Genomic DNA, 40,816 nt, shown 5'->3' on the forward strand with positions numbered 1-40,816 from the left:
GGGCGCCTGGAAGCCCACCTGATGCTCGACGGTCCCGAGTTCCTCGAGCAGATGCGGGCCCGGGCCGCGGAGGCGTGGCGCCGGCAGGAGACGGTGCTGCTCTCGGCGGACGTCCACGCCGACGCCGACCCCGTCGAGCGCGCGGCGGCCGAACGGCTGCGCGCCCTCGGCCTGCACGCCGCGGTCTTCGCCCCCATCGGGGCGGGCCAGGAGCACCTCGGCGACCTGCTGATCGCCCGTGCCGACACCTCGATGGTCTACACCCCCGACGAGCGCCGGATGGCCGCCGAGATCGCCCGCGACCTCGGCCAGGCCGTCGTCAACGCCCGCACGCTGGCCCGCGAGCAGGCCCACGTGCAGACGCTGCAGGCGCTCAGCACGGCGAAGTCACGCCTGCTCACCACGGTGAGCCACGAGCTGCGCAACCCGCTCGCCGCGATCCTGGGCCACGCCGAGGTGCTGGAGGACGCGCTGGCGCTCGGCCAGCCCGCCCCCGCCGAGATGGTGCAGGCCATCACCCGGGCGGCCCACCGGATGACGGCCCTGGTGGACGACCTGCTGGCCCTGGCCGCGGCGGAGGATCCCGGGGCCCCGCCCCCGACGGAGGTGCTCGACCTCGTCGACGTCGTCCGGCACCTGGGCGAGGACGCCGCGCGCACCGCCGAGCGCGCCGGACTCGACCTCGTCGTCGACCTGCCCCCGACGCCGGTCCCCGTGCGCGCCGATGCGCACGAGCTCGCCCGCGCGCTGATCAACCTGCTCGACAACGCCCTGAAGTACACGCCCGCCGACGGCCGGGTGGCGATGTGCGTGCAGCACGCACCGGGCGCCCCCGAGGTCGTCGTCGTGGTGGCCGACACCGGGATCGGCATCGCGCCCGAGGACCTCGACCAGCTGTTCACCGACTTCTTCCGCAGCTCCAACGCGCTCGCGCTGGAGCAGCCCGGCACGGGCCTGGGCCTGGCGATCACCCAGCGCATCGTCACCCGCCACGGCGGCCGGGTCACGGTGTCCTCGACCCTCGGCGAGGGCACCGAGTTCCGCGTCCACCTGCCGCTGGCCTGAGGCCGGCCGCCACCGCGGTCGACGACACCCGGCCACGACACCGGGGCCGGACCCGCGTGGTGCGGATCCGGCCCCGGTGGTGGTGCAGGTCGGGCGAGTGCCTCACTTCATGTTGCGGGCACCCTGCTCGATCGCCTCGCGGATGCGGTGGTAGGTGCCGCACCGGCAGATGTTGCGGATCTTGTCGAGGTCGCTCTCACGGATCTCACGACCCTCGCGGCGCACCTTCTTGACCAGCGCGACCGCGGCCATGATCTGGCCGGGCTGGCAGTAGCCGCACTGCGGGACGTCGCGGTCGATCCAGGCCTGCTGCATGGGGTGCAGCCCCGGGCCGGGGTCGGTGGCCGCGAGGCCCTCGATGGTCGTGACGCGGTCCTGGTCCTTCAGGTCGCCCACGCGCACCGCGCAGGGGTTGAAGGCCTTGCCGTTGATGTGCGAGGTGCACGCCTTGCACACGTTGATGCCGCACCCGTACTTGGGGCCGGTGACACCGAGGATGTCACGCAGCACCCAGAGCACGCGGACGTCGGGGTGGACGTCGACGGTGACGGACTTGCCGTTGAGGATGAAGGTCTGCTTGGGCATGTCGGTTTCTCCTGCCTCAGTACGTGGTCTTGAGGCCGTTGGTCGGCGAGGCGGGGATGGGCGGCTCGAAGGACTTCACGCGGAAGCCGATCTCTCCGTGGTTGGTCGGGAAGAAGGCCGGAACCTTGCCCTTCGCCCGGGTGAACGCGCAGGCCACGGCGGCGGCGGACACCGCGACGGCGGCCTCACCGGCACCACCGGGCTGGTCGATGCCGGAGTCGACGATGATGACGTCCATCTTCGGCGGCACGTTCCACTGGCGGGTGTAGAAGTAGTTGTCCCAGCTCGCCTCGAGGAACTTGCCGTCCTTGAGGTGGCAGCTGGCCGTGAGGGTCATGGCCATGCCGTCCATGAAGCCGCCCTCCATCTGCGCCCGCAGACCGGTGGGGTTGATGACCAGACCGGGGTCGACGGCGATGATCGCCTTGGTCACGCGCGGACCGGTGTAGGTCTCCTTGACCCCGAGGTCGCGGTTGACCGTCTGCGGCCGGCAGTCGATCTCGACCAGGCACGCGGTCGCACCCTTGTACTCCTTGTGCACCGCGATGCCCTGGGCCATGCCCTTGGGCATCTTGCGGCCCCAGTTGCCGGCCTTCGCCACGGCCTTGAGGACGGCCTTGGCGCGGTCGTCCTTGAGGTGGTTGAGACGGAACTGGTACGGGTCGACACCGAGCTTCTTGGCGATCAGGTCGATCGTGAGCTCGTTGGCGGTCGCGACGTCGGGCGAGTAGATGTTGCGCATCGACCCGGTGGCGTAGTTGGCGTTGACCTCGTTGAGGAGCTGGGTCACCGCGCCGAAGTTGTACGGCAGCTCCTGGGTGAGGGTGAAGATCGACTCCGAGAAGCCCAGGCCGCCCAGGCCGGTGGGCAGCTCGTCGGTCATCGAGGTCAGGATCTCGCCCAGGCCGTGGCTGAAGTCGGTGACGACGCTGGTGTGGCGCTGCTCGAAGCTCACGACCTGGTCGTTGACGATCACCGCGCGGCAGCGGGAGGTCGCCATCGGGTGGAGGCGGCCGTGGCGGGGCTCGTCGGCGCGGTGCCACATCAGCTTGACCGGGACGCCCATCTTCATCGAGATCTGCGCGGCCTCGAGGGCGTGGTCGCTGAACAGCTTGTGACCGAAGGAGCCACCGCCGTCGATGACGTTGACCTTGACGTTGTTCACCGGGATGCCGGTCATCAGCGAGATGTTCTCGGCGCACAGGATCGGGACCTTCAGGCCGGCCCAGATCTCGGCGCGGTCCGAACGCACGTCCGCGATGGCGGAGTAGGTCTCCAGCGCCGCGGTGCTGCGGAAGGCGAAGGCGAAGTCGGTGTCGATCACCGTGGCGCCGGGGATCTCCGGCACGACGAGCGGGAGCTCGGCGCGGCGCAGCTCGGCCAGGACGGTGGCGTCGGACTCGCCGTCGGCGGGGCCGGGGTTCCAGTCGACCTTCATGGCCCGCACGGCGTCGATGCACTGGCCGAAGGTCTTGGCCCGCACGGCCACGCCGGTGTCGACCATCTCGACGTGGGTCACACCGGGCATCTTGAGGATCTGGGCCTTGTTGCGCAGCCGCTTGGGCGTGCCCTTGTGCTGCGGCGCGCGGCAGACCATGGTCGGGAGCGCGCCCGGCACGTCGAGGTCGGTGGTGAACTTCTTCTGGCCCGTCACCGCGGCGCGGGCGTCGAGGCGGTTGGTCGGCTTGCCGATCACCTTGAAGGTGTTGCGCCCGCGCAGCACGACCTCGAGCTGCTCGACGACGTTGCTCGCGGCGAGCTCGGCCAGCTGGCCGTAGGTGGCGGTCTGGCCGCCGACCGGGTCGGTGATCACGCCGCCCTTGCTGATGAGGCGGTCGGCGTTGGCGTCGAACAGCGAGGCCGCGGCGGCGAGCAGGCGCTGGCGGGCCAGGGCTGCGGCGACGCGCACCGGGGTGTAGGTCGACACCGTGGTGTTGGAGCCGCCGGTGAGCTGGTTCAGGACGAGCTCGGGCCGCGCGGGGGCCATCGTCACCTTGATCTTGCTCATCGGGAGGTCGAGCTCCTCGGCGAGGATCATCGTGGTGGAGGTCAGGATGCCCTGGCCGACCTCGGTGCGCGGGAACTCGAAGGAGGCGGTGCCGTCCTTGTTGATCACCACGGTGATCAGCTGGGCCGTGGGGAGCGCCGCATCGGTCTGGAGGTCGCCGAGGTCGTAGAACTCGGGGATCTGCGGGGCGGAGGGCACCGCGGCCATGGCCTTGGGCGCACCCAGGCTCAGGTCGGCGGCCACGGTGAGCGTGCTGCCCGCGAGCACGAAGCCGAGGAAGGTACGGCGACGCACCTCAAAGGGTGAGTCGTCAACCACATCGTTGTGCATGGTGCTGCGTTCAGGGGTGCGAGACATCGACACTTCCTACCTACGAACTGGCACATCTGCCGGCGGGGCGACCCCATACCGCCCCGGGGAACCACACAGATCGCCTCTCAATTGTGACAGCGGTCACCGGCGGACGCCATTGTTCGGAGGTCCAACCTCTTGCGCTAGATGTTGTGCAGGCTGCCCAACCCGAGGCGGTAGGCGCGCAGGGCGAGATCGAGGTCGGTGAGCGACTCCGCGTCGGCCCCCGCACCCCCCTCCTGCGCGTCCCCGGAGGCCGGCGTGCGGCCCGTGAGCTGTTCCCACCGGCGCAGACGGTTGAGCACGGTGTTGCGATGGCAGTGCAGCCCCTGGGCCGCGCGCGAGGGCGATCCGGCGCACCGCACCCAGATCTCCAGGGTCTGCACGAGCACCGCCATCTCCGCGGGGTCGAGCACCACCAGCGGCCGTACCCAGCGGTCCACCAGCCGCGCCGCGACCTCGGGGGCCGAGAGCAGCAGCGCCTCGGGCAGCTGGGACGCGAAGTCACCCACCCCGACCCGCTCACCCTGCATGCGCAGCGCGACGGTGGCCTGCCGGAAGCCCTCGGCGACGCCGGCCAGCCCGTGCTGGACCCCCGAGACGCCCAGGGCGCAGGTGCTGCGCGCGGCCAGCTGCGCGAGCTGGCGCCGCACCCCGGACGGATCCGACTCGCGCAGCGCCACCAGCCCGACCACCCCGGTCGAGCGCCGGGTCCAGGCCGAGGCGTGGGGCGCCATCGCCTCCTCGGCCAGGGCCGGGTCCAGCGCGGTCGCGGCGACCACGACGAGGTCCACGCCGTCGGGGACGTCGAGCAGGGCGGCCACCTCCAGGGCGTAGCCCGGCTCGTGGGCACGGCCCGCGAGCAGGCCCTCCCACAGCTCGGCGCGCTGCTGCTCGTTCGCGCGGACGACGGCGCGCAGGTGCTGGTGGTAGGCCACCGCCACCTGGGCCGACGTCGCGTCGACGACCTCCCACAGGTGGCCGCCGATGTCGCGCAGCGTCTGGGCGTCCAGCACCTGCTCGCCCTCGCGCACGACGTCCTCCCAGATCAACCGCCCGCCCATGCGGAAGGAGCGCAGCACCTGGTCCAGCGGCAGGCCCTGCCGAGCGCGACGTTCCCCGGTGGCCCGGGCGGCGTCGAAGGCGGGATCGTCCTCGGCCCGCTCGGGCGCGCCGCCGGCGAGCTCGACCGTGAGCAGCTCGAGCAACCGGTCGAGGTTGTCGTGGCAGGAGATCCGCAGGTCGGCCTCGGGGATCACGGCCGAGGAGCGGTAGGCGGGGTTCTCGGAGAGGATCGTGTCGACCAGCCGCTCCGTGAGCGCGCCCAGCCGGTGGTCCCGGTACCGCTCCAGCCAGCCGAGCGCGGTCTCGCTCACCGCGTGCTCAGGCGCCGTCGGGCAGCCGCCCGAGCAGCCCGAGGAGGAGCGCCTCGGCCACCACGACCCGCTCGAACTCCGCCAGGTGCAGGCCCTCATTGGCACCGTGGGCGCGGGTGTCGGGGTCCTCGACCCCGGTGACCAGCACGCTGGCGGCGGGGAAGGCCTCGAGGAACTCGGCGATGAACGGGATCGATCCCCCCACGCCCATGTCGACCGGCGCGACGCCGTCCCAGGCCGCGGTGAACGCCGCCCGCGCGGCGTCGTAGGCGGGTCCGGTGGCGTCGATGACGGTGGGCTCGCCGGCGTCGACCAGGGTCACGGTCAGCTGCGCCCCCCACGGCACGTGCGCCTCGAGGTGCTCGCGCAGCCGTGCGAGGGCGTTCTCGGAGGTGTCGCCGGGCGCGACCCGCAGGCTCAGCTTCGCGCGCGCGACCGGGGTGAGGGTGTTGCTGGCGCCGTCCACGCGGGGGGCGTCGATACCGGTGATCGTGAGGGCGGGCTGAGTCCAGAGCCGCTCGACGGCGGGACCGCGCCCCACCCAGGAGACCCCCGGGGCGATGCCGGACTCCGCGCGCAACCGGTGCTCGGGGTACTCCACGTCCGCCGCCGGCCCGTGGTGCAGGCCGGTGATCGCGAGGGCGCCGTCGTCGTCGTGGAGGCTGGCGAGCAGCCGCGTGAGGGCCATGAGGGCGTCGGGGGCCAGGCCGCCCCACATGCCCGAGTGCACCGCGTGGGTCAGCGTGCGGACCTCGACGTCGACGCGCACCAGGCCGCGCAGGCTGGTGGTGAGGGCGGGCTCGCCGATGTCCCAGTTGCCGGAGTCGGCGATCACGATGACGTCGGAGCGCAGCGACTCGCGGTGGGCGGCCAGCAGGGCCGGGAGGGTCTCGGACCCGACCTCCTCCTCGCCCTCGATGAACACCGTGACGTGGACGGGCAGGTCCTCGCCCCAGGCGCGCAGGGCGCCGAGGTGCGCCACGATCCCGGCCTTGTCGTCGGCGGCGCCGCGCGCGAACAGGCGCGGTCCCTGCGGGGTGTCGCGCTCGGTGGGCTCGAAGGGCGGGCTGTCCCAGTCCGCGGGGTCGTTCTCGGGCTGCACGTCGTGGTGGGCGTAGAGCAGCACCGTCGGAGCGCCCGCAGGACCGGCCCGGTGACCGATCACCGCTGGGGCGCCGCCGTCGGCGGACACGATCTCGACGTCGTCGAACCCCTCGGCCCGGAACAGGGCGGCGACGGCCTCGGCGCTGCGCTGCACCTCCGCCGCGCGGGCGGGGTCGGCGCTGACCGACTCGATCCGGACCAGGTCCTCGAGGTCGCGGCGCAGGCCGGGCAGCAGCTCCGGGATGCGGCCGGCGACGCGGTCCCGCACCTCGGCGACGAGGGCGGCGTGCTCGGTGGGGGTGGCGCTCATGCGACCACCCTAATCACCCCGCCGCGGCCCCTTCACCCGGCGAGTGACCCGGGGCGGGACGGTCCAGCGGCAGCCAGGGCGCGAGGTCGGCCCGCTCGCCGCTCGCGCGCACCTCGCCCGCGTCGAGCGCGTCCTGCCAGGTGCGGCACCCGGTGGCCAGCGCCACCCACACCTCGGCCCCCATCTCGACGACCGCGGGCGGGGTGCCGCGGGTGTGGCGCACCCCCGGCACGCACTGCACCGCGGCGTACGGCGGCACCCGCACCTCCACCGAGGCCCCCGGCGTCCGCTCGGCCAGCACCGCGAGGTAGTGCTTCACCAACGCCCGCCGGTCGTCGGTGGTGCGGGCCCGGGCCAGGTCGGCAGGAGACAGCGGTCGGAGTCGGGCGGGCACGGCCCGAGGGTAGCCGCCGACCGCGGGGCACCCGGTCGGGCGAGCCCGGTACGGCACGATGGCGGGGTGCCGGAGGGTGACAGCGTCTACAAGCTCGCGCGCACCCTCGATCGCGAGCTGCGCGGGCGCACCGTGGAGCGCAGCGACTTCCGCGTGCCACGCCTGGCCACCCGCGACCTCGCCGGTCGCGAGGTGCTGGCACACGTCACCCACGGCAAGCACCTGCTGCAACGCTTCTCCGGGGGCCTCACGCTGCACAGCCACCTGCGGATGGACGGCGCGTGGCGCTTCACCGGCCCGGGCCGCCGGCTGCCACGGGGGTTCGACGACGACGTCCGCCTGGTCCTCCAGACCCCGGGGCGCACCGCGTGGGGGCTGCGGCTGCACGACCTCGACCTCGTGGCCACCGACGCCGAGCACACCCTGGTGAGCCACCTGGGTCCGGACCCGCTGCGCGACGACTGGGACCCGGCCGAGGCCGAGCACCGGTTGCGCGGGGCAGGCACCACCCCGTTCGTCTCCGCGCTGCTCGACCAACGCCTGATGGCCGGGCTCGGCAACGTCTGGGTGAACGAGCTGGCCTTCCTCACCGGGGTGTCCCCGTGGACGCCGATCGGCGAGGTCGACGTCACCCGGGTGGTCGCCCGCGCGGCCACGATGCTGCGCTTCTCCGCGCTGTCCCGCGACGCCCACCAGGTCACCACGGGGTCGACCCGGCCGGGCGAGGAGCACTGGGTGAACGGCCGGGCGGGCCGCCCGTGTCGTCGATGCGGCACGACGATCCGCCGTGCCGACGAGGTGCGCGGCGACGGCGCCAACCGCTTCACCTGGTGGTGCCCCCACTGCCAACCCGGCCCCGGACCCGAGGCGCGCACCGTGTGGGACCCGAACCGGTCCTGAGCACGGCGGCGTTCTCCACAGCGGATTCGATCCACCCTTGACGCGAATCCGGCGCGGTGGTTCGGTGCTCCCACCGTCTCACCTAGAGATGGTGGCTCGTCTCATCTCGGATCTCGGAGGACCCATGTCCATCGCACCTCGCCTGCTCGCCGCCACGGCCGCCTCGGCGGTCCTGTTCACCGCCTCCCCCGCCCTCGCGGCCTCGTGGGGCACCATCACCGCCTACGACGGCGGCGTGGCCCAGGGCCACGCCTACGGCAACTTCTACAACAACAACCGGACGGTCGCGCAGAGCACCTCCCACTTCATGGACGCCCGGCCCGGTGGCGACAAGGTCCGGGTCGAGACCGACTTCTGGTGGTTCGGCCCCGACGCCACGTGCGGCGACCACACCACTGCGTGCTGGTGGCACGACACCAGCAAGCAGAGCCAGGAGAGCAACACCGGGCAGTGGGAGTACCACACCGTGGCACGCGCGCTGCGTGCCGGCGACTCCAAGGCGCGGGGGGCCATCGACATCTGCGAGATCCAGTCGTGGTCCAACGACCCGTGCTCCAAGCACGCCGTGGTCTCGTTCGCCTACTGACCCACGCCTGCACCCATGACTCGCGACGACGTCCTGGTCGCCGACCACCTCGCGCACCGCTACGGCGGTCACGTGGTCTTCGACGACCTCTCGCTGTCGCTCGGGGCGGAGCGGGTGGGCCTGCTCGGCGTCAACGGCGCCGGCAAGTCCACCCTGCTCCGCATCCTGAGCACGAGCCTGGTGCCGGACCGTGGCACCGTCCGTCTCACCGACGGCGACGGCTCCCTGTCCGACCTGCGCCGCCGGATCGGCTTCATGCCCCAGGCCCTGCCCGTGCCCGGCACCGTCCGCGTGGGCGACTTCCTGGGCTACCTGGCCTGGCTGCGCGAGATCCCGCGCCGTCGCCGCGGGGCCGCGGTCGCCACGGCCCTGGCCCGTACCGACCTGACGGCCCAGCACGACGCCCGGGTCTCGGCGCTCTCGGGCGGGATGTTCCGTCGACTGCTGCTGGCCCAGGCGATCCTCGCCGAACCCCCGGTGCTGCTGCTCGACGAGCCCACGGCGGGCCTCGACCCCCAGCAGCGGCTGCAGCTGCGCCGGATCCTGGTCGAGCAGGCGTGGCTGCGCGCCGTCGTGGTCAGCAGCCACTCCTTCGAGGACCTGGCCCCGGTGGTCACCCGCACCGTCGTGCTGCACGACGGGCGGGTGGTCTTCGACGGTCCCATGAGCGAGCTCGCCGGCCGTGCCGAGGAGCACCGCCGCGAGGACGCGCCCGGGTCCGCAGCCGGGTCCGCCGCCGACGATCAGGCCCGTCCGGGTGGTCTCAGCGACCTCGAGGCGGGGTTCCTGAGCCTGCTACGCCCCCCGGGACCGCCGACATGAGCCGGCTCCTGCGCACCGACGTCGCCTGGGCCCTGCTCCCCCTGCTCGTCGCCTCCGCCCTGGTGCTCCAGAACGGCGGCTGGCCGTGGCGCGGCGACTGGAACTGGACGATCGACACCATCGCCGGCAGCACCGTGCTCACGGGGCCCCTGGTGGGCGGGCTCGCCGCGTGGATGGTCGTCCGGGCCGCAGCCCTGCGCCCGCTCACCGACACCACCCCGCGACGGGCCTGGGTGGTGGTGCGACAGGCGGGCCTCGCGGCCGGCCTCGGCCTGGTCGCCTACGCCCTCACCGCACTCGTCGCGGTCGCGATCACCCTGGCGGTGCCGCACGGCGGTGACGCGGGCTGGGCGGCGCTCGTGATCGGACCCCTCGTGCTCGCCGCCTGCGCGATGACCGGCGCCGCGCTCGCCCTTCACCTGCCGCACCCGCTCACCGCTCTGGCGGTCCCGGTGGGCCTGTTCCTACTCGGCGACCTCGCCCCGCGCCCGGGCCCCGAGCTGCTGCGGCACGGCCCGGTGACCGGGTCGCTCGCCGGCTTGCGGTTCGACCTCGCGGTGATCGCCTGGCACTCCCTCGCCCTCGCCGGTCTCACGGCGCTGCTGACCCTCGCCGCACTCCCCTCGCGCGACACGAGTCCCCTGCCGCGCGCCCGTGCGGCGCTCCTGGTCGCCGGGCTCCTCACAGGAGGCACGGGCACGATCCTCACGATGAGCAGTCCACCGGAGCGCTTCGTGATCACCGCCGAACGGCCCGACGTGTGCGCGGGCACGCCGGTGCAGGTCTGCCTGCCGGCGGCTCAGCAGCGCCAGCTGGACCGGATCCTGCCGGGGGTCCAGCAGGTCGCCGCGCGCCTGACCGCGGCGGGCGCGGCCCTGCCGGACCGGTTCGAGGCGGCCCTGCCGGGCTACCGGCCGCCGCCGGAGGTCGGCCTCCTGGCCCGAGGGATCAGCGACGACCTGCCCACCGACCCGAGCGCCCTGGCGGCACTGCTCATGCGCCCCAGTCCCTGCCCCGACTACTTCGACCCCACCGCCAGGCCCGGCGACGAGTACGCCTTCGCCACCGAGCTCCTCATCGCGGTCGCCGTGGCGACGGAGCCGGACGCCGTGATCACCGGCCCCGAGCGGGCGTGGCTGCAGCAGACCGACCCCGCGGAACGTCGGTCCTGGGTGGCCCGCACCTACTCCGCGCTGCGGGCGTGCGACCTCGAGGCGGTCCGGCTCCCCGACTCGTTGCGCGCAGGTCTGCCCGAGTGACCCGCGTGACCCGCCTCAGGACCAGCGGGATCCGGGGCTGGGTGGCCGCGCACGACGGCGTCCCGGTGCTGATCGCGATCGCCGCGGTCAGCATCGGGACCGTCCTCTACGCGGGCCGGACGGTGCGGGGGCTGGACGAGCAGCGGATCCCGCTGTGGTTCCTCGCTCCCGCCCTCCTGGCGATGGTCACCGCCCTCGCGACCGGCGATCGACTCCCCACCCTGGCCCCGCGGCGGACCCGACCGATGCTGGCGCGCGCCTGGTGGGCGGCCGCGATGAGCACGGCCGCGTGCGGCGGCGCGCTGGCGATCGGCGTGAGCGCCGACCAGCCCGGCCTGGTCGTGGTCACCGCGCCCCTCGTCGGGCTCACCTGGATGCTCGCGGTCGTCGTCGGGCGGGCCAGCGTCCTGCTCGGGGCGGGAGCGTGCGTCCTCGTGCTGGTCCGCACCCGCGACCTCGCCGACCTCACCCCCCGCGAGGTGCTGGCCGACCTGGGGGCGTGGGGGGTCGTGATCGGGCTCGGCCTGGGGGTCGCCGGGGTGGTGGTCCACGGCCTGGCGCCCCGGCCGGGCGATCGCGACCGACTGCTGTGAGCAGCGCGACCAGCGGGTGGATCAGCGGGTGGCCCGGCAGAAGGCTCAGAGGGCGGCGGTGATCTCCAGGGTCCGGGCCCAGGCCGCGGAGTCGGGGTCGATCACGGCGAAGTGGTCGCCCGGCACTCGCACCACCTCGGCCACCGCGCCGGCGGCGGTCGCGGCCACCACGTAGGACTCGGACTGGCTGATCGGCACGATCGTGTCGTCCTCGCCGTGCACGCACCACACCGGAGCGGCCAGGGGCACCTGCCGCACCGGATCGACGGCGGCGTCGGCGGGGTCGCTCGGGTCCGGGACGTGTCCGAGGAACCCCTCCACGGCCCCGCCACCCAGGCGCTCGCGGGACGCGGCGACGAGGTCGAGCACGCCGGCCTGGCTGATGACGTGGGTGAGCACACCGCCCGCTGCGGCCCAGGTGACCAGGTGCCCACCGGCGGAGTGACCGATCCCGACCACGGGCGCCTCGGCCGGCGCACCGGTGTCGAGATCGGGCACGAGCGCGAGCGCGGCGGTGACGTCGTCGAGCGTGGTCGGCACTCCGCCACCGTCGCCGACCCGGCGGTACTCGATCGCCCAGACCGCCCAGCCCTGCTCCACCAGGCTCGGCACGAGCGGGCGGGCGTACTCGATGCCGTACTGCGCCAGCCAGAACCCGCCGTGCACGACCACCGCGACCCCGCGGGGCGTGCCGGCGGGCAGGGTGAGCTCACCGAACTGCGAGGCGTCCTCGCCGTAGGTGATCGTGCGGGGGCCGTCGGCGTCAGCGGGCAGGGCCGGCACCTCCTCGGGCCCCTGACCGCAGGCCGCCAGCAGGGCGCCGAGGCCCGGGACGCCGAGCAGTCCCGCGAGGCCCAGCAGACGACGGCGGGACAGGGCGGGCATGCAGGTCGTTCGGGGCCGCGGGGCGCACCGGATGGCCTCGGCCGGGACCGTGCTCAGGCCATCGCGGCGGGCAGCGTGGCCATCCACGTCGAGCGCAGCTCGAGCAGGTTGAGCGAGAACAGGTCGCCCACCACGACGTCGTCGCCGCCGGTGACGCCCAGGCTCGCGGCCGCGATGCCGTGCCGGGCCGCGAGCGCGGTCGCGCGGGGCAGGTCGGCCTCGGCGACGCTGACCAGCACCCGGCCGGTCGACTCGGCGAACAGCGCGACGAACGGGTCGGCGTGCACCGCGGCGAGGTCGACCCGGGCCCCGACCATGTGGCGCAGCGAGGTCTCGACCAGCGCCTGGGCCAGCCCGCCGTCGGAGAGGTCGTGGGCGCTGGAGAACAGGCCCACCCCCTCGTGCAGCAGCCGGGCCAGCGCGCGCTCGTGCTCGAGGTCGAGCACCGGCGGCAGACCCCCGAGGTGACCGTGCACGACGTGCGCCCACTCCGACCCGCCGAGCTCCTCGCGGGTCTCCCCGAGCAGCAGCAGGCGGTGGCCGGCGGCGTCCCAGGCCGAGGGGGTGCGGCGGGTGACGTCGTCGACGACGCCGAGCACCGCCACCACCGGCGTCGGCAGGATCGCGGTCTCACCGGTCTGGTTGTAGAGGCTGACGTTGCCGCCGGTGACCGGGATGCCGAGGGTGGCGCAGGCGTCCTTGAGGCCGCGGCAGGCCTCGGCGAACTGCCACATCACGCCGGGGTCCTCCGGCGAGCCGAAGTTCAGGCAGTCGGAGATGGCCAGCGGCACCGCGCCGCCGGTGGCGACGTTGCGGTAGCTCTCGGCCAGCGCGAGCTGCGCGCCGCGGTAGGGGTCGAGCTTGGCGTAGCGGCCGTTGCAGTCGGTGGACACCGCGACCCCGAGGTTGGTCTCCTCGTCGATCCGGATCATCCCGGAGTCGGAGGGCTGGGAGAGCACCGTGTTGCCGCGCACGTAGCGGTCGTACTGGTCGGTGATCCAGGACTTGTCGCACAGGTTGGGGCTGGCCGCGAGCCGCAGCAGCGTGGCGCGCAGCTCCTCCCCGCCCGCGGGCCGGGGCAGTGCCTCGGCGACGTCGGCCTGCAGGGCGTCCTGCCAGTCGGGACGCGCGAAGGGCCGCTCGTAGGTGGGGCCGTCGTGGGCCACCGAGCGCGGCGGCACGTCCACGACCTGCTCACCGTGCCAGTCGATCTGCAGCCGGCCGGTGTCGGTGACCTCGCCGATCACGACCGCCTCGACGTCCCACTTCGCGCAGATGCCGAGGAAGCGGGCGACGTCGTCGGGCTCGACGACCGCCATCATCCGCTCCTGGCTCTCGCTCATGAGGATCTCCTCGGGCGAGAGGGTGGAGTCGCGCAGCGGCACCCGGTCCAGGTGCACGTGCATGCCGCCGTCACCGGCGCTGGCGAGCTCGGAGGTGGCGCAGGACAGGCCGGCGCCGCCGAGGTCCTGGATGCCGGCCACCACACCGGCGGCGAACAGCTCGAGGGTGCACTCGATGAGCAGCTTCTCCATGCACGGGTCGCCCACCTGCACCGCGGGCCGCTTGGCCGGACCATCGGCGTCGAAGGTCTCCGAGGCCAGCACCGAGACCCCGCCGATGCCGTCACCGCCGGTGCGCGCGCCGTAGAGGATCACCTGGTTGCCGGCGCCGCTGGCCTTGGCCAGGTGCAGGTCCTCGTGCCGCAGCACCCCGACGCACAGGGCGTTGACCAGCGGGTTGCCGAGGTAGGTGGAGTCGAAGACGGCCTCGCCGCCGATGTTGGGCAGGCCCAGGCAGTTGCCGTAGCCGCCGACGCCGGCCACGATCCCGGGCAGCACGCGCCGGGTGTCGGGGGCGTCGAGCGGGCCGAAGCGCAGCGGGTCCATCACGGCCACGGGCCGCGCACCCATCGCCAGGATGTCGCGCACGATGCCGCCGATGCCGGTGGCCGCGCCCTGGTAGGGCTCGACGTAGCTGGGGTGGTTGTGCGACTCGACCTTGAAGGTGACGGCGTAGCCCTGGCCGATGTCGATGACGCCGGCGTTCTCGCCGATGCCCGCGAGCATCTTGCCGACCGGCGTCTCCTGGCTCAGCTCACCGAACTGGCGCAGGTGCACCTTGGAGGACTTGTAGGAGCAGTGCTCGCTCCACATCACCGAGTACATGGCGAGCTCGGCCGAGGTGGGACGGCGCCCGAGGATCTCGCGGATCCGGGCGTACTCGTCCTCCTTCAGGCCGAGGTCGGCCCAGGGCTGCACGCGGTCGGGATCCTGCGCGGCACGGGAGACGGTGTCGAGGGCGGAGACGCGGGGCTCGGGCACGGCGTCAATCTACCGGCGCCCGGCATCGGGCCCCGACGCACCCGCCGCCCCTGGGCACCCGGCGCACCGGGGCGCCGGGTCACCGGGGGAGGCCGTCGCACCAAGCATCCGGCAGGCCGACGCGCCGATTCGGCCTGCCGGATGCTTGGTACGACGTCGAACGCGGGGAGACCCCTGCTGACCTGCACGAATTACACGGACGTAGTTCCGCCGACAGCTGTGACGGGTGTGACGGATGGGGTTATCGTCCTTCGGAGCCGTCCCCTACTTCCCCTGGAGACCCGGCATGCGCCCCGTTCGTCCTGCCCTGCCCCGTGCCCGCACCCTGCTGCGCTCGGGGGCGGTGGCCCTGCTCACCGGCACCCTGCTGGCCACGGCGGCTCCCGGCGTCCCCGCCTCGGCGCCGGGCGCCGCCGCGGTCGCACAGCGCCGCGACGCCCCGAACCCGGTGACGCCGGGCGACTTCACCGGTTTCGGCTTCGACCAGTGCCTGGCCCCGACGCAGGCGGCGATGGACACCTGGCTGGAGACCTCGCCGTTCCTGGCGGTCGGCATCTACATCTCCGGCGACTCCCGCGCCTGCCGGAACCAGCCGAACCTGACCCCCACCTGGATCCGCACCCAGCTGGCGAAGGGCTGGCGCCTGCTGCCCATCACCCTCGGCCCGCAGGCCTCCTGCCAGCCGCGGTTCCCGCGGTACAAGGACGACTTCAAGATCGACCCCAGCCCGGGTGCGGGCAAGTACGGCAAGGCCCGCGCCATGGGCGTCGACTCCGCCACCACGACGGTCGCCGACGCCACCGCGCTCGGACTCACGCCCGGCAGCACGCTCTGGTACGACCTCGAGGGCTTCGACCTCGGCAACACGCGGTGCCGCGAGTCGGCGCTGGCGTTCGTGAGCGCCTGGTCGGCGAAGGTCACCGAGCTCGGCTTCGTGCCCGGTCTGTACTCCAGCGCGTCCAGCGGCATCAAGATGGTCGACGACGCCCGCGTGAACCGTCCCGGCGAGTTCACCCTGCCCACCCGCATCTGGCTGGCCCGCTGGGACGGCGTCGCCAACACCTCCTCCTCCTACATCCGCGAGGACGGGTGGCGCCCGGGGCACCGCGTGAAGCAGTACCGCGGCGGCCACAACGAGACCCACGGCGGGGTCACGATCAACATCGACTCCAACTACCTCGACCTCGGCGCCGGCTCCCGCGCCCCCGCCGAGACGCACTGCGGCGGGGTCACGATCTCCTTCCGCGCCTACGAGCCGCTGCACCCGCCGAAGGGCGACGACGTCTCCCCGCCCAGCCAGGTCAAGGCGCTGCAGTGCCTGCTGCAGGAGCGCGGGGTCTACCCCGGTGCCCTCGACGGTCGCTACCACCGCGGCGTCCAGCGCGCCGTGGCCGCCTGGCAGACCAAGCGCGGCATGACCCCGTCGGGCCGCTGGTACCGCCGCGAGTGGATGTCGGTGCTCAGCTACGGCCAGAAGCCGGTGCTCAAGGTCGGCTCCGCCGGGTTCTACGTGCGTCGCGCCCAGCGGGCCCTCAACGCCGCCGACCTCGGCGTCAGCCTGAAGAACACCGGCGTCTACGACGCCGCGATGGCCGACGTCGTCAGCACCTACCAGAAGCGCGTGGGCCTCTCCCCCAACGGCGTCCTGGGCACCGCCACCTGGGGGCGGCTCATGGCGGGCGTCCGCTCCGCCTGACCGCTGACCCCGAGGCCGACCCCCGGCCCGCCGCGTCTCGTGACGGCGCCGGGGCGCCTCCTCGACGAACGTAGTCGGTCGCGGTCGTCGAGGAGCGAGCGCCAGCGAGCGTCACGGGACGCGCGCACCCGAAAGACCACCGCCACCCACCGCCACCCCTCGGCCCGCCGCGTCTCGCGACGGCGCCGGGGCGCCTCCTCGACGAACGTCAGCACCCACGGTCAGCATCACGAGGCGCCCGGACCCGAGAGACCCTCCCCGATCCCGCCGGGGCTCACTTCCCGACGGGCGGCCCGACGGCGAGGGCGACGGCGGTGAGCACGGCGACGGCGACGACGCCGATCGCCGCGCCCCGACCGGGGTGGGCGAGCAGGGTGGCGACCACCCGCTCGTGCGGGGCCCGGGCGGCCTGGGGGGAGCCGGGCGGGCGCAGCCGCCAGGGGCCGAAGCCGCCGGTGCGCTCGACGGCGCGGTCGAAGGGGACGGTGACGAAGGGCGGGATCGAGGCGAGCAGGCCGCGCACGATCCGGCCGGTGGTCCAGCCCTGGTCGGTGCCGACCACGAGCGTGACCAGCACGTAGGTCAGGAACACGACGCCGTGGGCCATGCCGAACACCGTGACCCCGAGCTCGGTCGTCTCGGTGACGTACTTGAGGAACATGCCGATGAGCAGCAGCGCCCAGGTGACGGCCTCGGCGGTGGCGACGCGCCGGAAGAGGTCCTGCGGGGTCACCGCGACCTCAGCCGAGGGTGGCGGCGGCCAGTGCGGCCCAGCCCGCCACGGAGTCGAAGAACCCGCGGCCGTCGGTGCCGGACCCGGTGAGGTCCTCCACGGCGTGCTCGGGGTGGGGCATCAGGCCGACGACGTTGCCGGCCTCGTTGGTGATGCCGGCGATCCCGCGCAGCGACCCGTTGGGGTTGGTGCCGAGGTAGCGGGCCACGACCCGGCCCTCCCCCTCGAGCCGGTCGAGGGTCTCGGTGTCGGCGACGAACCCACCCTCGCCGTTCTTGAGCACGATGGTGATCTCCGCGCCCTGAGCGTAGGCGTTGGTCCACGCGGTGCGGTTGTTCTCGATGACCAGGGGCTGGTCGCGGCACACGAACTTCTGGTGGTCGTTGCGCACCAGGGCCCCGGGCAGCAGGTGCGACTCGCACAGGATCTGGAAGCCGTTGCAGATGCCGAGCACCGGCATCCCCCGCCCGGCCGCCGCGATCACCTCGGTCATGACCGGCGCGAACCGGGAGATCGCTCCGCAGCGCAGGTAGTCGCCGTAGGAGAACCCGCCGGGCAGGATCACGGCGTCGACGCCGCGCAGGTCGGCGTCGGCGTGCCACAGCGCCACGGCCTCGTGGCCGGCGATGCGGACGGCGCGCTGGGCGTCGACGTCGTCGAGGGTGCCGGGGAAGGTGACGACCCCGACCTTCACGACTCCTCCACCCGCACCGCGTAGTTCTCGATCACGGGGTTGGACAGCAGGGTCTCGGCCATCCGGTGGACGTCGGCGAGCACCTCCTCGGTGACCTCACCGGCCACCTCGAGCTCGAACCGCTTCCCCTGGCGGACGTCGGTGACGCCGCTGAACCCCAGGCGGGGCAGCGCGCCGAGCACCGCCTTGCCCTGGGGGTCGAGGATCTCGGGCTTGGGCATCACGTCGACGACGACCTTGGGCACGTCGCCCATCGTAGTGGCCCACCGGGGGTGCTCCGCCCCCACCGCCCGCTGGGCAGGACCGGTGACCAGCGGCGCGGCAGACTGGAGGCATGAGCGGCCCCTTCGCACCCCGCACCCCGACCGGCCGGATCGGCTCGCCGCTGCGCCTGGAGTTCCCCCAGTCACTGGCGGTCTACGACGACTACGCCGACGCCCAGCGCACCGTCGACTTCCTCTCCGACGAGAAGTTCCCGGTGGAGAACTGCCTCATCGTGGGCACCGACCTCAAGCGCATCGAGCGGATCACCGGCCGTCTCACCACCGGCCGGGTCGCGGTGGGCGGCCTCGCGACCGGCGCCTGGTTCGGCCTGTTCATCGGCGTGATCCTGTCGCTGTTCAGCGACGAGGGCGGCGCCACGATCTTCTCCACCATGCTCTTCGGCGCCCTGTTCGGCGTGATCTGGGCACTCTTCGGCTACGCCCTCACCCGGGGTCGGCGCGACTTCCAGTCCGTCACCCAGGTGGTCGCGACCCGCTACGAGGTGCTGGTCGAGCACAAGGTGGCCGCCCAGGCCCGCGAGCTGCTCACCCGACTGCCCGGCGCCCTGCCCGACCCGTTCGCCTGAGGTGCACAGACCTCCGGCCGGCCCCGCGCGAGGCGGGACCGGCCGGAGGATGGAGCGGGGCGCGGGCTCAGCGACGGCCGTCGCCGTTGCGCCCGTTCTGGACGAGGACGATGCCCAGCGCGAGGCCCAGCCCGGCGACGATCGGCCCGAGGATCGCCCACAGCGACTCCCCGGTCATGAAGCTGCCCCCGAGGTAGCCCAGACCCTGGAAGGTCCAGATCGCCCCGACGGCGACCATGAGGATCGCCAGCGTGAGCCCGCCGCTGAGCTTCACGACAGTTCGCGCTTGAGGATCTTGCCGGTGGCGGTCATCGGGAGACCCTCGACGAACTGCACGATGCGGGGGTACTTGTAGGCCGCCATCTGCTCCTTGCACCAGGCGACCATCTCCTCCTCGGTCACCTGCGCGTCCTTCTCGAGGATGAGCACGGCCTTGACCTCCTCGCCGTGGCTCTCGTGCGGCACGCCGATGACGGCGGCCAGCGAGACGGCGGGGTGCGTCATCAGCACCTCCTCGATCTCGCGCGGGTACACGTTGAACCCGCCGCGGATGATCATGTCCTTGGAGCGGTCGACGATGTAGTACCAGCCGTCGGCGTCGCGCTTGCCGAGGTCGCCGGAGCGGAACCAGCCGTCCTGGATGGCCTCCTCGGTGGCCTCGGGCCGGCCGTAGTAGCCCTTCATGATGTTGTGGCCCTTGATCGCGATCTCGCCCACGACGTCGTCGGCGGTCTCGGGGGTCCACTCGACCTCGTCCCACGACTCGGGCTTGATCAGCTTCATCTCCACCCCGGGGATGGGCTTGCCGATCGAGCCGACCCGCACCTCCTCGCCGAGCCGGCTGAAGGAGGCCACCGGGCTGGTCTCGGAGAGGCCGTAGCCCTCCAGGATCGTGACGCCGAACTTGCGCTGGAAGTCCTTGTGCACCTCGACCGGGAGCGCGGAGCCGCCGGCGACCGCGACCCGCAGGTGGGAGGCGAGCGAGGCGACGTCGACGTCGGAGTCGGCCAGGGCGCCGAGCAGCCCCCAGTACATGGTGGGCACGCCGGCGAAGAAGGTGACCTTCTCCTTCGCCATCAGGCTCAGCGCGGGCGCGGCCTCGAAGCGGGGCAGCATCACGACGGTGCCCCCGAAGGCGAAGCCGCCGTTCTGGATGACCGTCTGGCCGAAGGAGTGGAACAGCGGCAGCACGCACAGCAGGGTGTCGGGGTTGTCGACGTCGGCGCCGAACAGGTCCGAGCCCGCGAGGGCGTTGTCGCGCATGTTGCGGTGGCGCAGCTCGGCACCCTTGGGGCGACCGGTGGTGCCGGAGGTGTAGAGGATGACGGCGGTGTCGTCCTCGTCGGTGACGACGGTCTCGAAGGTCGGCGCCTTGCCGGCCAGCGCGGCCCCGAAGGTCTCCGCGCCCTCGATCGGGGAGGCGGCGGCGGGGTCGGCGGTGATGACGAAGAAGTGCTCGCAACCCTCGGCCTCGTTGAACCCGGCCCAGCCCTCGGCGCCGATCGGCAGCTCGGGGGTGCCCTGGAAGCAGAAGTAGGCCTTCGCGTCGGAGTCCTGGAGGTGGTAGGCCACCTCGCGGCCCTTCAGGAGCACGTTGAGCGGCACCACGGAGGCGCCGGCCTTGAGGATGCCGTAGTAGATCAGGGTGAAGAACGGCAGGTTCGGGCAGCTGATCGCCACCTTGTCCCCACGCACGATGCCGCGCTCGGCCAGCAGGTTGGCCACCTGGTTGGCGACGGCGTTCACCTGGGTGTAGGTGAGCCGGGTGTCGCCGAAGATGATCGCGGTGCGGTCGCCGTGGGCGGCGGTCGTGTCCTCGAGGAGCGAGGCGAGGTTGTAGTCGGTCACGTCCGCCAACCTACTGAGGGGTTCGTGACGCCCACCACGTCCTTTGCGACGAAGCGAAGCGGTCCGGTTTGTGCCGCGGCACAGATCGGGGCGGGGGCGTGACCCGACGCGGGTCTCCCCCGGTGCGCCTCAGGTCCCGGGACGACGGCGCGGCCACGCGCCGGTGCTCACCAGCGCCCACACCACGAGGACGGGCTGGAAGAACAGCCGGATCAGCCGCGCACGGTCGGAGTCCAGCCCGAAGGCGTCGACACCCTCGACGTACTGGCCGATGTTGCCGGGGAAGATCGCGACGAAGAACGCCGCCACCAGCCAGCCCACCAGCGGCAGCCGCCGCGAGGCCAGGATCAGCGAGGCGCCGAGGCCGATCTCGACCACCCCGGAGCCGAGCACGACGAGGTCCTCGTCGACCGGGACCCAGGAGGGCACCTGCGCCCGGAACTCCTCCCGCCCCCAGGTGAGGTGCGACAGCCCGGCGAAGGTCAGGAACGCGCCGAGGACGAACCGCGCGACGGTGCGGGCGGGGCCCAGGGAGCCACGGCCGGGCCCGGCGGTGAGGTGGGGGCCGGCGGTGGGGTCGGGGGCGGTCATCGCCGGGCCAGGATCGTCGCGGCGCGCCGCAGGTCGGAGCGCACGGCCAGCGGGGCGAGCCGGTCGAGCAGCCCGCCGATCGGGCGCAGCAGGCCCGAGGCGTAGACCGACATCGAGGGCGTGACGTCGCAGAACGAGCCCACGGGCGTGAAGGTGAGGGTGAGGGTGGCACCGAAGCCGCGCCAGCGGCCCACCTCGGACCAGCGGTGCGGACGCTCGGCGTCGGTGAGCTCCATGAGGGGGCGCATCCCGGCGGTGGTGACGTCGATCCAGGTCTGGCCGATGACGCCGTCGGGGCCGCGGACCTGCTCGACGCGCCGCAGGCTGGACTGCCACTCGACGCGGTTCGCGGGGTCGATGAGGTAGTCGTAGGCCTCCTCGCAGGAGACCTCGAACCGGATCGGGGCGACGCGCCCGCTCACCAGGTCTCCCCGGTGAGCATCTCGTAGGCCTCGACGTAGCGGGCCCGGGTGCGGTCGACCACCTCGGCGGGCACCGGCGGCGGCGCCTCGCCCGAGGCCCGGTCCCAGCCCGACGCGGCCGAGAGGGCCCAGTTGCGCACGATCTGCTTGTCGTAGGAGGGCTGGGCCTCGCCGGGTCGCCAGTCGGCCAGGGGCCAGAACCGTGAGGAGTCGGGGGTCAGCACCTCGTCGCCGAGGACGATCGTGCCGTCGGCGCGGGCGCCGAACTCCAGCTTGGTGTCGGCGAGCAGGATGCCGCGCTCGCGGGCGATCCGCTCGGCGCGGGCGTAGACCTCCAGGGTGAGGTCGCGCAGGGTGGCGGCGACGTCGGCGCCGACCGTGGCGGCGACGGCGTCGAAGGAGACGTTCTCGTCGTGCTCGCCGACGGCCGCCTTCGTGGCCGGCGTGAAGATCGGGGCCGGCAGGCTGCTGCCGTCGACCAGGCCGGCGGGCAGCGGGATCCCGCACACCTCGCCGCTCGCGCGGTAGTCGAGCAGGCCGGAGCCGGTGAGGTAGCCGCGCACGACGCACTCGACCGGGAACATGTCGAGGCGCTCGCAGATCACGGCCCGCCCGGCGACGGCGTCGGGCACCTCGGTGGAGATCACGTGCCCGGGCACGAGGTCGGCGAGCTGCTTGAACCACCACAGCGACATCCGGGTGAGGATCTCGCCCTTGTCGGGGATCGTGCTGTCCAGCACGAAGTCGAAGATCGAGATCCGGTCGCTGGCCACCATCAGCAGGGCACCGGCGTGAGGGCCCCCGGTGAGCTCGTACAGGTCGCGGACCTTGCCGGAGTGCAGGTGGGTCGCACCCTCGATCACCGGAGCCGGGGGGATGTTCAGCACGGGTCGAGCCTAGTCCCGCGAGGGTCCGCCCCGACCACCCGCAGCGGCGGTGGGACGACCCGAGGTGCGCGGCGGCGAGCGGGTTTGGCACCCTGAGCACATGCCGGAGTCCGCAGCCGAGGTCTACGCCCGCATCGTCGCCACCGTCGGGGAGCAGGGACGCCTCCCGCTGGCCGACTCCGCCGCCTGGGACTCCTTCCCCTGGGAGGTCGTCGACGGCGTCCTCGCCCCCAAGGTGGTCGGCGCCCCCGCCGAGGAGCAGCCGCGCTGGGGCGAGCACCCCGACAAGCCGTGCGGATCCTGCGCGGGGTTCGACCCCGCCACGGTCGTGTGGGAGGACGACGTCTGGGTCCTCACGCACCCCGGCGCCCCGACCGGTCTCCCCCTGGTGCTCACCCTCCACCCGCGCGAGCACCTCGACATGGGCAACCTCGACGACGAGCACGCCTCGCAGCTGGGCCGCATCAGCAACCGGCTGGTGCGCATCATCGAGAACCTGCCGCACATCAAGCGGGTCCACGTCAACCGCTGGGGCGACGGCGGCTCCCACCTGCACGTGTGGTTCTTCGCCCGCACCGAGGGCCTCACCGGCGTCGTCGGCTCCTTCGCGGTCGAGTGGGACGAGATGATCCCGCCCGGGCCGGAGGACGTGTGGCGCGCCGACCTGCACACGGTGGCCACGAAGCTGGCCAACTGGGGCGGCGACGCCCGCGCCTGAGCGCGCCCCACGCCGACTGACGGCGACTGACGGCGGCCGAGGCCCGCGAAGTGCACTCGTCCGGTGGACTTTCCTGTGCCGCTCCTGAGCGCTTGCTGAAGACGCCCTGAGGATGCCCCCCGGGGTCTCCCAAGGGGTGGGAGGTGCCGGGTCGCCCCTGCCTACGGTCGAGGACGTTCGGCCCACGCACGGTGGGCCCTGTTCTTGGGAGAACCTCATGACCGCACGTCCGATCCGCCGCCTCGCGACCGCCGCCGTCGCCGTCACCCTCGGCGCGGGCCTCGCCGCCGCCCCGCTCTCCGCCGCGCAGGCCCACGACGACGCCGCGCGCAAGGCCGGCACCAAGAGCCTCGCCGCCGTGCTGGGTGCCGACGGCACCAAGTTCGACAAGAACGCCCAGGACTTCGACATCCTCGAGGCCGCGGTCAACGCCGTGCTGGCCGAGAAGCCGGACAGCCCGGTCGGCCTCGTCGCCGACGGCAAGACCCGCCTCACCCTCTTCGCCCCCACCGACCTCGCCTTCGAGCGCCTGGTGAAGGACCTCACCGGCAAGACCCCGAAGTCCGAGGCCGCCACGGTGAAGGCCATCACCGGCGCCTTCGACATCGACACCATCGAGTCGGTGCTGCTCTACCACGTGGTGCCCGGCAAGACCCTGACCTCCGGCAAGGTGCTGGCCGCCGCCAAGGACCGCGCCACGGTGACCACGGCCACCGGCGCCAAGCTGCGCGTCCTGCCCAACCCGAAGCCGGCCAGCCTCCAGGACGCCGACAAGAACGACAAGAACGCCCGCGTCGTGAAGGTCGACATCAACAAGGGCAACCGCCAGGTCGCCCACGCCATCAACCGCGTCCTGCGCCCGGTCGACCTCTGATCGGTCCGACCCGCCGCACGCTGACGCGTCCCTGACCGGGGCCCGCACCCACCGCCATGACGTGGGCGCGGGCCCCGGTTCGCGTCAGCGGCGGTGAGTCAGGGGCCGTGCGTCGGGGTGCGTCAGGGGCGGTAGCGGCGCCGGTGGCACCACACGGCGTACCCGAGCACCAGCACCAGCCAGACGGCCACGAGGATCGCCACCGGGGCGCCGAGCCGGGGGTCGGTGTCGGTGGACACCACGGCGGTGGCCGTGAGCAGGGCGGCCAGCAGGACCAGGGTGGCGGCACCCAGGGCCGCGAGGTCCACCGCCATCATCGCCCGCACCTGCCGCTCCCGCTCCGGGGTCGCGAGCCAGTGGTCGCGGTGGGGGAGGTTCAGCCAGGTCGTCGGGACGCGGGAACCCGCGCAGGCGAGCACGACGAACAGGGCCGTCAGGACGACGCCGAGCACCGCGAAGCCGACCAGCGCGCTGCCACGATCGGCGTAGCGGTCCACCTCCCCGCCCGCGCCGAAGTGCACCGGCACGCGCGCGGGGAACCGTGCCCACGCCAGCCCCCAGGCCGCGGCGTAGCCCACCGCACCCGCCGCGAGTGCCGCGCGGGCAGGGCCGCGACCGGGCTGCGGGGTCGCCACGGTCAGAGGATCGCGCCCGGGGTGTAGGCGGCAGCGGCGGGATGACGCGACACGAGGGCCTCGACGGCGGCCACCACCGCCTGCGTCTGGGCCTGGGCGGCGCCGGTGAAGCTGAGCGGCTCGGCCACCAGCGCTCCCAGCTGGTCGGAGCTGAGCCCGAGGCGCTCGTCGGCGGCCAGCTTGGCGAAGACGTCGTTGGCGGCCTGACCCTGCCGCATCGCCAGCGCCGTGCCCACCGCGGCCTCCTTGATCGCCTCGTGGGCGACCTCGCGGCCCACCCCGTTGCGCACCGCGCTCATCAGCACCTTGGTGGTGGCGAGGAAGGGGAGGTAGCGGTCGAGCTCGCGCTGGATGACGGCCGGGAAGGCGCCGAACTCCGCGAGCACGGTGAGGAAGGTCTGGAAGAGGCCGTCGACGGCGAAGAACGCATCGGGCAGCGCGACCCGGCGCACCACCGAGCACGACACGTCGCCCTCGTTCCACTGGTCGCCGGCGAGCTCGCCCACCATCGAGAGGTAGCCGCGGGTGATGACCGCGAGGCCGTTGACCCGCTCGCAGGAGCGGGTGTTCATCTTGTGGGGCATGGCCGAGGAGCCCACCTGGCCCTCTGCGAACCCCTCGGTGACCAGCTCGAGGCCGGCCATGAGCCGGATCGTGGTGGCGAGGTTGGACGGGGCCGCGGTGAGCTGCACCAGCGCGGAGAGCACGTCGAAGTCGAGCGAGCGCGGGTAGACCTGGCCGACGCTGGTGAGCACCCGGTCGAAGCCGAGGTGGGCGGCCACCCGCCGCTCCAGGTCGGCCAGCCGGTCGGCGTCGCCGTCGAGGAGGTCGAGCATGTCCTGGGCGGTGCCCATCGGGCCCTTGATGCCCCGCAGCGGGTAGCGGTCGAGCAGCTGCTCCAGGCGCTCCACACCGATCAGCAGCTCGTCAGCCACGGTCGCGAACCGCTTGCCGAGGGTGGTGGCCTGGGCGGCGACGTTGTGCGAGCGCCCGGCCATGACGGTGACCTCGTGCTCGGCGGCCAGGCGGGCGAGCTGGGCCAGGGTGGCGACGGCGCGGTCGCGCAGCAGGGCGAGGGACTGGCGCACCTGCAGCTGCTCGACGTTCTCGGTCAGGTCGCGGCTGGTCATGCCCTTGTGGATGTGCTCGTGCCCGGCGAGGGCGCAGAACTCCTCGATCCGGGCCTTCACGTCGTGCCGGGTGACGCGCTCGCGGGAGGCGATCGAGGCGAGGTCGACCTGGTCCACGACGGCCTCGTAGGCCTCCACGACGCCGTCGGGCACGCTGATCCCGAGGTCGCGCTGGGCGCGCAGGACCGCGATCCACAGCTGTCGCTCGAGCACGATCTTGTGCTCGGGGGACCAGATCTGGGCGAGGTCGGCGCCGGCGTAGCGGGTGGCCAGGACGTTGGGCACGGTCACGTGCCTCATCCTCCCACGCACCGGCCTCCGCGCCGGCCGCGGCGGCGGGCCGTGGGCGCCGGGTGACCTGAGGCCCGAGGCGTGGGGCCCCGGGGCGTGATCAGACCGGGTCAGGCGGAGGCGGCCTGCTCGGCGGCGGTGCGGGCGATGTCGGTGCGGTGCTGGGCGCCGGGGAAGGCGACCTCGGCGACGCCGGCGTAGGCGGCGGCGCGGGCGGCCGCGAGGTCGCCGCCGGTGCCGACGACGGCGAGCACCCGGCCGCCGGCGGTGACGAGCCGGCCGTCCTGCAGGGCGGTGCCGGCGTGGATGACGTGCACCCCGGGCAGCGCCTCGGCGGCGTCGATGCCGGTGATCGGGTCGCCCGAGGAGGAGGTGGCGGGGTAGCCGGCGCTGGCCATCACCACGCCGACGGCGGCGCCGTCCTTCCAGCGCGGCGGCTCGACGTCGGCCAGGGTGCCGGTGGCGGCCCCCATGAGCAGCGCGGAGAGCGGGGAGTCGAGCAGGGCCAGCAGCGGCTGGGTCTCGGGGTCGCCGAAGCGGGCGTTGAACTCCACGACCCGCACGCCGCGACGGGTGAGGGCGAGACCGGCGTAGAGCAGGCCGGCGAAGGGGGTGCCCCGGCGGGCCATCTCGGCGACGGTCGGCTCCAGCACCGTGCGGCGCACCTCGGCCACGAGGTCGGCCGGGGCCCAGGGCAGCGGGGTGTAGGCGCCCATCCCGCCGGTGTTCGGTCCGGCGTCGTCGTCGCCGATGCGCTTGAAGTCCTGGGCCGGCTGGAGCGGGTAGACGGTGGTGCCGTCGGTGATCGCGAACAGCGAGACCTCGGGGCCGTCGAGGTACTCCTCGATCACCACGCGGTCGCAGGCCACCGCGTGGGCCAGCGCCTCCGCGCGGTCCTCGGTCACGACGACGCCCTTGCCCGCGGCGAGCCCGTCGTCCTTGACGACGTAGGGCGGGCCGAACTCGTCCAGCGCCGCGGCCGCCTCGGCCTCGGTCAGGCACACCCGGGCGGCGGCGGTGGGCACGCCGGCGGCGGCCATGATCTCCTTCGCGAACGCCTTGGAGCCCTCGAGCCGAGCGGCGGCGGCCTGCGGGCCGAACACCGGGATCCCGCGTGCGGTCACGACGTCGGCGACGCCCGCCACCAGCGGCGCCTCGGGGCCGACGACGACGAGGTCGACGTCGAGGTCGAGGGCCAGGGCGGCCACGGCCTCGCCGTCCAGCGGGTCGACGTCGTGGAGGGTGGCGACCACCGCCATCCCGGGGTTGCCGGGGGCGACGTGCACCTCGCTCACCGCGGGATCGAGGGAGAGCGCGCGGGCCAGGGCGTGCTCGCGGCCGCCGGTGCCGATGACGAGGGTCTTCACGGGCCGCGATCCTACGGGGCGGCACGGAAGACGCCGCCGGGTGAGGCCCGGCGGGGGGGCGGCCGGTGTGGCGTCCGCGACCGCGCGGGCCAGGATTGCCGCCGCGTCGCGCAGGGAAGAACCGCGACCATGTCCGACCTCCCTGCCCCCGGTGACCGTCTCGGCCGCTACCAGCTCGACCACGAGATCGGGCGGGGCGCGATGGGGGTGGTCTACGCCGCCACCGACACCGCGATCGGACGCCGGGTGGCGCTGAAGGTCGTCACGACCGGCGCCGGCGAGAGCGCCGAGGCCGCCGCACGCTTCGAGCGCGAGGCCGCCCTGCTGGCGCGGCTGGACTCCCCGCACGTGATCACGATCTACGACTACGGCGTCGAGCAGGACCGGCGCTTCCTGGCCACCCAGCTGGTGGGCGGCGGCGACCTCGGGGCGCTGCTGCGCGCCCGCGGCGCGATGCCGCCGGCGCTCGCCCTGCGGGTGGTGGCGCAGGTCGCGGAGGCGCTGGAGGACGCCCACGCGGTGGGCGTCGTGCACCGCGACGTCAAGCCCAGCAACGTGCTGCTGCGCGACCCCGACGTGCTCGAACCCCATGCCTACCTCTGCGACTTCGGCATCGCCCGCGCCGAACCCGACGGCCTCACCAACCCCGGCCTGGTGGCCGGCACGTGGGGCTACCTCGCCCCCGAGGTGGGTCGCGGCGCCCCCGCGTCTCCCGCCTCCGACGTCTACTCCGTCGGCTGCCTGCTGTGGGCCACCCTCACCGGCGCCCCGCCCTACCGCGGCACCGACGTCGAGGTCGCGCTCGCCCACCAGACCTCCCCCGTGCCGCAGCTGGCCCCCGTGTCCCCCGACGCCGGGCCGGAGGGCGCGGCGGCGGTCGGTGCCCTCAACGCCGTGCTCACGGCGTGCCTCGCCAAGGACCCCGCCGCCCGGTTCGCCGACGCCGGTGCGCTGCGCCGCACCCTCGAGTCGCTGCTGACCACGATCCCCGCCTCCCTGCCCCCGCTGCGCGCCGGTGCGATCGCGCCCCCGTCACCGTCCGTCGGCTCCGTCGGCTCCGTCGGCTCCGTCGGGTCGCTCGGGTCGGTGGGGTCCGTGGGGTCGGTCGGCTCGTCCGGTCCCGGTCCCTCGAGCGGCTCGCTGCCCCCCGTCCCCCCGCCGGGCGGGCCCCGGTCGCGTCCTGCGGGGCGTCGCTCGGGGCGTCGGGCACCGGTCCTGGTCGCGGTCGCGCTTCTGCTGGCCGCGGCCGTGGGAGGGGGCGTGGCGCTGGCCTCGGGCGGTGACTCCCCGTCCGACGAGCCGACGACCGGGTCCACCCTCGGCCCCGAGGGGACCACCGGCGCCGAGGGGGCCACCGGGACGGACCGCCCGATCCGCGGCGACGTCGACGGCGACGGTTTCGGCGACGTCGTGCAGATGGCCCGTACGCCGCTGGACGCCCGGGCCACGCGCTACGCGACCGTCCGCGCCGACTGGCCCTCCGACGGCCGCCGGCTGCTGGAGACCACCGATCTGCCCGAGGTCGTCTCGCTGCCGGAGGTCCGGGTCTACGACCTCACCCGCGGCCAGCTCGACGACGACGGCATCACCGACCTACTCACCGCCGGCCGTACAGACGAGGAGACCGTGCTCCACAGCATCACCTCCTCGGGCCGCGAGATCACCCTGCGGCTGCCGCGCACGGTGGAGTCGCAGCTCTACTCCCCGATCCTCGCCGACCTCGACGGCGACGGTCTGGACGACCTGGCGCTGCACGAGCTGACCGCGCTGGACGCCGACTTCAACCGGGTCCGCGACCGGCTGCTGCTCTCCTCCTTCGACGGCGCGACCTTCTCGACCCCGCGCCTGGTCCGGTCCTACGGGGTCGCGAAGTACGAGGAGACCAGCCGGTTCGTGCCCGCCGACCTCGACGGCGACGGCCTCACCGACCTGCTCAACTGCCGGGCCGACTACGCCGACGACTTCGGTGCCTACGGCCTCACCCTGGAGTGGCTGCGCAGCGGGGGCGACACCACGGCTGCCGAACCGCTCGCGCTCGACGCCAGTCGGACCCTCGACTTCGAGGTGCGGAGCCCGTGCACGGCCGGGGACCTCGATGGCGACGGCACCGACGAGGCCGTCCTGTTGACCATCGACAGCTCACCGGAGCTGCTCTCGCTCTCGCTGAGCGGCAGCAGCTTCACCGACCCCGTCCGCCTCGCCCTGCTCCGGGGCGGGCGACTCACCTTCGCGCCCACGCTGAGCGTGGTGGACGCCGACGGCGACGGCCGCGACGACGTCGTGATCTCGGGCAACGTCAGCGACTCGATCTCCCGCAAGGACCTCGCGATCGCCACGCTCGCCCTGTCCCGGCCCGACGGCCTCGTGCAGCGGGCGGCCGTCACGCGGCCGATCCCGGACCGCACCGAGAGCTTCCTGACCGTGGCCGGGGGCCCGGTCTGATGGCCGGCCCGACAGGCGGCCTGACACCGGGTCCGTCGCCGGAGGGCCGGCCCTGGCCGGGGAGCCGGATCGGTCCCTACGTGCTGGAGCAGACCCTCGACGAGGGTCCCGCGGGCACCACCTGGGCCGCGCTCGACGAGCGGCTGGGACGGCGGGTGGCGCTGCGCTTGCGCGCCGGGACCGAGGACGCCCGGCAGCGGGTCGAGCGGGAGGCCCGGCTGCTCGGCAGCGCCGACTCGCCCCACGTCGTGGCGGTCTTCGACCACGGCGTGCACGAGGGACACGGCTACCTGGTCACCCAGTTCGCCGCCGGCGGGGACCTGGCCCGGCTGCTCGCCGCCCGGGGTGCGCTCGCCCCCGGTCCCGCGCTGCAGATCTGCGAGCAGGTGGCCCACGCCCTCGCGGCCCTGCACGCGGCGGGCGCCCACGGCGTCGGCCTGCGCCCGGCCGAGGTGCTGCTGCGCGACGAGCGCGGCGATCGACCCCACGTCTTCCTCGCCGAGGTGGACGGATCGGCCCACGCCGACGGGCGCGACCGGGCCGACGGGATCGCCGGCGACCTGGTGGGGGTCGGCGCGCTGCTGTGGGAGTGCCTCACCGGAGTGCCGCCCTACCCCGCGGACGCCCCGGGTGGCGCGGGTGGCGCGGTGCTCGGGGTGCCGCAGCTGCCGGGCCACGACGAGATCACGGCGGCGCTGAACACCGTCCTGGCGCGCTGCTTCGCCCCCGACCCGGCCCAGCGCTACCGCGACGCGGAGTCGCTGCGCCGCGACCTGCGCGAGACCCGGTCGTTGCTGAGCACCCCGCAGCCGATGCCGGCCCTCCCGCCCGTGCCCGGAGCCGCCGCACCCCGCCGGCCGCGACGGCGGGTGCTGGCGGTCGTCGGCACGGCCGGCCTCGTGGTCGTGCTCACCGCCGGCGGCGTCGTGCTGGCGACCCGCGGCGACGACGCAGGGGACACCGGGCCCCGCGGCGCCGACGGCACCGGGGGGACCACCACCGGGGCCGCTCCGACGCCCGGCCCCGTGCACGGCGACACCGACGGTGACGGTTTCGGCGACGTCCTCCTCGTCGACGGCGACGGCGTCCTGCTGCGCTATCCCGGCCTGGAGACGGGCGGCTTCGGTGCACCGCAGGAGGTCGACCCCGACGTCTCGATCGCCTTCGCAGGCCCGATCGACACCGATGCCACGACCGACGTCCTCGGCGTGGAGGACCCCTACGACGGCACCGTCGAGGTCCGGGTGGTCTCCGGCCCCACCGCCCCGCCCGCCACCCTCGGGCTGGGCGTCGATCTCGGCTCCGCCGGGAACGAGGACGCCGACCCGCCGGACCTGACGTTCGGCGACGTCGACGGCGACGGAGCCGGCGACCTCGTCTCGGTGATCACCTCCCTGGAGGGCGGGGCGGGGTCCACCCGGGTGCTGGTCGCGCGCGGGGACGGCGCCGGCGGCTTCGGCGCTCCGGAGGTGTGGGCGGACCTGCCCGCGCTCGACGGCACGATCCTCGACCGCGACTACGTCGCCGGCGACGTCGACGGCGACGGCCTGGCCGACCTCGTGCACCAGGGCCGCACGACCAACGCCGCCGACCCGACGATCACCGTGCTGCGGTCCACCGGGACCGCGTTCGCCGACCCCGGCCCCACCCGTGCCCTCGGCACCAGCTTCGGGCCGACCACCACCCTGGCCGACGTCGACGGCGACGCCGCCGCCGACCTGGTGGTGGTCGATCCCTTCAGCGGCACGGTGCGCTCGGCGCCGTTCGAGAGCGACCGGTTCCTGCGCCTGGAGCCGGTGTACGCCCGGGCGAGCGGGGTGAGCGCGGCGCTCTCACCGCCGGCCGTCAGCGACGTCGACGGCGACGGGGACGACGAGGTCGTGCTGGTCGAGGACCGTCGACTCGTGGCGCTCGACGCGACCGGGCGGCAGTGGACGCCGCTCGCCACAGCGCGGCCGCGCCGGGTCGACGCCGACGCGTTCCACGTCGTCGGGCTCTCCGGGGAGTCGAGCGCGACGACGTTCTACTGAGCCCGCTCCGGGCCTCGTCCGGAGCCCGGCCCCGTGCCGCCGGGCGGCTCAGACCAGCTCGTGCCGCACGATCGTGGCGGCCCGCGAGGGGCCGACCCCGATCACCGAGATCCGGGCGCCGGACATGGCCTCGAGGGCCTCGACGTAGCGCTGCGCGGCGGCGGGGAGGTCCTCGAAGGTGCGGGCGGAGGAGATGTCCTCGCTCCACCCCTCGAAGTACTCGTACACCGGGGTGGCGTGGTGGAAGTCGGACTGGTTGACCGGCATCTCGTCGTGGCGCACGCCCCGCACGTCGTAGCCGACGCACACGGGGATGCGCTCGAGGCCGGTGAGCACGTCGAGCTTGGTGAGCACGAAGTCGGTGACGCCGTTGATGCGCGCGGCGTAGCGGGCGATGACGGCGTCGTACCAGCCGCAGCGGCGCGGGCGGCCCGTGGTCGTGCCGAACTCCGCACCCGTGCGGCGCAGGAACTCGCCGTCGTCGTCGTGCAGCTCGGTGGGGAAGGGCCCCTCGCCGACGCGGGTGGTGTAGGCCTTGACGATGCTCACCACGCGGTCCAGGCGGGTCGGCGGGATGCCGGAGCCGGTGCAGGCGCCGCCGGCGGTGGCCGAGGAGGAGGTCACGAAGGGGTAGGTGCCGTGGTCGACGTCGAGCAGGGTGGCCTGGCCGGCCTCGAGCAGCACGAACTCGCCGCGGTCGAGGGCCTCGTGCAGCACCAGCGCGGTGTCGGCCACCAGCGGGCGCAGGCGGTCGGCGTGGGCCAGCAGCTCCTCCACCGTCTGGGCCACGCTCGGGGCGCGCCGGTTGTAGATCTTCGCCATCACCTGGCCCTTGAGGTCCAGGGCGCCCTCGACCTTGGCGGTGAGGATCTTCTCGTCGAACAGGTCCTGCACCCGGATGCCGATGCGGTTCATCTTGTCGGCGTAGGTGGGGCCGATGCCGCGGCCGGTGGTGCCGATGCGACGGCTGCCGAGGAAGCGCTCGGTGACCTTGTCCAGGCTGCGGTTGTAGTCCGGGATCACGTGCGCGTTGGCCGAGACCAGCAGCTTGGAGGTGTCGACGCCGCGCGCCTCGAGCCCGTCGATCTCGTGGAAGAGGACGTCGAGGTCGATCACGACGCCGTTGCCGATCACCGGGGTGCAGTTCGGGCTGAGGATGCCGCTGGGCAGCAGGTGCAGCGCGTACTTCTCCTCACCGATCACCACGGTGTGGCCGGCGTTGTTGCCGCCGTTGAACTTCACGACGTAGTCGACGCGGCTGCCGAGCAGGTCGGTGGCCTTGCCCTTCCCCTCGTCGCCCCACTGGGCACCGATGATGGCGATGGCGGGCATGTGCACTCCTTGGACAACGACGAAAGCCCCGCCGCAACAGCGAACGGGGCTCTTGCGGCGTCACGCTAGCAGAGCCGCCGCCGGGCGACCGCTTCCACGCGGGCCGGGGCCCGTCGGCGGCCCGGGCTACCCTCACGCGGTGGAACCCCTCCTCGTCCTCACCCACGCCGGCGCCGGCAACACCGACGCCGCGCACCTCGACGCCGCGTTGGAGGTGCTGCGGGCCCACTGCTCGGTGGAGGTCGCCACGACCGCCGACCCCGGCGAGCTCGACGGCGTGCTGCACCGCGCCGGGTCGCGGCGCCTGGTGGGGGCCGGCGGCGACGGGTCGCTGCACGCCGTCGTGGCGGCGTTGCACCGGCGCCGCGACCTCGCCTCGGCGGTGCTCGGCCTGCTGCCGCTCGGCACGGGCAACGACTTCGCGCGCGGCCTGGGGCTGCCGCTCGACCCGGCCGAGGCCGCCCTCGTCGTCGCCACCGGCGTGCCGACGCCGATGGACCTGCTGGTCGACGAGCTCGGCGGCGTCGTGGTCAACCACGTCCACCTCGGGGCGAGCGCGGAGGCGAGCCGGCGGGGGGAGGTCTGGAAGGAGCGGCTGGGGCGGCTCGGCTACCCGATCGGTGCCGCACTGGTGGCCTGGCGACCGCCCACCTTCCGACTCCACGTCGAGGTCGACGGCGAGACCGTGGTCGACGTCGACTCACCCGTCCTGCTGGTCGCGGTGGGCAACGGCCCCAGCGTCGGCGGCGGCACGGCCCTCACCCCCGAGGCCGACCCCGGCGACGGCGTGCTCGACGTCCTGGTCACCCGCGCCCGCGGGCCCCTCGCGCGGCTGCGGTACGCGGCGATGCTCGGTCTGGCGGCGCACGAGTCGCTGGAGGAGGTCAGCACCTTCCGCGGCCGGCGGGTGACCGTGAGCGGCGAGGCGTTCTGGATCTCGGCCGACGGCGAGATCACCGGTCCCGAGCGCCACCGCACCTGGCACCTCGAGCGGGCGGCCTACCGGATGCTGCTGCCCACCGCGGACGCCTGACCCCCGGCTCTCAGGTTGAGGTGGGACGATCCTGACCGCGCCGTGATCGCGGCGCGTGCTGCGATCTCCCCCGGCACCCCCACCACGAAGGAACCACTCCCATGCGCCACCTCGCTCCCACCTCCCGTCGCCTGCTCGCCGTCGCCGCCGTCGCCGTGACCCTCACCGTGACCGGCTGCTCGGTGGAGGCCAGCATCGGCGACGTCACGGTCGACAAGGACGACCTCGCCACGCAGATCGAGCCGCTCGCCGAGCAGATCACCGGCGTGGCCCCCGACAGCGTGACCTGCCCCGAGGACCTCAAGGGCGAGGTCGACGCCACCGCCACCTGCACCGCCGACTTCGGCGGCGAGATGCACGACTTCACCGCCACCGTCACCTCGGTGGACGGCACCGACGTGAAGTTCGACCTCGAGATGGTCAGCTGACCCCCGCACCCCGCACCGGCTGAGCACGCCGCGTCGTCCGTGTCGGGTCGGACGGCGCGGCCTCAGCCGCGTCCCTCGGCCGCGCGGGCGAGCAGTCCGCGCAGCCGCAGCGGCATCTCCTCGGCCAGGGAGATCGCGGTGCTCGTGCGCCGCACGGCGGGGATCGCCAGCAGGCGGCCGTTGAGCCGGTGCAGGTCGGCGGTGTTGCCGGCGACCACCTTGAGCAGCAGGTCGGCCCCGCCGGTGATGGCGTGCATCTCGATCACCTCCGGCACCTCCCGCAGCGCGGCCGTGGCGTCCTCCCCCGCCTCCTGACTCAGCTCCACCGAGATGAAGGCCGTGAGCCCCAGGCCCAGCGCGGCCGGCTCGACGCGGCGGCTGAACGGGCCGAGCACCGCGGCGTCCTGCATCCGCGTCAGGCGTGCGGTCAGGGTGTTGCGGGCGATCCCGAGCCGGCGCGAGAGCGCGAGCACGCTGGCGTCGGGGTCGTCGTCGAGGGCGAGCAGGATACGGGCGTCGAGCTGATCCACACTGCGCATCCTGCCCTGGATGCGACGCAGAAGCGATCATTCTGATCAGCACAGCCGACCCCTGTTGCGCGCGCTGCCGCGCACCTCGCACAGTGGCGGGGTGACCGACGCACCCCTCGCCCCGCACCCCGACCCCGCGGCCGGATCCGCGGCGCCCTCCGCGCTGGCCGACCGCGACGGCGTCCTGGCCGAGCTGTCCGCGCACGTCAGCCGCGCGTGGGCCTCCTTCGAGCACCCGCGACCGGTCGAGCCCGCCCCCGACGCCGACCTCGTGCGCCGACTCGGCCGCGGCCTGCCCGACGTCGGCGACGACCTGTCCGTGGCCCTGGAGGACGCCGCGCACGTGCTGGACTCCAGCGTCTCCACCGCGCGTCCGCTGTTCCTGGCCTACGTGCCCTCCAGCGCCCTGGAGACCGGGGTGCTCGCCTCGGCGCTGTCCTCGGCCTACGACGCCAACCTCGCCACGTCGGCCGGGACCGCCGACCTGCTGGACCGGCAGGCGGTCCACTGGCTGGCGGAGTTCCTGGGCTACCCGGCCGCCGAGGGCCACTTCACCAGCGGCGGCCAGACCTCCAACTTCACCGGCCTGCTCGCGGCGCGCGAGCACGCCCGGCCCGGCAGCCGCGAGCACGGCGTGACCCCCGGCTCGGCGGCGGTCTACGCCTCCGAGGAGGCCCACCACTCGGTGGTGCGGGCGGTCGAGGCGGCCGGACTGGGCCGCCGCGCGGTGCGCTGGGTGCCCACCGACGACCAGCGCCGGATGCGCCCGGCCGACCTGGAGGCGCTGGTGCGCGCCGACCTCGAGGCCGGCGTCGTGCCCGTCGCGGTCGTGGCCACGGCCGGCACCACACTCACCGGCACCGTCGACCCGCTCGGCGAGATCGCCGCGGTCTGCGAGCGGCACGGGGTGTGGCTGCACGTCGACGGCGCCTACGGCATCCCCGCCGCGGCCACGGCGTCGCACGGCCACCTCTTCGCCGGGCTGGCCCGCGCCGACTCGGTCACCGTCGACGCCCACAAGTGGCTCGGCATGCCCAAGAGCTGCAGCGCGCTGCTCGTGCGCCACCACGGCGTCCTGCGCGCGACCTTCGGCCACGAGGAGCACTACATGCTCCACGAGGGCGACACCGGCAACCCGGTCGACTCGACCTTCGAGTACTCCCGGCCGCTGCGCGCCCTGCGGTTCTGGCTCTCGATGCGGGTGCACGGCGCGGCCCGGTTCCGCGCCTGGCTGGAGGGCACCCTGGAGGTGACCCGCACCTTCGTGGACGCCGTGCGCGCCCACCCGGAGTTCGAGCTGCGCCACGACCCGATGCTCACCACCGTCTGCTTCCGCCACCTCCCGCCGACCGGCGAGGGCGAACGGCCGCTGAGCGGCGGGGCGCTGGACCGCCACCACGTCGCGCTCGCCCAGGCGCTGCAGCACGACGGCCGGGTGTTCCTCGCCCCCGCCGAGCTCGACGGCGTCACCGTGCTGCGCGCCTGCTTCACCAACTTCCGCACCGACGCCGCCTCGGCCGCGGGCGTGCTCGACGTCATCAGCGAGGTGGCGGCCTCGCTGCGCTGAGACGCACGCCACCGCGGCGACGTCGTCCCTAATCTGGACACGTGTCCGATCTGGCCGGTTTCGAGTACGTCGACCTTCCCGACGCCTGGTTCGACGAGCGCGAGGCGCGCTTCGAGCCGCTCGCGGTGCAGCTGCGCGCCGTGAACGACCTGGTGATCCGCTCCGAGGTCGACGACGCCGCCGCGGCCGCCGCCCTGGAGCACCTGCGTGCGGCCGCGGCACTGCTGGCGGGCGCGGGCGAGGCTGAGCCGGGCGCCGCCGGGGTGCGCTTCAACGCCTCCGGGCGCGCGTCGAACTGGGGCAACGCCGCGGTGGGACGCCGCAACGCCGTGGCCCCACCCCTGGTCACCGAGCACGGCGAGGACGGCGTCGTGCGCGCACGGCTCACGCTCGGCGCGGCCTACGAGGGCCCGCCCGGGCACGTGCACGGCGGCGTGAGCGCCCTGCTGCTCGACCACCTGATGGGCGAGACGGCGTCGCAGTTCCGGCGCTTCACCGCCACCGGCACCCTGACCCTGCGCTACGTCGGACCGCTGCCGCTCGGCGAGGTCGAGCTGGCGGGCCGGATCGTGGCCGAGGAGGGCCGCAAGATCCGCGTGCACGCCTCGATCAGCGGCGGGCGCGGGGTCGCGGTGGAGGCCGACGGGCTGTTCATCGTGCCCCGCGGCGAACCCGTCGTCCCCGGCGTGCCGGCGGAGCAGCGGTGAGCGCGGCCGGCGGCGCGCGCCTGATCGCGATCACCGGCGCCGCGTCCGGGATGGGGGCGGCCGCCGCCGCACGGCTGCGGGCGGCCGGGGACACCGTCGTCGGCCTCGACCGGCAGGCGGTGCCCGGCGTCGACGTCGTGGCGGACCTGTCCACCGCCGAGGGCCGCGCCGCCGCGGTGGCGGGGGTGCGGGAGGTCGCGGGCGGGCGGCTCGACGGCCTGGTGCTCGCGGCCGGACTCGGACCCGTGCCGGGCCGCGAGCGGACCCTGCTGGAGGTGAACCTGCGCGGCGCCGTCGAGCTGCTGCAGGGCCTGCGGCCGCTGCTGGCGGCCTCGGAGCGGGGGCGGGCCGTCGTCCTCGGGTCCAACTCCACCACCACGACCCCCTTCGTGGGACGCCGCGTGGTGCGCACCCTGCTGGACGACGACCTCGACGCCGCCCTCGAGCGGCTCGCGAAGCCCCGCAACCTCGCCGCCGCCCGGTGCTACGCCGCCTCCAAGACCGCCCTCACGCACTGGGTGCGACGCGCGGCGGCGACCCCGGAGTGGGCCGGGGCCGGCATCCGGCTCAACGTGCTGGCGCCCGGCGCGGTGGCCACTCCGCTGCTCCAGGAACAGCTGGCCGGCAAGGACGGCGACCGCGTGCGGAAGTTCCCGATCCCCGCCGGCGGGCCCGGCACACCGGAGCAGCTCGCCCACTGGGTCGAGATCCTGCTCTCCGACGCGGCCGACTTCATGGTCGGCTCCGTCGTCACGGTGGACGGCGGGAGCGAGGCGTACCTGCGACCGGCGTCGTGGCCGCGCAGCGTGCCGACCCGCGAGCTGCCCCGCTACCTCGTCAGACTGCTGCGATGAGTACCCACGAGACCCTGATCTCGCCCGAGGGCGAGCACGGCATCCGGATCCTGCGCGAGGTCGACGGGCCGGTCGACCTGGTGTTCCGCGCGCTGCACGAGCCCGCGCTGGTCGCCCGATGGATCGGGCCCCAGCGCCTGGTGAACACCGTGTGCACCCAGGAGGACCGGCACGGCGGCACCTGGACGCTGGTGCAGCACGACCCCGCCGACCCCGAGGCGGAGTTCTCCTTCCGCGGCGTCGTGCACGGCGAGCCGAGCCCGGAGTCGACCGTGCGCACCTTCGAGTGGCTCGGTGCCCCCGGCGAGGTGATGGTCGAGGTCGTGCGGCTGGTCGCGCTGCCCGGCCCCCGCACCCGCATCGACGCCCTGATGCTGGCCACCAGCCTCGCCGCCCGCGACGGGATGCTCGGCTCGGGCATGGCCACCGGCGTCAGCGAGGGCTACGAGCGGCTCGACGTCGTGGTGGCCGACCTGGCGGCCGCGGGCTCCTGAGGGGCGGACGCGGAGGCGCCCTTGCGGTTGCTGCGCGCCTTCACGACCCCGGTGATGACGCGCTGGTAACCGACCGGCGCCAGGCGGACCATCACGTCGTACAGCTTGGCGTCCGGGCCCACCAGCACGCGCCGCTTGTTGCGGCGCACGGCCTTGAGGATCTGGGCGGCGGCCGTGTCGGCGGTGGTGATGAAGGTGCGCTCGAACTCCTTCGTGGAGGCGGCGTCGGCGTGGCCGGTGGCGGCCGCGACGCTGGCGTCCATGCGCGCCGACTGCGCGATGTTGGTCTTGATGCCGCCGGGGTGCACGCAGGTGGCCGAGACCCGCGAGCCGGTGAGCTCGAGGTCCTGGCGCAGCGACTCGGTGAACCCGCGCACGGCGTACTTGCTGGCGTTGTAGCCGCTCATCAGGGGCTGGGCGGTGATGCCGAAGACGCTGGAGAGGTTCACGACGTGGCCGCCGGTGACCTCGAGATGGGGCAGGAAGGCCTTGGTGCCGTAGACGACGCCCCAGAAGTTGATGTCCATGATCCAGCGGTAGTCGGCCAGGCTCAGCCCGCTCACCAGACCCGACAGCGCCACCCCGGCGTTGTTGATCACCAGGTCCACCCGGCCGTGCTCGGCCACCACGGCGTCGGCCCAGGCGTAGACGGCCGCCTCGTCGGCGACGTCGAGCACCGTGGTGGTGACCCGCCGCTCGGGACTCCGGGCGGCGATCAGCCCGACGGTCTCGGCCAGCCCGGCCTCACTCAGGTCGGCCAACGCGAGGTCCGCCCCCGCCTCCGCCAACTGCAGGGCCAGGGCCCGCCCGATCCCGGACCCCGCTCCGGTCACCGCCGCCACGCTGTCGCTGAAGCTCCGCACTGCACTCTCCTGAATGTGAGGTTTGTTGTCCTCAGACTATCTGCTGTCACTTGATTCCACATCGTGACCTCGCCCACGCGGCCGGGGTTGTCCGTCGTACCAAGCAATCGGCAGGCGAAATCGTCGGTTTCGCCTGCCGATTGCTTGGTACGACCCTCAACAGCGGGCCGCGGCCCACCGGGCACGTGCCTCCGGCGAGAGCTCCCGACGGCGCGCGACTGACGTGGTGTCCACCCACCCGGGCGGCGGCTCCAGGGTCCATCCGCCACGCAAAGGTCGAGCGGCTGCTCGTCGGTACGCCGCGTGCAAGCGCCCTTCGAACTGCGCCGACCGTCGATCCACCGCGATCATGCGCGCGACTTCGAATCCAAGATCCCGATAGAGCTCTTCCCGCGTCAGGTCCCGAGCCCGGACGCGCGACTCGTCGTGGACCTCGCCGTCGTACTCGCCGACCACGCCCAGGACGGGATCGAACAGATCGGGGGTGCACAGTCGGATGCCGTAGGCGTCGAAGATCGGCCGATTGGTGAGCGGGCGACGTCGCACCGCATCGCTCCACCGGAGCCGCATGTGGGTCTCCATCGGCGACCAGCTGTTCTCGTCGGCCAGGTCCACCGCATCGCGCAGCTGCACCACGCCGGGCCGCGCGCCGAGCCGGGTCACGTACCGACGGAGGGCCGCGACGTCGACCAGGTTCCCGAGCGCCGCCATGTCGATGATGCGGACCGCGAGATCCAGGCTCCAGGCGCGACGAGCGGCGTAGCTCACCGATCGCTCGGGGCGCGTGACGGGGAGACCGTCGACGTCGATGACATCCCCGGGGAGCAGCCAGTCTCCCGACGTCGTCACCCCACGCCGTGGCTGGAGCGCGGCGTGATCGCCGATGGCGACCTCGATGTGGGCTCGGGTCCCGTCCGCATGATGAGTGGGCTGATAGGGAGCGCCCATCCAGTACAAGGCCGCCCACCCGGTGATCGCCGCCCCCACGGGCAACCCGGCCGCCACCTCGACGATGTCCTGAGCCAACGAGCGCTCCGCCTCGGCCGGGACGTACAGCCCCGGCGAGGATCGTCGCCAGTTCGACCCCTGTGCGCGCCCCTTGGTGGGACCGGACGCACCGGTGGCGTCGATGCGGACGGGGACGGTCAGGCCGGGGCGGCGGATGACGAGGGACACCGCCGCAGCGTGACCCGGATCCTCGATCAGGCGCCGCGCTCCTCCACAGGTCTCCCGTCGCC

General features: G+C 73.9%; 40 protein-coding genes (1 of these 40 only partly in view). 18 read left to right on the top strand and 22 right to left on the bottom strand.

Features of this window, described 5'->3' with window-relative positions:
- Nucleotides 1-1,065 carry the 3' portion of a sensor histidine kinase gene (locus ACERUJ_RS12950; protein WP_370249002.1) on the top strand. Its footprint begins 738 nt before the window's first position, so only the last 1,065 of its 1,803 coding nucleotides appear in the window; the start codon falls outside the window, past its left edge; the stop codon is at nt 1,063-1,065.
- Nucleotides 1,066-1,167: 102 nt separating this feature from the next.
- Here ACERUJ_RS12950 and ACERUJ_RS12955 read toward each other — a convergent pair whose 3' ends face one another.
- The 5 genes from ACERUJ_RS12955 to ACERUJ_RS12975 form a co-directional block, all read right to left on the bottom strand.
- The gene (locus ACERUJ_RS12955) at nt 1,168-1,650 is read right to left on the bottom strand and encodes a (2Fe-2S)-binding protein (protein WP_370249003.1); all 483 of its coding nucleotides are present in this window, start codon (nt 1,648-1,650) and stop codon (nt 1,168-1,170) included.
- 16 nt (nt 1,651-1,666) lie between these two features.
- Nucleotides 1,667-3,952, bottom strand: coding sequence for a molybdopterin cofactor-binding domain-containing protein (locus tag ACERUJ_RS12960; protein ID WP_370249004.1), 2,286 nt, complete (start codon nt 3,950-3,952; stop codon nt 1,667-1,669).
- A 200-nt stretch (nt 3,953-4,152) separates the two neighbouring features.
- Complete coding sequence (locus ACERUJ_RS12965) at nt 4,153-5,385, bottom strand: PucR family transcriptional regulator (RefSeq protein ID WP_370249006.1); 1,233 nt, start codon at nt 5,383-5,385, stop codon at nt 4,153-4,155.
- A 7-nt stretch (nt 5,386-5,392) separates the two neighbouring features.
- Nucleotides 5,393-6,799: a dipeptidase gene (locus ACERUJ_RS12970; protein WP_370249007.1), complete on the bottom strand. Its 1,407-nt coding sequence runs from the start codon at nt 6,797-6,799 to the stop codon at nt 5,393-5,395.
- 13 nt (nt 6,800-6,812) lie between these two features.
- A complete protein-coding gene (locus tag ACERUJ_RS12975) occupies nt 6,813-7,193 on the bottom strand; it encodes a sterol carrier family protein (RefSeq protein ID WP_370249008.1) in 381 nt (126 codons plus the stop codon).
- 66 nt (nt 7,194-7,259) lie between these two features.
- Here ACERUJ_RS12975 and ACERUJ_RS12980 point away from each other — a divergent pair, with 66 nt between their 5' ends.
- The 5 genes from ACERUJ_RS12980 to ACERUJ_RS13000 all read left to right on the top strand — a co-directional run bounded on the left by ACERUJ_RS12980 (nt 7,260) and on the right by ACERUJ_RS13000 (nt 11,353).
- On the top strand, nt 7,260-8,093 hold the full coding sequence (locus tag ACERUJ_RS12980) for an Fpg/Nei family DNA glycosylase (protein ID WP_370249010.1): 834 nt from the start codon (nt 7,260-7,262) through the stop codon (nt 8,091-8,093).
- Nucleotides 8,094-8,217: 124 nt separating this feature from the next.
- A complete protein-coding gene (locus tag ACERUJ_RS12985) occupies nt 8,218-8,679 on the top strand; it encodes a hypothetical protein (protein ID WP_370249011.1) in 462 nt (153 codons plus the stop codon).
- Nucleotides 8,680-8,694: 15 nt separating this feature from the next.
- On the top strand, nt 8,695-9,501 hold the full coding sequence (locus ACERUJ_RS12990; RefSeq protein WP_370249012.1) for an ATP-binding cassette domain-containing protein: 807 nt from the start codon (nt 8,695-8,697) through the stop codon (nt 9,499-9,501).
- Nucleotides 9,498-10,760 carry a hypothetical protein gene (locus ACERUJ_RS12995; RefSeq protein ID WP_370249013.1) on the top strand — a complete coding sequence of 421 codons (1,263 nt, stop codon included), beginning with the start codon at nt 9,498-9,500 and terminating at the stop codon, nt 10,758-10,760. Before ACERUJ_RS12990 ends, ACERUJ_RS12995 begins: the two co-directional genes overlap by 4 nt.
- Before the next feature lie 5 nt (nt 10,761-10,765).
- On the top strand, nt 10,766-11,353 hold the full coding sequence (locus ACERUJ_RS13000) for a hypothetical protein (protein WP_370249015.1): 588 nt from the start codon (nt 10,766-10,768) through the stop codon (nt 11,351-11,353).
- Nucleotides 11,354-11,398: 45 nt separating this feature from the next.
- Here ACERUJ_RS13000 and ACERUJ_RS13005 read toward each other — a convergent pair whose 3' ends face one another.
- Both ACERUJ_RS13005 and purL read right to left on the bottom strand, forming a co-directional pair.
- On the bottom strand, nt 11,399-12,238 hold the full coding sequence (locus tag ACERUJ_RS13005; protein WP_370249016.1) for an alpha/beta hydrolase family protein: 840 nt from the start codon (nt 12,236-12,238) through the stop codon (nt 11,399-11,401).
- A 53-nt stretch (nt 12,239-12,291) separates the two neighbouring features.
- Nucleotides 12,292-14,562 carry a phosphoribosylformylglycinamidine synthase subunit PurL gene (gene purL, locus ACERUJ_RS13010; RefSeq protein WP_370249017.1) on the bottom strand — a complete coding sequence of 757 codons (2,271 nt, stop codon included), beginning with the start codon at nt 14,560-14,562 and terminating at the stop codon, nt 12,292-12,294.
- 286 nt (nt 14,563-14,848) lie between these two features.
- On the opposite strand from purL, the gene ACERUJ_RS13015 reads away from it, so the two are divergent.
- Nucleotides 14,849-16,258, top strand: a complete 1,410-nt coding sequence (locus ACERUJ_RS13015; protein ID WP_370249019.1) for a glycoside hydrolase domain-containing protein — start codon at nt 14,849-14,851, stop codon at nt 16,256-16,258.
- A 274-nt stretch (nt 16,259-16,532) separates the two neighbouring features.
- On the opposite strand, the gene ACERUJ_RS13020 is transcribed toward ACERUJ_RS13015, so the two are convergent.
- From ACERUJ_RS13020 to purS, 3 genes are read right to left on the bottom strand one after another with little or no spacing between them, the layout of a single operon-like run.
- On the bottom strand, nt 16,533-16,991 hold the full coding sequence (locus ACERUJ_RS13020) for a DUF3817 domain-containing protein (protein ID WP_370249020.1): 459 nt from the start codon (nt 16,989-16,991) through the stop codon (nt 16,533-16,535).
- 7 nt (nt 16,992-16,998) lie between these two features.
- Nucleotides 16,999-17,685, bottom strand: coding sequence for a phosphoribosylformylglycinamidine synthase subunit PurQ (purQ, locus tag ACERUJ_RS13025; RefSeq protein ID WP_370249021.1), 687 nt, complete (start codon nt 17,683-17,685; stop codon nt 16,999-17,001).
- Nucleotides 17,682-17,930 carry a phosphoribosylformylglycinamidine synthase subunit PurS gene (gene purS / locus ACERUJ_RS13030; protein ID WP_370249022.1) on the bottom strand — a complete coding sequence of 83 codons (249 nt, stop codon included), beginning with the start codon at nt 17,928-17,930 and terminating at the stop codon, nt 17,682-17,684. The genes purQ and purS overlap by 4 nt, the downstream gene beginning before the upstream one ends.
- Before the next feature lie 89 nt (nt 17,931-18,019).
- On the opposite strand from purS, the gene ACERUJ_RS13035 reads away from it, so the two are divergent.
- The gene (locus ACERUJ_RS13035; RefSeq protein ID WP_370249023.1) at nt 18,020-18,535 is read left to right on the top strand and encodes a general stress protein; all 516 of its coding nucleotides are present in this window, start codon (nt 18,020-18,022) and stop codon (nt 18,533-18,535) included.
- 67 nt (nt 18,536-18,602) lie between these two features.
- Here ACERUJ_RS13035 and ACERUJ_RS13040 read toward each other — a convergent pair whose 3' ends face one another.
- From ACERUJ_RS13040 to ACERUJ_RS13060, 5 genes are all read right to left on the bottom strand, one after another.
- On the bottom strand, nt 18,603-18,809 hold the full coding sequence (locus ACERUJ_RS13040; RefSeq protein WP_370249024.1) for a hypothetical protein: 207 nt from the start codon (nt 18,807-18,809) through the stop codon (nt 18,603-18,605).
- Nucleotides 18,806-20,383: a long-chain fatty acid--CoA ligase gene (locus ACERUJ_RS13045; protein ID WP_370249025.1), complete on the bottom strand. Its 1,578-nt coding sequence runs from the start codon at nt 20,381-20,383 to the stop codon at nt 18,806-18,808. Before ACERUJ_RS13045 ends, ACERUJ_RS13040 begins: the two co-directional genes overlap by 4 nt.
- A gap of 129 nt (nt 20,384-20,512) precedes the next feature.
- On the bottom strand, nt 20,513-20,974 hold the full coding sequence (locus ACERUJ_RS13050; RefSeq protein ID WP_370249026.1) for a hypothetical protein: 462 nt from the start codon (nt 20,972-20,974) through the stop codon (nt 20,513-20,515).
- Nucleotides 20,971-21,396: an SRPBCC family protein gene (locus ACERUJ_RS13055; RefSeq protein ID WP_370249027.1), complete on the bottom strand. Its 426-nt coding sequence runs from the start codon at nt 21,394-21,396 to the stop codon at nt 20,971-20,973. Before ACERUJ_RS13055 ends, ACERUJ_RS13050 begins: the two co-directional genes overlap by 4 nt.
- Complete coding sequence (locus ACERUJ_RS13060; protein WP_370249028.1) at nt 21,393-22,283, bottom strand: phosphoribosylaminoimidazolesuccinocarboxamide synthase; 891 nt, start codon at nt 22,281-22,283, stop codon at nt 21,393-21,395. Before ACERUJ_RS13060 ends, ACERUJ_RS13055 begins: the two co-directional genes overlap by 4 nt.
- Before the next feature lie 100 nt (nt 22,284-22,383).
- Between ACERUJ_RS13060 and ACERUJ_RS13065 the strand changes: the two genes are divergently transcribed.
- Nucleotides 22,384-23,001, top strand: a complete 618-nt coding sequence (locus ACERUJ_RS13065; RefSeq protein ID WP_370249029.1) for a hypothetical protein — start codon at nt 22,384-22,386, stop codon at nt 22,999-23,001.
- A 217-nt stretch (nt 23,002-23,218) separates the two neighbouring features.
- Nucleotides 23,219-23,875 carry a fasciclin domain-containing protein gene (locus ACERUJ_RS13070; protein WP_370249030.1) on the top strand — a complete coding sequence of 219 codons (657 nt, stop codon included), beginning with the start codon at nt 23,219-23,221 and terminating at the stop codon, nt 23,873-23,875.
- A 122-nt stretch (nt 23,876-23,997) separates the two neighbouring features.
- On the opposite strand, the gene ACERUJ_RS13075 is transcribed toward ACERUJ_RS13070, so the two are convergent.
- The 3 genes from ACERUJ_RS13075 to purD all read right to left on the bottom strand — a co-directional run bounded on the left by ACERUJ_RS13075 (nt 23,998) and on the right by purD (nt 27,298).
- Nucleotides 23,998-24,510, bottom strand: coding sequence for a DUF1648 domain-containing protein (locus ACERUJ_RS13075; protein WP_370249031.1), 513 nt, complete (start codon nt 24,508-24,510; stop codon nt 23,998-24,000).
- Nucleotides 24,511-24,512: 2 nt separating this feature from the next.
- The gene (gene purB, locus ACERUJ_RS13080; RefSeq protein ID WP_370249032.1) at nt 24,513-25,931 is read right to left on the bottom strand and encodes an adenylosuccinate lyase; all 1,419 of its coding nucleotides are present in this window, start codon (nt 25,929-25,931) and stop codon (nt 24,513-24,515) included.
- Between the two features lie 110 nt (nt 25,932-26,041).
- Complete coding sequence (gene purD, locus ACERUJ_RS13085) at nt 26,042-27,298, bottom strand: phosphoribosylamine--glycine ligase (RefSeq protein ID WP_370249034.1); 1,257 nt, start codon at nt 27,296-27,298, stop codon at nt 26,042-26,044.
- 129 nt (nt 27,299-27,427) lie between these two features.
- Between purD and ACERUJ_RS13090 the strand changes: the two genes are divergently transcribed.
- Both ACERUJ_RS13090 and ACERUJ_RS13095 read left to right on the top strand, forming a co-directional pair.
- Nucleotides 27,428-29,740 carry a protein kinase gene (locus ACERUJ_RS13090; protein ID WP_370249036.1) on the top strand — a complete coding sequence of 771 codons (2,313 nt, stop codon included), beginning with the start codon at nt 27,428-27,430 and terminating at the stop codon, nt 29,738-29,740.
- Between the two features lie 80 nt (nt 29,741-29,820).
- Nucleotides 29,821-31,770 carry a protein kinase gene (locus ACERUJ_RS13095; RefSeq protein WP_370249038.1) on the top strand — a complete coding sequence of 650 codons (1,950 nt, stop codon included), beginning with the start codon at nt 29,821-29,823 and terminating at the stop codon, nt 31,768-31,770.
- Nucleotides 31,771-31,818: 48 nt separating this feature from the next.
- Here ACERUJ_RS13095 and ACERUJ_RS13100 read toward each other — a convergent pair whose 3' ends face one another.
- Complete coding sequence (locus ACERUJ_RS13100) at nt 31,819-33,102, bottom strand: adenylosuccinate synthase (protein ID WP_370249039.1); 1,284 nt, start codon at nt 33,100-33,102, stop codon at nt 31,819-31,821.
- 139 nt (nt 33,103-33,241) lie between these two features.
- Here ACERUJ_RS13100 and ACERUJ_RS13105 point away from each other — a divergent pair, with 139 nt between their 5' ends.
- Together ACERUJ_RS13105 and ACERUJ_RS13110 are read left to right on the top strand one after the other, a co-directional pair.
- Nucleotides 33,242-34,135 (top strand): diacylglycerol kinase family protein, encoded by an 894-nt coding sequence (locus ACERUJ_RS13105; protein WP_370249040.1) that lies wholly within the window; start codon nt 33,242-33,244, stop codon nt 34,133-34,135.
- Nucleotides 34,136-34,236: 101 nt separating this feature from the next.
- Nucleotides 34,237-34,563: a DUF4333 domain-containing protein gene (locus ACERUJ_RS13110; protein ID WP_370249041.1), complete on the top strand. Its 327-nt coding sequence runs from the start codon at nt 34,237-34,239 to the stop codon at nt 34,561-34,563.
- 62 nt (nt 34,564-34,625) lie between these two features.
- Here ACERUJ_RS13110 and ACERUJ_RS13115 read toward each other — a convergent pair whose 3' ends face one another.
- A complete protein-coding gene (locus tag ACERUJ_RS13115) occupies nt 34,626-35,093 on the bottom strand; it encodes an Lrp/AsnC family transcriptional regulator (protein WP_370249042.1) in 468 nt (155 codons plus the stop codon).
- A 100-nt stretch (nt 35,094-35,193) separates the two neighbouring features.
- Between ACERUJ_RS13115 and ACERUJ_RS13120 the strand changes: the two genes are divergently transcribed.
- The 4 genes from ACERUJ_RS13120 to ACERUJ_RS13135 are packed head-to-tail and all read left to right on the top strand — an operon-like array spanning nt 35,194 to nt 38,715.
- The gene (locus ACERUJ_RS13120; RefSeq protein WP_370249043.1) at nt 35,194-36,660 is read left to right on the top strand and encodes an aspartate aminotransferase family protein; all 1,467 of its coding nucleotides are present in this window, start codon (nt 35,194-35,196) and stop codon (nt 36,658-36,660) included.
- 41 nt (nt 36,661-36,701) lie between these two features.
- The gene (locus ACERUJ_RS13125) at nt 36,702-37,367 is read left to right on the top strand and encodes a PaaI family thioesterase (RefSeq protein ID WP_370249044.1); all 666 of its coding nucleotides are present in this window, start codon (nt 36,702-36,704) and stop codon (nt 37,365-37,367) included.
- Nucleotides 37,364-38,221, top strand: coding sequence for an SDR family oxidoreductase (locus ACERUJ_RS13130; RefSeq protein WP_370249045.1), 858 nt, complete (start codon nt 37,364-37,366; stop codon nt 38,219-38,221). The genes ACERUJ_RS13125 and ACERUJ_RS13130 overlap by 4 nt, the downstream gene beginning before the upstream one ends.
- On the top strand, nt 38,218-38,715 hold the full coding sequence (locus tag ACERUJ_RS13135) for an SRPBCC domain-containing protein (protein WP_370249046.1): 498 nt from the start codon (nt 38,218-38,220) through the stop codon (nt 38,713-38,715). Before ACERUJ_RS13130 ends, ACERUJ_RS13135 begins: the two co-directional genes overlap by 4 nt.
- On the opposite strand, the gene ACERUJ_RS13140 is transcribed toward ACERUJ_RS13135, so the two are convergent.
- Nucleotides 38,664-39,578 carry an SDR family NAD(P)-dependent oxidoreductase gene (locus ACERUJ_RS13140; protein WP_370249048.1) on the bottom strand — a complete coding sequence of 305 codons (915 nt, stop codon included), beginning with the start codon at nt 39,576-39,578 and terminating at the stop codon, nt 38,664-38,666. The two genes, ACERUJ_RS13135 and ACERUJ_RS13140, sit on opposite strands and share 52 nt — an antisense overlap.
- A 156-nt stretch (nt 39,579-39,734) precedes the next feature.
- A partial coding sequence (locus tag ACERUJ_RS13145) for a hypothetical protein (protein ID WP_370249049.1) occupies nt 39,735-40,816 on the bottom strand: 1,082 nt, incomplete at its 5' end.

The organism is Nocardioides sp., from assembly GCF_964228225.1.
Taxonomy (GTDB): Bacteria; Actinomycetota; Actinomycetes; order Propionibacteriales; family Nocardioidaceae; genus Nocardioides.

Bases quoted from the DNA above. Each gene is read 5' to 3' on its own strand.
- ACERUJ_RS12955 (WP_370249003.1), bottom strand. From the start codon at position 1,650: ATGCCCAAGCAGACCTTCATCCTCAACGGCAAGTCCGTCACCGTCGAC.
- ACERUJ_RS12970 (WP_370249007.1), bottom strand. From the start codon at position 6,799: ATGAGCGCCACCCCCACCGAGCACGCCGCCCTCGTCGCCGAGGTGCGG.
- ACERUJ_RS12985 (WP_370249011.1), top strand. From the start codon at position 8,218: ATGTCCATCGCACCTCGCCTGCTCGCCGCCACGGCCGCCTCGGCGGTC.
- ACERUJ_RS12990 (WP_370249012.1), top strand. From the start codon at position 8,695: ATGACTCGCGACGACGTCCTGGTCGCCGACCACCTCGCGCACCGCTAC.
- ACERUJ_RS12995 (WP_370249013.1), top strand. From the start codon at position 9,498: ATGAGCCGGCTCCTGCGCACCGACGTCGCCTGGGCCCTGCTCCCCCTG.
- ACERUJ_RS13005 (WP_370249016.1), bottom strand. From the start codon at position 12,238: ATGCCCGCCCTGTCCCGCCGTCGTCTGCTGGGCCTCGCGGGACTGCTC.
- ACERUJ_RS13015 (WP_370249019.1), top strand. From the start codon at position 14,849: ATGCGCCCCGTTCGTCCTGCCCTGCCCCGTGCCCGCACCCTGCTGCGC.
- ACERUJ_RS13035 (WP_370249023.1), top strand. From the start codon at position 18,020: ATGAGCGGCCCCTTCGCACCCCGCACCCCGACCGGCCGGATCGGCTCG.
- ACERUJ_RS13050 (WP_370249026.1), bottom strand. From the start codon at position 20,974: ATGACCGCCCCCGACCCCACCGCCGGCCCCCACCTCACCGCCGGGCCC.
- ACERUJ_RS13065 (WP_370249029.1), top strand. From the start codon at position 22,384: ATGCCGGAGTCCGCAGCCGAGGTCTACGCCCGCATCGTCGCCACCGTC.
- ACERUJ_RS13070 (WP_370249030.1), top strand. From the start codon at position 23,219: ATGACCGCACGTCCGATCCGCCGCCTCGCGACCGCCGCCGTCGCCGTC.
- ACERUJ_RS13090 (WP_370249036.1), top strand. From the start codon at position 27,428: ATGTCCGACCTCCCTGCCCCCGGTGACCGTCTCGGCCGCTACCAGCTC.
- ACERUJ_RS13100 (WP_370249039.1), bottom strand. From the start codon at position 33,102: ATGCCCGCCATCGCCATCATCGGTGCCCAGTGGGGCGACGAGGGGAAG.
- ACERUJ_RS13110 (WP_370249041.1), top strand. From the start codon at position 34,237: ATGCGCCACCTCGCTCCCACCTCCCGTCGCCTGCTCGCCGTCGCCGCC.
- ACERUJ_RS13135 (WP_370249046.1), top strand. From the start codon at position 38,218: ATGAGTACCCACGAGACCCTGATCTCGCCCGAGGGCGAGCACGGCATC.